This window comes from Hyphomicrobium nitrativorans NL23 (genome assembly GCF_000503895.1).
Taxonomy (GTDB): domain Bacteria; phylum Pseudomonadota; class Alphaproteobacteria; order Rhizobiales; family Hyphomicrobiaceae; genus Hyphomicrobium_C; species Hyphomicrobium_C nitrativorans.
Genome location: NC_022997.1, coordinates 2,124,651 through 2,182,321, shown reverse-complemented (window position 1 = coordinate 2,182,321; position 57,671 = coordinate 2,124,651). Strand labels below are relative to the sequence as shown.

General features: G+C 65.3%; 43 protein-coding genes and 1 pseudogene (2 of these 44 cut by a window edge). 26 read left to right on the top strand and 18 right to left on the bottom strand.

Translation table 11 applies throughout. The features are described from left to right. Both W911_RS10140 and W911_RS10135 read right to left on the bottom strand, forming a co-directional pair. Positions 1-898 carry the 5' portion of an ABC transporter ATP-binding protein gene (locus tag W911_RS10140; protein ID WP_023787447.1) on the bottom strand. Its footprint begins 305 nt before the window's first position, so 898 of the gene's 1,203 nt are visible here — the first part of the coding sequence; its start codon is at positions 896-898; its stop codon lies off the left edge, out of view. A 111-nt stretch (positions 899-1,009) separates the two neighbouring features. Beyond that, on the bottom strand, positions 1,010-2,119 hold the full coding sequence (locus W911_RS10135; RefSeq protein ID WP_023787446.1) for a polyamine ABC transporter substrate-binding protein: 1,110 nt from the start codon (positions 2,117-2,119) through the stop codon (positions 1,010-1,012). Positions 2,120-2,333: 214 nt separating this feature from the next. Here W911_RS10135 and W911_RS10130 point away from each other — a divergent pair, with 214 nt between their 5' ends. From W911_RS10130 to W911_RS10065, 14 genes are all read left to right on the top strand, one after another. Then, complete coding sequence (locus W911_RS10130; RefSeq protein WP_041318345.1) at positions 2,334-3,074, top strand: GntR family transcriptional regulator; 741 nt, start codon at positions 2,334-2,336, stop codon at positions 3,072-3,074. A gap of 184 nt (positions 3,075-3,258) precedes the next feature. Then, the gene (locus tag W911_RS10125) at positions 3,259-4,665 is read left to right on the top strand and encodes a glutamine synthetase family protein (protein WP_023787444.1); all 1,407 of its coding nucleotides are present in this window, start codon (positions 3,259-3,261) and stop codon (positions 4,663-4,665) included. 215 nt (positions 4,666-4,880) lie between these two features. Next, positions 4,881-6,257 carry an aspartate aminotransferase family protein gene (locus W911_RS10120; RefSeq protein WP_023787443.1) on the top strand — a complete coding sequence of 459 codons (1,377 nt, stop codon included), beginning with the start codon at positions 4,881-4,883 and terminating at the stop codon, positions 6,255-6,257. Beyond that, a complete protein-coding gene (locus W911_RS10115) occupies positions 6,254-7,009 on the top strand; it encodes a gamma-glutamyl-gamma-aminobutyrate hydrolase family protein (RefSeq protein ID WP_023787442.1) in 756 nt (251 codons plus the stop codon). The genes W911_RS10120 and W911_RS10115 overlap by 4 nt, the downstream gene beginning before the upstream one ends. Further along, the gene (locus W911_RS10110; protein WP_023787441.1) at positions 7,006-8,358 is read left to right on the top strand and encodes a glutamine synthetase family protein; all 1,353 of its coding nucleotides are present in this window, start codon (positions 7,006-7,008) and stop codon (positions 8,356-8,358) included. Before W911_RS10115 ends, W911_RS10110 begins: the two co-directional genes overlap by 4 nt. Before the next feature lie 79 nt (positions 8,359-8,437). After that, positions 8,438-9,886 carry an NAD-dependent succinate-semialdehyde dehydrogenase gene (locus tag W911_RS10105; RefSeq protein WP_041318342.1) on the top strand — a complete coding sequence of 483 codons (1,449 nt, stop codon included), beginning with the start codon at positions 8,438-8,440 and terminating at the stop codon, positions 9,884-9,886. A gap of 23 nt (positions 9,887-9,909) precedes the next feature. Then, the gene (gabT, locus tag W911_RS10100; protein WP_023787439.1) at positions 9,910-11,205 is read left to right on the top strand and encodes a 4-aminobutyrate--2-oxoglutarate transaminase; all 1,296 of its coding nucleotides are present in this window, start codon (positions 9,910-9,912) and stop codon (positions 11,203-11,205) included. 30 nt (positions 11,206-11,235) lie between these two features. Next, entirely contained in the window at positions 11,236-12,558 is a 1,323-nt protein-coding gene (aptA, locus tag W911_RS10095; RefSeq protein WP_023787438.1) for an omega-aminotransferase AptA, read from the top strand. A gap of 25 nt (positions 12,559-12,583) precedes the next feature. Further along, positions 12,584-14,080, top strand: coding sequence for a CoA-acylating methylmalonate-semialdehyde dehydrogenase (locus W911_RS10090; RefSeq protein ID WP_023787437.1), 1,497 nt, complete (start codon positions 12,584-12,586; stop codon positions 14,078-14,080). Positions 14,081-14,094: 14 nt separating this feature from the next. Then, on the top strand, positions 14,095-14,403 hold the full coding sequence (locus W911_RS10085; RefSeq protein ID WP_023787436.1) for a hypothetical protein: 309 nt from the start codon (positions 14,095-14,097) through the stop codon (positions 14,401-14,403). A gap of 84 nt (positions 14,404-14,487) precedes the next feature. After that, a complete protein-coding gene (locus tag W911_RS10080) occupies positions 14,488-14,943 on the top strand; it encodes a hypothetical protein (RefSeq protein ID WP_041316464.1) in 456 nt (151 codons plus the stop codon). Positions 14,944-14,993: 50 nt separating this feature from the next. After that, a complete protein-coding gene (locus W911_RS10075) occupies positions 14,994-15,416 on the top strand; it encodes a CBS domain-containing protein (protein WP_023787435.1) in 423 nt (140 codons plus the stop codon). 44 nt (positions 15,417-15,460) lie between these two features. After that, positions 15,461-15,820 (top strand): c-type cytochrome, encoded by a 360-nt coding sequence (locus tag W911_RS10070; RefSeq protein WP_023787434.1) that lies wholly within the window; start codon positions 15,461-15,463, stop codon positions 15,818-15,820. Positions 15,821-15,947: 127 nt separating this feature from the next. Next, positions 15,948-16,787, top strand: a complete 840-nt coding sequence (locus tag W911_RS10065; protein WP_041318336.1) for a lytic murein transglycosylase — start codon at positions 15,948-15,950, stop codon at positions 16,785-16,787. 18 nt (positions 16,788-16,805) lie between these two features. On the opposite strand, the gene ald is transcribed toward W911_RS10065, so the two are convergent. Continuing rightward, on the bottom strand, positions 16,806-17,930 hold the full coding sequence (gene ald, locus W911_RS10060) for an alanine dehydrogenase (RefSeq protein WP_023787432.1): 1,125 nt from the start codon (positions 17,928-17,930) through the stop codon (positions 16,806-16,808). Between the two features lie 306 nt (positions 17,931-18,236). On the opposite strand from ald, the gene W911_RS10055 reads away from it, so the two are divergent. Next, positions 18,237-19,751 carry an ATP-binding protein gene (locus W911_RS10055; RefSeq protein WP_023787431.1) on the top strand — a complete coding sequence of 505 codons (1,515 nt, stop codon included), beginning with the start codon at positions 18,237-18,239 and terminating at the stop codon, positions 19,749-19,751. Positions 19,752-19,778: 27 nt separating this feature from the next. On the opposite strand, the gene W911_RS10050 is transcribed toward W911_RS10055, so the two are convergent. After that, the gene (locus W911_RS10050; RefSeq protein ID WP_041318330.1) at positions 19,779-22,991 is read right to left on the bottom strand and encodes a transglutaminase family protein; all 3,213 of its coding nucleotides are present in this window, start codon (positions 22,989-22,991) and stop codon (positions 19,779-19,781) included. Between the two features lie 260 nt (positions 22,992-23,251). On the opposite strand from W911_RS10050, the gene W911_RS10045 reads away from it, so the two are divergent. The 3 genes from W911_RS10045 (at position 23,252) to hspQ (ending at position 26,274) form a co-directional block, all read left to right on the top strand. Next, a complete protein-coding gene (locus W911_RS10045; RefSeq protein ID WP_023787429.1) occupies positions 23,252-24,622 on the top strand; it encodes a polyhydroxyalkanoate depolymerase in 1,371 nt (456 codons plus the stop codon). A 107-nt stretch (positions 24,623-24,729) separates the two neighbouring features. Then, positions 24,730-25,785 carry an HpcH/HpaI aldolase/citrate lyase family protein gene (locus tag W911_RS10040; protein ID WP_023787428.1) on the top strand — a complete coding sequence of 352 codons (1,056 nt, stop codon included), beginning with the start codon at positions 24,730-24,732 and terminating at the stop codon, positions 25,783-25,785. Between the two features lie 165 nt (positions 25,786-25,950). After that, on the top strand, positions 25,951-26,274 hold the full coding sequence (gene hspQ / locus W911_RS10035; protein WP_041318328.1) for a heat shock protein HspQ: 324 nt from the start codon (positions 25,951-25,953) through the stop codon (positions 26,272-26,274). 316 nt (positions 26,275-26,590) lie between these two features. On the opposite strand, the gene W911_RS10030 is transcribed toward hspQ, so the two are convergent. Next, positions 26,591-27,406 (bottom strand): invasion associated locus B family protein, encoded by an 816-nt coding sequence (locus tag W911_RS10030; RefSeq protein WP_023787426.1) that lies wholly within the window; start codon positions 27,404-27,406, stop codon positions 26,591-26,593. 345 nt (positions 27,407-27,751) lie between these two features. Between W911_RS10030 and W911_RS18745 the strand changes: the two genes are divergently transcribed. The 3 genes from W911_RS18745 (at position 27,752) to W911_RS10020 (ending at position 31,181) form a co-directional block, all read left to right on the top strand. Next, the gene (locus W911_RS18745) at positions 27,752-27,988 is read left to right on the top strand and encodes a hypothetical protein (protein ID WP_244438487.1); all 237 of its coding nucleotides are present in this window, start codon (positions 27,752-27,754) and stop codon (positions 27,986-27,988) included. A 5-nt stretch (positions 27,989-27,993) separates the two neighbouring features. Next, on the top strand, positions 27,994-29,580 hold the full coding sequence (locus W911_RS10025; RefSeq protein ID WP_244438485.1) for an extracellular solute-binding protein: 1,587 nt from the start codon (positions 27,994-27,996) through the stop codon (positions 29,578-29,580). A 65-nt stretch (positions 29,581-29,645) separates the two neighbouring features. Next, positions 29,646-31,181 (top strand): class I adenylate-forming enzyme family protein, encoded by a 1,536-nt coding sequence (locus W911_RS10020; RefSeq protein ID WP_023787425.1) that lies wholly within the window; start codon positions 29,646-29,648, stop codon positions 31,179-31,181. A 123-nt stretch (positions 31,182-31,304) separates the two neighbouring features. On the opposite strand, the gene W911_RS10015 is transcribed toward W911_RS10020, so the two are convergent. The 3 genes from W911_RS10015 to W911_RS10005 all read right to left on the bottom strand — a co-directional run bounded on the left by W911_RS10015 (position 31,305) and on the right by W911_RS10005 (position 36,393). Beyond that, complete coding sequence (locus tag W911_RS10015; RefSeq protein ID WP_081717701.1) at positions 31,305-32,336, bottom strand: flagellar motor switch protein FliG; 1,032 nt, start codon at positions 32,334-32,336, stop codon at positions 31,305-31,307. Between the two features lie 271 nt (positions 32,337-32,607). After that, positions 32,608-36,084: a transcription-repair coupling factor gene (mfd, locus tag W911_RS10010; RefSeq protein WP_023787423.1), complete on the bottom strand. Its 3,477-nt coding sequence runs from the start codon at positions 36,082-36,084 to the stop codon at positions 32,608-32,610. A 42-nt stretch (positions 36,085-36,126) separates the two neighbouring features. After that, positions 36,127-36,393, bottom strand: coding sequence for a succinate dehydrogenase assembly factor 2 (locus tag W911_RS10005; protein WP_023787422.1), 267 nt, complete (start codon positions 36,391-36,393; stop codon positions 36,127-36,129). A 262-nt stretch (positions 36,394-36,655) separates the two neighbouring features. Here W911_RS10005 and recG point away from each other — a divergent pair, with 262 nt between their 5' ends. After that, entirely contained in the window at positions 36,656-38,767 is a 2,112-nt protein-coding gene (gene recG / locus W911_RS10000) for an ATP-dependent DNA helicase RecG (RefSeq protein ID WP_023787421.1), read from the top strand. 165 nt (positions 38,768-38,932) lie between these two features. Here the strand turns inward: recG and W911_RS09995 are convergent, their stop codons facing one another. The 4 genes and pseudogenes from W911_RS09995 to glmU all read right to left on the bottom strand — a co-directional run bounded on the left by W911_RS09995 (position 38,933) and on the right by glmU (position 44,773). Continuing rightward, complete coding sequence (locus tag W911_RS09995; protein ID WP_023787420.1) at positions 38,933-39,745, bottom strand: DUF502 domain-containing protein; 813 nt, start codon at positions 39,743-39,745, stop codon at positions 38,933-38,935. A gap of 87 nt (positions 39,746-39,832) precedes the next feature. Beyond that, positions 39,833-41,338, bottom strand: coding sequence for an SPOR domain-containing protein (locus W911_RS17400; RefSeq protein ID WP_144083576.1), 1,506 nt, complete (start codon positions 41,336-41,338; stop codon positions 39,833-39,835). A gap of 121 nt (positions 41,339-41,459) precedes the next feature. Next, on the bottom strand, positions 41,460-43,280 hold the full coding sequence (gene glmS / locus W911_RS09980) for a glutamine--fructose-6-phosphate transaminase (isomerizing) (RefSeq protein WP_023787418.1): 1,821 nt from the start codon (positions 43,278-43,280) through the stop codon (positions 41,460-41,462). Positions 43,281-43,409: 129 nt separating this feature from the next. Beyond that, positions 43,410-44,773, bottom strand: a pseudogene (glmU, locus tag W911_RS09975) (bifunctional UDP-N-acetylglucosamine diphosphorylase/glucosamine-1-phosphate N-acetyltransferase GlmU). Positions 44,774-45,065: 292 nt separating this feature from the next. Between glmU and W911_RS09970 the strand changes: the two are divergent. Next, positions 45,066-45,956: a hypothetical protein gene (locus W911_RS09970; RefSeq protein WP_023787417.1), complete on the top strand. Its 891-nt coding sequence runs from the start codon at positions 45,066-45,068 to the stop codon at positions 45,954-45,956. Between the two features lie 237 nt (positions 45,957-46,193). Here W911_RS09970 and ypfJ read toward each other — a convergent pair whose 3' ends face one another. Next, entirely contained in the window at positions 46,194-47,198 is a 1,005-nt protein-coding gene (ypfJ, locus tag W911_RS09965) for a KPN_02809 family neutral zinc metallopeptidase (protein ID WP_023787416.1), read from the bottom strand. Positions 47,199-47,700: 502 nt separating this feature from the next. Here ypfJ and W911_RS09960 point away from each other — a divergent pair. Continuing rightward, the gene (locus W911_RS09960; RefSeq protein WP_023787415.1) at positions 47,701-47,904 is read left to right on the top strand and encodes a hypothetical protein; all 204 of its coding nucleotides are present in this window, start codon (positions 47,701-47,703) and stop codon (positions 47,902-47,904) included. 18 nt (positions 47,905-47,922) lie between these two features. Here W911_RS09960 and W911_RS09955 read toward each other — a convergent pair whose 3' ends face one another. The 4 genes from W911_RS09955 to rpiA all read right to left on the bottom strand — a co-directional run bounded on the left by W911_RS09955 (position 47,923) and on the right by rpiA (position 51,983). Beyond that, positions 47,923-48,678, bottom strand: a complete 756-nt coding sequence (locus W911_RS09955) for an SDR family NAD(P)-dependent oxidoreductase (protein WP_023787414.1) — start codon at positions 48,676-48,678, stop codon at positions 47,923-47,925. Between the two features lie 101 nt (positions 48,679-48,779). Further along, entirely contained in the window at positions 48,780-50,150 is a 1,371-nt protein-coding gene (gene gor, locus W911_RS09950; RefSeq protein WP_041318321.1) for a glutathione-disulfide reductase, read from the bottom strand. Positions 50,151-50,256: 106 nt separating this feature from the next. Further along, positions 50,257-51,222 carry an arsenic resistance protein gene (locus W911_RS09945; RefSeq protein WP_023787412.1) on the bottom strand — a complete coding sequence of 322 codons (966 nt, stop codon included), beginning with the start codon at positions 51,220-51,222 and terminating at the stop codon, positions 50,257-50,259. A gap of 38 nt (positions 51,223-51,260) precedes the next feature. Further along, positions 51,261-51,983, bottom strand: a complete 723-nt coding sequence (gene rpiA, locus W911_RS09940; RefSeq protein ID WP_023787411.1) for a ribose-5-phosphate isomerase RpiA — start codon at positions 51,981-51,983, stop codon at positions 51,261-51,263. Positions 51,984-52,165: 182 nt separating this feature from the next. Here rpiA and W911_RS09935 point away from each other — a divergent pair, with 182 nt between their 5' ends. Further along, the gene (locus W911_RS09935) at positions 52,166-52,849 is read left to right on the top strand and encodes an HAD family hydrolase (RefSeq protein ID WP_041318318.1); all 684 of its coding nucleotides are present in this window, start codon (positions 52,166-52,168) and stop codon (positions 52,847-52,849) included. A 76-nt stretch (positions 52,850-52,925) separates the two neighbouring features. On the opposite strand, the gene W911_RS09930 is transcribed toward W911_RS09935, so the two are convergent. After that, on the bottom strand, positions 52,926-55,007 hold the full coding sequence (locus W911_RS09930; protein WP_023787409.1) for a methyl-accepting chemotaxis protein: 2,082 nt from the start codon (positions 55,005-55,007) through the stop codon (positions 52,926-52,928). Between the two features lie 500 nt (positions 55,008-55,507). On the opposite strand from W911_RS09930, the gene topA reads away from it, so the two are divergent. Next, positions 55,508-57,671 carry the 5' portion of a type I DNA topoisomerase gene (gene topA / locus W911_RS09925; protein WP_023787408.1) on the top strand. 572 nt of this gene lie beyond the right edge of the window, so the window shows 2,164 of its 2,736 coding nt (coding positions 1-2,164); the start codon lies at positions 55,508-55,510; its stop codon lies off the right edge, out of view.

The following is a 57,671-nucleotide window of genomic DNA, read 5'->3' as shown; positions in this document are numbered from 1 at the left end:
CGCGCCCGCCGGCCCAATCGAGGTCGACGAACCCGCCAGACACCGCGCCCACCTTGCCTTCGAACAGGTTCACGTCCCCGATGAAATTCGCCACGTAGCGCGAATTCGGCGCTTCATAGATGTCACCCGGCGTCGCCACCTGGACGAACTCGCCGTGATCCATGACGGCGATGCGGCTCGACACCGTCATCGCCTCTTCCTGATCGTGGGTCACGATGATGAACGTCGTCCCCGTCGTCTCCTGAATGTACATGAGCTCGAACTGGGCCTGTTGCCTCAGCCGCTTGTCGAGCGCTCCGAGAGGCTCGTCGAGCAGCACGATGCGTGGCTTTTTCGCGATGGCCCGCGCAAGCGCCACCCGCTGCTGCTGACCGCCGGAAAGCTGATGCGGCTTGCGCTTCCCGAAACGGTTGAGCTCCAGCATCGTCATCGCCTCCTCAACGCGCGTGGCGATCTGATCCTTGGGCATTCCTTCCTGCTTGAGGCCGAAGCCGATATTCTGCTCCACCGTCATGTGCGGGAAAAGCGCGTAGGACTGGAACATCATGTTGACCGGCCGCTCGTAGGGCTGAAGATCCGTAATGTCCTCCCCGGCCACGAGGATGCGCCCGCTGGTCGGCTTTTCGAAGCCAGCGAGCATCCGAAGAAGCGTCGTCTTCCCGCATCCCGAGGGCCCGAGCAGAGAGAAAAATTCGCGCTCGTAAATGTCGAGCGTGCAGTCCTTGACGGCGACGAAATCGCCGAACCGCTTGACCACGTTTTCGAAGCGTACGATCGGCGCCTTGGCCGGATCCTTCCACGGCGCAAAACCGGATTGCGGGGCCGGCGTACGCGCGCGGCGCGCCTGCGGCTCCGAAGAAGCGGCAATCGGCGCGGCCGCCGTGAGAGGATCACTCATGGTCCAACATCCTCGGTTCTGGCCGGCAACGACCGCCGGCACCGTCTCGCCCAGGGCATAAAAAGGGGAAGAAAAAACGCGCCCGAAAATCTGCGGGCGCGTTTGAGGCTTCTATCGTCCTGTCACGATCCGGGTCCACGCCCGGGTGACGGCCCGTTGCGTCGCCCCGGTATAGGAATCTTTCACATAGAGCTTCCCGAGCGTCTCCTCGTCCGGGTAGATCGCGCCATCGCCCTTGATCCCTTCATCGACGAATTCGAGCGATGCGAGGTTTCCACTCGCATAATTTGCATAGTTGGAGGCCTTCGCGATCACTTCAGGCTCCATCATGAAGTTGAGGAACGCGTGCGCTTCCTCGACATTCGAGGCATCGGCCGGAATGGCCATCTGATCGAACCACATCTGCGCGCCTTCCTTCGGCAGCGAGTAGATCACGGTCACGCCATTGTCCGCTTCGTCCGCACGATCCCGCGCCTGCAGGATGTCGCCGGAATAGCCGACCGCGATACAGATGTCGCCGTTCGCCAGCGCATTGATGAACTCCGAGGAATGAAACTTCCGGATGAAGGGCCGGATTTTTTCGAGGTGAGCGGCGGCCTTTTCGATGTCGGCTGCGTCATTGCTGTTGGGATCGAGACCGAGATAGTGAAGCGCGGCGGGAATGATGTCGTCGGCTGCATCGAGGAAGTAGATGCCGCAGCTCTCGAATTTCTTTGCGATCTCGGGGTCGAAAACGAGCTTCCAGGAATCGACCGGCGCATCCGCCATCCGCTCCTTCACCATCGCCTCGTTGTAGCCGATGCCCGTCGTGCCCCACATGTAGTTGATCGAAAACGCGTTGTCCGGATCGTAGCGCGCGGTGCGCTCTTGGATGAGAGGCCACATGTTTTTCAAGTTAGGCAGCTTGGACTTGTCGAGCGGCTGGAAGACGCCGGCCTTCACCTGCCGCGAAAGGAACGATCCCGTCGGCACGACGACGTCGTAGCCGCTGCCGCCCGCAAGGAGCTTGGTTTCCAACAGCTCGTTGCTGTCGAACACGTCGTAGGTGACCTTGATGCCGGTCTTCGTTTCGAAGTCTTTGATGATGTCGGGATCGATGTAGTCGGACCAGTTGTAAACTCTCACCTGCCCGCCCTGGGCCACCGCCGGAGCCGTGGCGCCGAACGCCATCAAGGCCAGCGAAAGCGCCGCAATCGTGCGGGTACGTCTCAAATCAATCATGCGACCAACTCCCGGAGATTCCCTGCGCCGGACGCTCGGCCAACGGGTCTCTCCCGTTTCCGGCCCGACGAGACCATTGTGATCACATTGAGCGCGCGCTACAAGCGTTTAGATACCGGAACACATATCGTGCCGGCACATCGATCCGCCTACGCTGTGCTGAAATTTGAGGCACACGTTGACGGTCGACACCGCGAAGCACGGGCACGACGCCATGTCAGAGAGAGCACGATCCGCTCCGCCCCCTTCGCCGCCGCGCAAACGGACGGCGCAATCCCGCACTGCACCAAACGCTTCGCAAGTGCCCAGCGTAACGACGCACGAGAGCGTTTACCGTGGCTTGCGCGAACGCATTCTGTTCGGAGGCGTCCCGCCCGGCAGCGCGATCACGCTGCGCGGTCTCGCCGAAAGCATGGGCGTCAGTCCGATGCCCATTCGCGAGGCAGTGCGCCGCCTCATCGCTGAGCGCGCGCTCAAAATGCAAGACAACCGGCGCGTCCTTGTGCCGCCAATGACGGAGGAACGCTTCCAGGAGATCGTCTTCGCCCGTCTCGCACTCGAACCGGAACTGGCCTCCCGCGCGATGGATCGCATCGGCAAGACCGAGCTTGCGCACATCGCGAGCCACGACCGCGCCGTCGATCGCGCCATGGCCGACGGCGATGTCCCCGGCTACATGCAGAGCAACTTCCGCTTTCATTTCGCGATTTACGCTGAGGCCGGCGCCGAAACGCTGCTGGCGCTGGTGGAGAGCATCTGGCTGCAGTTCGGCCCCTTCATGCGCATGGCGTACGGCCGGATCGGCACATCCACGCTGGAGGACCATCATCAGGCCGCCATCGCAGCCATCGAACGGCGAGACCGCGCCGCGCTCGAAGCCGCCATCGCCGCCGACATCTCCCAGGGCATGGGCTTTATCGGCGAGGCCGTTTTGAAGCAGCCCGGTCCGGCGTAAACCGAAGCCACGGATTTTTGAGCTTTTGCGCGCTTCATATAGTTTGTGGCCACGTGGCAGCGCTTGAGTTCGACGATAATTTGTGATCACATTTGTCGCCGGACGCCCCGGGAGCTGCCCCCGGCGGCGCCGTCGTTGTAGGTCGCACGCCGCCACCCGCGCACCGCAACAGCAAGGGACCCTCATGTCACCGGATACCGGAGCGATCGCCGACACCGCCCCCGAGACCTTTACGGTCGGCACCACGCCTGAAGACCTCGCCTCCTGGCTCCGCTATCACCGGATCGAGGAAGTGGATTGCGCGGTGCCCGACATCGCCGGCGTCGCCCGCGGCAAGACCATGCCGGCCGAAAAGTTCGCGCAGCTCGGCGCCGTGCATCTGCCGATCTCGATTTTCCACCAGACCATCACCGGCGACTACGTCGGCTTCGAGGACGGCGAGCAGCAGATCCTCTACGCCGAAAGCGATCTGCGCATGGTGCCGGACCTCGCAACCATTCGGCCCGCGCCCTGGGCGTCGAGCCCGACCGCGCAGGTGATCCACGACGCTGAGTGGCAGAACGGCGAGCCCGTCGAGATCGCCCCCCGCAACGTTCTGCGCCGCATCGTCGAGCTTTACGCCCGCGAAGGCTGGAAGCCGGTGGTCGCGCCCGAACTCGAATTCTATCTGACGAAGCCGAACCCGGACCCGGACTATCCGCTGGAACCGCCGACGGGCCGCTCGGGCCGGCCGGGCGCGGGGCGTCAGTCCTACAGCCTCGGCGCCGTCGACGAGTACGACAAGATCGTGGACGACATCTACGACTTCGCCGAGCGCCAGTATCTGAAGATCGACACCATCATCCAGGAAGGCGGCGCCGCCCAGCTCGAAATCAATCTCGTGCACGGCGACCCCGTCGACCTCGCCGACCAGATCTTCCTCTTCAAGCGCACGATCCGCGAAGCCGCCTTCACGCACAACTGCTACGCCACCTTCATGGCGAAGCCGCTCGCCAACGAGCCCGGCAGCGCCATGCACATCCATCAGAGCGTGGTGGACGTGAAAACCGGCCGCAACGTCTTCACCGACGAAAACGGGATGCCGAGCAAGCTCTTCTTCCACTTCCTAGCCGGCCAGCAGACGTACCTGCCGTCCGTGCTGTGCTTGCTCGCACCCTATGTGAATTCCTATCGACGCCTCGTGCCGAACGGCGCGGCCCCCATCAACGTCGAATGGGGCCACGACAACCGCTCGGCGGGCCTGCGCGTACCCGTTTCGCCGCCCGCCGCGCGCCGCGTCGAGAACCGCCTCGCCGGCGCGGATTCGAACCCTTACGTTGCATTGGCCGCCAGCCTCGCCTGCGGCTACGTCGGCATGAAAAACGCGCTCAAACCGCGCGAGCCGGTGATCGGCAACGCCTATCGCAACGATCATCAGCTTCCGCGCGGATTGCTCGAAAGCCTCACTGCCTTCGAGGATTCGGGCGACCTGCACGAGGTGCTCAACAAGCGCTTCTGCGACGTCTACCTTCAGCTCAAGCGCAGCGAGTTCGAAGAGTTCATGCGCGTCATCAGTCCCTGGGAGCGAGAGCATCTCCTGCTCAGCGTTTGAGGAAAGACCGTTGATCCATCCCGATCGCCAAACGCTGACACGCAAGGCGGAGCTGCTCCGCCTTTGCGCCCGTGTGGGCTTTACGCCCCCGCCCGCGGCCTGAATTTCGGCATCGACGGCCCGGTCGGGCCGGAGTGCGTGCGGAACGGCGAAACCCGCCTGTCTGTGAGACGCGCAAAAGAACAACAGCCAAGCCACGCGCTGGAGAGACCTTCATGAATACCCCGAATGCCGAGTGGCGCGACCTCGACGCACTCCACCATCTTCACCCCTTCACCAACCACGCGTCCCTGCGCGCGGCCGGCGCGCGCGTGATCGTGAAGGCCGACGGCCCTTACATCTACGACAGCGAAGGTCACCGCATCCTGGACGGCATGGCGGGCCTTTGGACCACCAACGTCGGCTACGGTCGCCGCGAGCTGGCGGACGCCGCACGCGACCAGATCCTCGAACTCCCGTTCTACAACACCTTCTTCAAGACGACGCACCCGCCCGTCGTCGCGCTCTCGCAGAAGCTCGCCGAAATCGCGCCGCCGCATATCAATCAGGTATTCTACGGATCGTCGGGATCGGAATCGAACGACACGGCGATCCGCCTCATTCGCCACTATTGGGCGCTGAAAGGCGAACCCAGCCGGCGCGTCATCATCTCGCGCAAGAACGCCTATCATGGTTCGACCATTGCGGCCGGCTCCATGGGCGGCATGGGGCACGTGCACCAGCACAGTTATCCCGTCTACGAAGGCTTCCGCCACGTCATGGACCCATGCTGGTTCGACGAAGGAAATGATGGCGAGAGCCTGGACGAGTTCGGCATCCGCGCCGCCCGCGCCATCGAGGACGAGATCCTCGCTGTGGGCCCCGAAAACGTTGCGGCCTTCGCGGGCGAGCTGGTGCAGGGTGCAGGCGGCGTCAAGATCGCGCCCAACACCTACTGGCCCGAAGTCCAGCGCATCGTCGACAAGTACGGCATCCTGCTGCTCGCCGACGAGGTCATCACCGGCTTCGGCCGCCTCGGCACGTGGTTCGCCTCCGACCACTACGGCATCAAGCCGAACCTCATCACCTTCGCAAAGGCCGTAACGTCCGGCTACCTGCCCCTCTCCGGGCTCCTGATCGACGACCGGATCGTCGAAGCCCTGTTGGCGCACGACGACGACTTCAACCACGGCTACACGTTCTCGGGGCACCCCGTGGCCTGTGCCGTCGCTCTGAAGAACCTGGAGATCATGGAGCGCGAGCGTCTGCTCCCGCGCGTCACCGACTATGCGGCGCCCGCCCTCGCGCGCATGCTCGGCAAGTTCAAGGACCATCCGCTGGTCGGCGAGGTGCGCTCGGTCGGTATGATGGGCGCCATGGAACTTGTGGCCGACAAGAAAACGCGCCGCCGCTTCGAAAATCCCGGCCGCGTCGGCCTCATTTGCCGCGATCACTTCTTCCGCGAAGGCTTCATCATGCGCGCCGTGTTCGACACCATGGTCTGCGCGCCGCCCTTGATCTGGGCCGACAGCGAGTTCGAGGAAGCCGAGCGCGTTATCGGCAAAGCGCTCGATCTCACGCTCGCCGACGTCGCCGGAGAGATCGCAGCATGAGCCGCCCCATCGTCATCATCCCGTGCGATACGAAGGTGATCGAGGGCATCGCCTTCGACGCCGTGGGCCGGAAGTACGCCGCAGCCGTTGCCGAAGTGGCCGAGTGCCAGCCGTTGCTCGCCCCGCTCGGCCCCAGCATGCTCGATATGGGCGCGCTGTTCGACATCGCGGACGGCATCCTCTTGTCCGGCGCGGTCTCGAACGTGCACCCGAACCTCTACGGCCTCGACGAGCCGCCCCTCAACGACAAGGCGCTCGATCCCGAGCGCGACAGCCTGACGTTGCCGCTCGCGCGGGAAGCGCTCACCCGCAAGTTGCCGCTGTTCGCCATCTGCCGCGGCTTTCAGGAAATCAACGTCGCTCTCGGCGGCACGCTGGACCAATCCGTCCACACCGTGGACGGCCGCAACGATCATCGCGAACCGTCGAACGTCCCTGTTCCGGAACGCTTCGGTCCGTCGCATCCCGTGAAGCTCTCGGGCACCCTCAAATCGTGGATCGGCGAGGACGAAATCGTCGTCAACTCGCTCCACTGGCAGGGCATCCAGCGCCTGGCGCGCCCTCTCACCGCCGAAGCGCACGCCGAGGACGGCCTCATCGAAGCGGTGCGCGGCCCCGCCGATCACCCGTTTTTCTTCGGCGTGCAATGGCACCCCGAATGGCAGGCCAGGACCAACAGGGCCTCCGTGGAAATCTTCCGTCGCTTCGGCGACGCGGTTCGCAATGTCAACTCGAATGGCCGCGCGATATGACCAACACGCCCCTCACCGCCGACGAAGCGAAAGCGTTTCTCGCCGCCAACCCGCTCGTCCGCTGGATCGACATCTTCACGTTCGACTTGAACGGCATCCCGCGCGGCAAGCGCTACCGCCGCGACGATCTCGTGAAGGTCGTGAAAAACGGCCTGATGATGCCGGCCTCCGCCTTCATCATCGATCCGCGCGGCAACTCCATTGGGGAAACCGGCCGCCTCTGGGAAACCGGCGATCCGGACGTACCCGCATACATCCTCTCCGGCACGCTCGCCCCCGTGCCGGTCAACGGATCGACGCACGCGCAAGCCGTCATGCACCTCGAAACCGAGGGCGACATGGACGCCCGCGTTGTGCTTTCGAACCAGCTCGCGCGCCTTAAGACGCAAGGTCTGACGCCCGTCGCCGCCGTCGAACTCGAATTTTACGTCACGCTGCCGGACAAGGACGGCGCGTTCACGCTCGACGCGCCACCCGGCATGACGACCGATCCCGACGCCGCGGGCACTTACGACTTCGCGGACATGGATACGCTCCAGCCCTTCATCGACGAGATCTATCGCATTGCAGCCGCCCAGGGCCTGCCCATCGACGCCGTCATCCAGGAGAGCGGCCCCGCGCAGTTCGAGATCAACCTGAAGCATCGCGACGATGTCGTGCAGGCAGCGCTCGACGGCCTGCTTTTGAAACGCGCCGTGAAAGCGGCCGCGCGCGAGCACAAGCTCAACGCCACCTTCATGGCCAAGCCCCATCACGAGTGGTGCGGCTCCGGCATGCACATTCACATGAGCCTGCTCGACAAGGCCGACGACAACGTATTCGCGGGCAGCCCCATCTCGCCCCTCTTCCGCCACGCCATCGGCGGCCTGTGCGAAACCATGGCCGACTTCATGCCCATCTGGGCGCAGTATGCCAATTCGTATCGGCGATACGTCCCGTTGTCCTACGTCTCGACCGCGCCTCAGTGGGGCTTCAACAACCGCACGGTGGCGCTCCGCATTCCGCCCGGGAACGGCCCCGCAACGCGCATCGAACACCGCGTTGCGGGCGCCGACGCCAATCCCTATCTCGTGTTGGCGGCCATTCTCGCAGGGATTTCGCACGGGATCGCCAACAAATCCGATCCCGGCAAAAACTGCGAAGGCAACGCCGAAGAGATCGAGGCGCCGAGCACGCTCCCCACCATCTGGGGCAACGCATTGCAGGCGTTCGAAACGTCGGAGATCGCGCGCACCGCTTTCGGTGCGGGATTCCACGATGTCTTCACGCGCCTAAAGCAGACGGAGCGCGCGAACTTCGAACGCATCGTGACGTCGCTCGACCATCTTTGGTACGCGCACGTTGCATGACATGACCGCCGCGCGACTTTCGCGGCACGCAACGGATCGGCCGCACATTCGGCCCACACACAGTTTCACGGTGACGCACATGAACGCATCCCCTCCCCGCTACCCGAACAACGCCAGCCTGATCGGCGGCGACTGGGTTACGAGCAAAGACACGTTCCCGGTGATCGACCCCGCGACAGGCACCGAAATCGCGCGCGTGCCGAACCTCGGCGCGGCGGAAACCAAAGCCGCCATCGATGCCGCCGAAGCCGCGTTCCCCGCCTGGGCAAAGAAGACGGCCAAGGAGCGCGCGGCCATTCTGCGCCGCTGGTTCGAGATCGTAACCGCGGAAACGGAACACCTCGCGCAACTCATGACCGCCGAGCAGGGCAAGCCGCTCACAGAGTCGCGCGCGGAGGTCGCCTACGGCGCGTCGTTCATCGAGTGGTTCGCCGAGGAAGGAAAACGCGCCTACGGCCGTACCATTCCAACCACCGCCGCAGGCAAGCGCTACATCACGATCAAGCAGCCCATCGGCGTCGTGGCCGCCATCGCACCGTGGAACTTTCCCATCGCGATGATCACGCGCAAGGTGACGCCCGCCCTCGCCGCCGGCTGCACAGTGGTGGTGAAACCTGCGGAAGACACGCCTCTCTGCGCACTCGCGCTTGCCAAGCTCGCGCTCGACGCCGGCATTCCCTCGGGCGTACTCAACGTCGTCACGACGAACGACGCCGCAGCCGTCGGCAAGGTCCTCTGCGAGGACGCCCGCGTGCGGAAGCTCTCCTTCACGGGCTCCACGGAAGTGGGGCGCATCCTCTACGCCCAGTGCGCCGAGACCGTAAAGAAGCTCACACTCGAGCTCGGCGGCAACGCGCCCCTTCTCGTCTTCGACGATGCGGACATCGATCTCGCCGTCGCAGGCGCCATGGCCTCGAAGTATCGCAACGCCGGGCAGACATGCGTGTGCGCGAACCGCATTCTCGTCCAGTCCGGCATTTACGACCGCTTCGCAAACGCGCTCGCCGCGGAGGTGAAGAAGCTCACCGTCGGCCCCGGCCGTGAACCGGGCGTCGTCGTCGGCCCCTTGATCAACGCCGACGCTGCGAAAAAAGTCGAGAAGCTCGTCCAGGACGCCACCGCAAAGGGCGCGAAAGCCATCGTCGGCGGTGCGCCGTCCGATGTGGGCCCGCTCTTCTATCAACCCTCGGTCCTCACCGACGTCACACCCGAGATGACGATGGTGCACGAAGAGATCTTCGGCCCCGTGGCAGCGCTCATCCGCTTCGAAACGGACGACGAGGCAATCCGCTTGGCGAACGACACGCCCTTCGGCCTCGCAGCCTATCTCTTCAGCCGGAACATCGCCCGCGCATGGCGCGTGGCGGAAGCGCTCGAAGCCGGCATGGTCGGCGTCAACGAGGGCCTCTTCTCCAACGAAGTGGCCCCCTTCGGCGGCGTCAAGCAGTCCGGCTTGGGCCGCGAGGGCTCGCAGGAAGGCCTCGAAGAATACCTCGAAACGAAATTCATCTGCCTCGGCGGGCTCTGAGCCGCGACACCGAAAGAGATGTCATGACAACCAACGCCGAGCTTCACGCACGCCGTCTCGCCGCTGTCCCGCGCGGCATCGGAAACGTCACGGAGATTTATCCGAAGCGCGCGTTGAACGCGGAGATCTGGGACGAGGACGGAAAGCGCTACATCGATTTCGGCGCGGGCATCGCCGTCGTCAACACCGGCCACCAGCATCCGCGTATTCAAGCCGCGATAACCGAGCAGATGGCAGCCTTCAGCCATGTCTGCTTCCAGGTCACGCCGCACGAAAACTATGTCACGCTCGCAGAGCGGCTCAACGCCATCGCGCCAGTATCGGGCCCGGCAAAAACCATGCTCGCGTCCACCGGCGCCGAAGCCGTCGAGAACGCGGTCAAGGTCGCGCGCTGCTTTACAGGGCGGCCCGGCATCGTCTCGTTTTCAGGCGGCTTCCACGGCCGCACGCACATGGGAATGGCACTGACCGGCAAGGCCGTGCCTTACAAGAAGGGCTTCGGCCCCTTCCCGGCCGACATCTACAACGTCGCGTTCCCGAACCTCTATCACGGCACGTCGACGGCGGAGAGCATCAAGGCGCTGAAGGCGCTCTTCAAGTATCAGGCGGATCCCTCAACCATCGCCGGCATCGTCATCGAGCCGGTGCAGGGCGAAGGCGGTTTCAACATCGCGCCGTTCGAATTCCTCGCCGAGCTGCGCGCGCTGTGCGACGAGCACGGCATCGTCCTCATCGCCGACGAGATCCAGACCGGCTTCGCGCGCACCGGCCAGATGTTCGCGCTCGATCATGCGGGCGTCAAGGCGGACGTCGTCACGCTCGCGAAAGGTCTCGCCGGCGGCATGCCGCTCTCGGCCATCGTCGGCCGCGCCGACATCATGGACGCCTCGCCTCCCGGCGGCCTCGGCGGAACCTACGCCGGCAATCCCGTCGCGGTCGCGGCCGCCCACGCCGTGCTCGACGTCATCGCGGACGAAGACCTCTGCGCCCGCGCCAACGCCATCGGAACCATCATCCAGAACCGAAGCCGCGACCTCGCCGCCCGCTCCAACCTCAACTGCATCGGAGACGTGCGCGGCCTCGGCGCCATGTGCGCGGTCGAGTTCGTGAAGGATCGCACGAGCAACTCGCCCTGGCCCGAACTCACCGCCGAAGTGCTGAAAGCCGGCACCGTCCGCGGGCTCATCCTTCTGTCGTGCGGAACCTACGGCAACGTCATCCGCTTCCTGCCGCCCTTGACCGCGAGCGACGCGCTCATCGAGGAAGGCATGGACATCTTCGAAGCGAGCCTCACCGAGGCCGTCGCCAAGCTTCAGTAGCTCAAAACTCCAAGACGAGACCGCACCGACATGACTGCGCAGCTCAAGACCAACGCCCTCGAAGCCTTCTTCATGCCGTTCACGGCGAACCGGCAGTTCAAGCAGGCTCCGCGCCTGCTCGCCTCCGCAAAGGACATGCACTACAGCACGGACGACGGCCGCAAGGTCCTGGACGGCACCTCCGGCCTGTGGTGCGTCAACGCGGGTCACTGCCGTCCCAAGATCGTCGAGGCCATTCAGAAGCAGGCGGCCGAGCTCGACTTTGCCGGCACCTTCCAGATGGGCCATCCGAAAGCGTTCGAAGCCGCATCCCGCCTCGTCAACATCGCGCCGCAAGGCTTCGACCACGTCTTCTTCACCAACTCGGGGTCCGAATCCGTCGAGAGCGCGCTCAAGATCGCGCTCGCCTATCATCGCGCACGCGGCAACGCATCGAAGACGCGCCTCATCGGCCGCGAGCGCGGCTATCACGGCGTCAACTTCGGCGGCACAGCCGTCGGCGGCATCGCGAACAATCGCAAGGTCTTTGGAAACCTCGTCGCGGGCGTCGATCATCTGCGCCACACGCACGACCTTGCCCGCAACGCCTTCTCCAAGGGCGAGCCCGAGCACGGCGCGGAGCTTGCGGACGATCTCGAACGCCTCGTCGCCCTTCACGATGCCTCAACCATCGCCGCCGTCATCGTCGAACCCGTCGCCTGCTCCACCGGCGTGCTGATCCCGCCCAAGGGCTATCTGAAGCGGCTCGCGGCCATCGCGGCGAAGCACGACATCCTGCTGATCTTCGACGAGGTCATCACCGCCTTCGGCCGCCTCGGCACGCCGTTCGCCGTCGACTACTTCGACGTCTCGCCCGACATCGTCACCACCGCCAAGGGCATCACCAACGGCACCATCCCGATGGGCGGTGTGTTCCTCAAGACCCATGTCCACGACGCCCTGACGCAGGGTCCGGAAAACGCCATCGACCTCTTCCACGGCTACACCTATTCCGGCCATCCCATGGCGGCCGCCGCCTGCGTCGGCACCCTCGATACCTATCAGGACGAGCAGTTGCTCACACGCGCGTCGACCCTCGCCGCGTACTGGGAAGAGCGCGTCCACACGCTGCGCGACTTGCCGCACGTCATCGACGTGCGCAACATCGGCCTCATCGGCGCCGTGGAGTTCGCATCCAAGCCCGGCGCACCGGGCGAACGCGCGTACACGCGCTTCGTCAAGGCGTTCGAGAAGGGCCTGCTCACGCGCCAGACCGGCGACATCATTGCGCTCTCGCCCCCGCTCATCATCACAGAGAGCCAGATCGACGAGCTCATCGACATCTTCACCGCCGTCCTCAAAGACAGCGACTGACACAGCCGAGCACGAAAGCGGAACCATGAAGACCATCGAAAACGCCTACGGCGGCAAGACCGTCGCCTCCCGCTCGGATCGCGCCTCCACCGTCTATAATCCCGCAACGGGCGAAGCGACGGCGCGTCTCCCGCTCTCGACGGCCGACGAGGTGAACGCCGCTGTCGCCGCAGCAAAAACCGTCGCCGAGAGCTGGGGCACCACGCCCCCGATGAAGCGCGTCGCGCCCATGTTCCGCTTCAAGGAGCTGCTGCAGAAGAACGCCGACGACATCGCCCGCGCCATCTCCGCCGAACACGGCAAGACGCATCCCGACGCGCTTGGAGAGTTGCAGCGCGGAATAGAGGTCGTGGATTTCGCCTGCGGGATCCCCCACCTGCTCAAAGGCGAATACAGCCGCAACATCGGCCCCGAGATCGACAGCTGGTCCGACCGCCAGCCGCTCGGCGTCGTCGCCGGCATCACGCCGTTCAACTTTCCGGCCATGGTGCCGATGTGGATGTTCCCGGTCGCCGTCGCATGCGGCAACACGTTCGTCCTCAAGCCCTCCGAGCGCGATCCCTCCGCGCCGATGCTGATCTGGAAGCTGTTCCAGGAAGCGGGCTTCCCAGACGGCGTCCTCAACGTCATGCACGGCGACAAGACCGCCGTCGACGCACTGCTCGATCACCCGGACGTGCGCGCCGTGAGCTTCGTCGGCTCGACACCCATCGCGGAATACGTCTACACGCGCGGTGCCGCTGCCGGAAAGCGCGTACAAGCGCTCGGTGGCGCCAAGAACCACATGATCGTCATGCCCGACGCCGACATGGACAAGGCCGTCGATGCCTTGATGGGCGCGGGCTACGGCTCGGCGGGCGAGCGCTGCATGGCGATCTCCGTCGCCGTCCCCGTGGGCCAGCGCACCGCCGACCAACTCATCGAAGCGCTCGCACCCCGCGTGCGCGCGCTGAAAGTCGCCCCCTCCACCGATCCAGACTCCGAGATGGGCCCCCTCGTCACCGCCGAAGCCAAGCGCCGCATCTCCGACCTCATCGCGCAAGGCGAGAAAGAAGGCGCGAAACTCGTGGTCGACGGCCGCGGCCTCGTCCTTCAAGGCTTCGAGAACGGCTATTTCCTCGGCGGCACGCTGTTCGACGACGTCACGCCCGACATGACGATCTACAGAGAGGAGATCTTCGGCCCCGTGCTCTCGGTCGTCCGCACTGAGAGCTACGACGAAGCCGCCAACCTCGTGAACAGCCACGAGTACGCCAACGGCACCGCCATCTTCACGCGCGACGGCGACACGGCCCGCACCTTCGCCGACCGCATTGAGGTCGGCATGGTCGGCATCAACGTGCCGATCCCGGTGCCCGTCGCCTATCATTCGTTCGGCGGCTGGAAGCGCTCGCTGTTCGGCGACCACGCCGTCTACGGCCCCGAGGGCGTACGCTTCTACACGCGGCTCAAAACGGTCACGGCCCGCTGGCCCACCGGCATCCGCTCCGGCGCCGAGTTCAACTTCACGGGCAGAAACTAACGGCGTGGCCAAACATGGACCTGCTTGAGTTCGCAGCTTTTGCTTTGGCCGTCGTTTTCTGGTCGGTGGGGATGTGGTCGATTCTCGGGGCGTATGTCGCCGGGCGACGAGCAACCGCACATCTGGATCGAGCTCACAGCAACAATTATCTCCGCAACCTCTATCTGAGGCCGCACGCGCCCAATACTGGGGCGCTGCTTGGTAAAAATGAAAAGCGACACACCGTCGTACGCAATTATGTGGTCAGAACGCGCTACGCGATGGCCGGCTTTGTCATCGCGTGCGCAATCGCGGTGATCCTCTCTCTGTTACGCTACGACTAAACCGGGCACCCCTCACCCTCTGATCTCGATCAATCGAGACGGCGTCGCGGTGTGGCACACATAGGCGGTAGAGAGGAGCCGCCTATGCTTCGAAAAGCGCTGTCCGCCGCAACACTTCTCGCCATCCTCTCAAGCGCCGCCGCGCTGCCCGCGCTTGCGCAACGCGCGCCCCAGGCCCACGGCGACCCGCGCGAGGCCGTGGCGCTGAGCCCGGTAGAAGCCGAGGACATGCTGGCCGGCATGCGCACCTACCTCGAAACCATCCAGGGCATCGTCGCGGCCATGGCGGAAAACGATATTGACCGCGTGCCCCCGATTGCGGCGAAATCGGGAGCCAAGATGCTGCGTGACGTCAACCCGGTGACAGGCCTCAAAGCGCCAATCGGATTCAGCATGATGAGCTTCGATACGCACGACAAGTTCGACAAACTCGCCGAGAAGGCGCGCGCCGGAACGTCCCGCACGGAAGTGCTGGCCGATCTGCGCGACATCCTCGGCAACTGCATCGCCTGCCACGCGTCCTATCGTCTGGCGCCCTGACCCTCTCGCACACATAGTCCTCAAAACCATAACCGAAGGGAGATCCGCCCATGGTCAATCGCAGAATGGCGTACATCCTGAGAGACCAGAACCCGCTGATCCTGCAGGCGGGAGAAACCGTCGGTAACGCGTGCAAGGCCATGCGCGAGCGCCACGTCGGCTCCGTCCTCGTCGTCGACGAACGCGAGCACCTGCTCGGCATCTTCACCGGCCGCGACGCCGTCAAGGTGCTGGCCAAAGGCGGAGACGCCGCAAAGGTACCGCTCGAAAAAGCGATGACAGCTCATCCCGTCACGCTGGCGCCGGATCAAAAGGCCATCGACGCGCTGCGCGCCATGAGCGACGGCGGCTTCCGCCACATCCCTGTCATAGACCGCGGACGCATCGTCGGCGTCGTCTCGCGCGCGGACTTCAAGGGCGTCGAAATCGACCGTCTCGACGAAGAAGAAGGCCTCGCCGAGCGGATCCTTTGAAGCGTAAAGACCGAGCAAAGCCCTTCGGCAATGAGGGAACACGCATGAAAGTCACGCTGCGCATCGCCGCCGCTTCTGTCATCGCGGGTCTGCTGATGGGGCCAACCCTCGCGGCGGGCCCCACCTCCACGCCGAAGCCCGACCCCGAACAGGGCCGCTCGGTCGCGGAGCGCCTGTGCTCGGGATGTCATCTCATCGAACGGAAATCCGCAGGTGCGCTCCCCGCCGACGTGCCGAGCTTCGCGGCAATCGCCAACAAGGACGGCCAAACCATGGAAGCGATTGCGGGGCGCATCGTCATCCCGCACCCGCCCATGCCGGCCATCGCTTTGTCGCGAGAGGAGATCCGCAACGTCGTCGCCTACATCATGACGCTCGGAACGGCGGACACGGAAACACCCTGAGCCGCCGACACCTCCGGTTAAGCAAAACCGCACAACCGCGCGGCCCCTCCGGACATCCCCGCCTTCCGTCTCGCCGCGAGCAAGGCTAAGGTCGTGCCGAACCTGACGCGATAACGGAATGATCATGATGCGCGGCACCACAATCGCCCGGACGGCCGGTTTCGGCCTCGTGCTCTTCACGCTTCTGGCAACCACCGTCCCCGCCGCAGCCCAGGCGCGCAATTGCGGCGAAGGCGCGGGCGGCTTCAACAGATGGATGGAAGGCTACAAGCAGCGCGCGGTGCAGGCGGGCGTCTCGCCTCGCACGACGAATGCGGTTCTCTCGGGCATCACCTACGATGCCCGCATCATCCGCCTCGACCGCAACCAGAAATCGTTCAAACTCTCGTTCGAGCAATTCTACGCCCGCCGCGTCGGCACGGCGCTCATGAACCGCGCCCGCCAGCGCCTCAAAACGCACCGCGCCGTGCTCGACCGCATCGAGCGCGACTTCGGCGTTCCCCGCGAGATTGTCGTGTCCATCTGGGGCCTGGAGACGAACTTCGGCGCCGACGTCTCGGATCGCTATTCGATCGTCCGCTCGCTCGCGACCCTCGCCTACGATTGCCGCCGCTCGCCGTTCTTCACAGCCCAACTCACGGACGCGCTCCGCATCGTCGACCGCGGTTACATGCCCGCGGCACAGATGCGCGGAGGATGGGCCGGCGAGATCGGCCAGACCCAGTTCCTGCCCTCGCCCTACATCCAGTTCGCCGTCGATTACGATGGCGACGGCCGCCGCGATCTCATCCGCTCCATCCCGGACGCCCTCGCCTCGACGGCCAACTTCCTCAAAGGCCACGGCTGGCAGCGCGGCCAACCGTGGGGCCAGGGCACGCACAATTACAACGTGCTGCGGGACTGGAACCGCGCGCAGGTTTACCAGCGCACCATCGCAACCATGGCCTCGCGCCTCAGTGGCCGTTGAGGAGCCGCTCGCCGCCCACTACGCCACCGCCACGGGCTCCGGCTTGCCCTTCCCGATCCGGTCGAAGCCGAGCGACATCTGAACCGCCTGGTGCATGATGCGCCCGTCTTTCACGTTGAGCCCGGCCGCGAGATGCGGATCGCGGTCGAACGCCGCCAGCCCCTTGTCGGCGAGCTTCGTCACGAACGGCAGCGTCGCGTTGTTGAGCGCCTGCGCGCTCGTGACCGGCACGGCCCCGGGCATGTTGGCGACGCAGTAGTGGATGATACCGTCCACCTCGTACGTCGGATCGGCGTGCGTCGTCGGCCGCGAGGTTTCGAAACATCCGCCCTGGTCGATGGACACGTCCACCAGCACCGCGCCACGTTTCATAGACGGAAGCATGCTCCGCGAGACGAGCTTCGGCGCGCTCGCCCCCGCCACCAGCACGGCGCCGACAACGACATCCGCTTCGAGCACCGCATCCTCGATGGCGTGCATCGTCGACGCGAGCGTCACCACACGCCCCTCGAACAATTCGTCGAGCTGGCGAAGACGCGGCAACGACTTGTCGATGATGCTCACATGCGCGCCGAGCCCCGCGGCCATGCGCGCTGCGTGCGTACCGACAACGCCGCCGCCGAGCACGACCACCTTCGCCGGCTGCACGCCCGGCACTCCGCCGAGCAGCACGCCACGTCCGCCCGTCGGTCGCCGCAACGCAAGCGCAGCCGCCTCCATGGAGAGGCGGCCCGCCACCTCGCTCATCGGCGCAAGCAGCGGCAGCCCGCCGGACGCGTCCGTCACGGTCTCGTAAGCGATGGCCGTCGCGCCGGAAGCGAGCAGTCCGCGCGCCTGCCCCGGATCGGGCGCCAAATGAAGGTAGGTGAAAAGAATGTGGTGCGGCCTGAGCAAGGCGATCTCGGACGCCAGCGGCTCCTTCACCTTGACGATAAGCTCAGCCGCCTCGAACACCGCCTCCGCCGTCGGCACGATCCTGGCGCCCGCACGTTCGTAAGTTGCATCATCCGCAAAAATGCCGCCGCCCGCGCCGGACTGCACCACCACCTCGTGTCCGCCGGCCGTCAATTCGCGCACCGAGCCGGGCACCAGCCCGACACGAAACTCGTTGCTTTTGATCTCGGTCGGAACGCCAATCCGCATCGTGGTCCTCGACTGTTCGCCACTGAATTCGGCGCGGCGAGCTTAGCAAGCCCGACATGCCGAAACACGGCAATTTTCGGGGGCTCAGACTTCGCGGCGCGGGGCCCTCGCCCCAGCCGCGCCCCCACGAAGAGCCGCAAGCGAGGGCGCCCGCACGAACAGATTGGAATTGCCCGATCAGGATGTAACTATATAACGCAGACGTGATCCGCTCGGCGGATGCCAAGGATTTCTCTTGCTTCGCCAAGCCGAACGACGCCGCATCACGGCCATCGCACCGACAGTTGTGCGCCACCGGAAAAGCCCATGACCTCGACGCCCGACGCCTCGACGCCCTCGCAAGCCACCTCGCCCGAGAAGCCCGCTCAGGGCCGCCTCGCCAACGCCGCCGAAAGCGTCCTTCGCCTCTGGTACGCCTGCCCGTTCCGCTGGCAGATCCTGATCGCAATCACCCTCCTCACGCTCCTCACCGGCATGATCGGCGGCGTGCTGGCCGTCTTCGACTCGCGCAACCGCGCCGCCGTCGAAACCCATTCCAACGTCGAGCTCTGGCGTTATCACATCTTGGCGAAAACCCGCGCCATCGACGGTCCGGCCGACGTCGGGCCCTTCGCCGAGCGCCTCGCCAACGAGATGGCCCAGGTGCGTCACGTCTCGATCCACGTCCTCAATGCCGACGGCACGCCCGTGGAAACGCCCTTGGCTGCCGAGAAGGCCAGCCATCCCGAGGGCGAGGAGGGCGCGCCGGAATGGTTCGTCAACCTCGTCCAGCCGACGAAAGACGTCACGTCGATTCCCATCGTCGTAGCAGGCGAGCAACTCGCTTCCGTCGTGATCGAAGGCGAGCCGGACGACGAGATCGCGGAAGCCTGGGAGCTGTTGCGCCTCATGGCCATTCTCTGGCTCGGCGGAACGGCGCTGATGATGGTCGGCCTCTACTTTGTGCTCGGCCATGTGCTCGATCCGCTCGTCGTTCTTGCGGACGGCATGAGAGAACTCGAAGACGGCCACTACGGGTTGAGGATCGACCAGCCGAAAGTCCGAGAACTCGCAGCCCTCGCCGGAAGCTTCAACATGCTCGCGGCCGCCCTCGACGAAGCGAATGCGGAAAACAGCCGCCTCTATCGCCAGCTTGTCGCCGTGCAGGAGGACGAACGCCGCCAGCTCTCGCGCGATCTCCACGACGAGGTGGGGCCATGCCTGTTCGGCATCACGGCAGGCGCGGGCTCCATCGAGCGTCAGGCGCGCAACCTGCCCGAGGAGAAGGCCGCGCCGATCCTCTCGTGCGTCGAGGAAATCGTGCTGATGTCGGAGCGGCTGAAGAGCCTCAACCGTGCGCTCCTGAACCGGCTGCGGCCCGTCGCGCTCGGGCGGGTCACGCTGTCGGAGTTGATTGGCGAATTGATCCTCAACGTGGAGCGCCGCCATCTCGAAACCAGGATCGAACGCAACATCGGCCTTCTGCCGGCGAGCTTCGGCGAGGACATCGATCTCACGATCTATCGCTCCGTCCAGGAAGGGTTGACCAACGCGATGCGGCACGGCAGCCCCACCCATGTGTCCATCCACCTCGCGACCGAGGACACGCCAGCGGGCCCGTGCGTGCGGCTGCGCATCACCGATAACGGCAGCGGCATCTCGGAAACGGCTGCCGTGGGGTTCGGCCTCTCGGGGATGCGCGAGCGTGTTCGCGCGCTTCACGGAACCCTTGTGATCGAGCCCGCGGAGCCGGGCACCGCCCTTCTCGTCACTCTGCCGGTCCCGAACCGTGGCGACGAGACCTCTCAACCGCCGGTCTTCTCCGCACGCGCCAGCAGTTGAGCGAAACAAGCGCGAGCATGGCGACGCTCACTTCGGCGGTGCGCGGCGGAGGTCGAGCGTTGCGGGATATTCGTCGTTCGGTTCCGCCTGCGGGATCGCGACAATCCCCGGCGTATGTCCCTGTCCATCGAAACGCGCAAGGCGGCGCGCCTCGGCTTCATAGGCGTTGACGGGAAACGTCTCGTAATGGCGTCCGCCTGGATGCGTGACGTGATAGACGCATCCGCCGAGCGAGCGGCTACTCCACGTATCCAGCACGTCGAACCTGAGCGGCGCGTGCGGCGCGATGGCGGGATGCAGCCCCGAGGGAAGCTGCCACGCCTTGAAGCGCACACCGGCGACGAACTCGCCCGAGCGCCCGGTCGAGGCCAAAGGCACGCGCCGCCCGTTGCACGCCAGCACATGGCGGCGCGGATTGAACCCCGCCGCTTTCACTTGCAGCCGCTCCACCGACGAATCGACCGCGCGCGCCGTCGCGCCCGCCGAGACCTCCTCGCCCATCACGTGCCACGGCTCCAGCGCTTGCCGCACTTCGAGCGTCACGCCGCCATGCTCGACCGAGCCATAGAACGGAAAACGGAACGCCCGCTGCGCCTCGAACCACCCCTCTTCGAACGCATATCCCGCACGCCGCAGCGCCCCGAGCACGTCGAGAAAATCCGCCCACACGTAATGCTCCAGCATAAAGCGGTCGTGCAGCGCCGTACCCCAACGCACGAGAGGACCTCCTTCGGGCGTTCTCCAGAACTTCGCGATCAACGCGCGGATCAGAAGCTGCTGCGCGAGGCTCATACGGTGATCGGGCGGCATCTCGAATGCGCGAAACTCCAGGAGCCCGAGCCGTCCGGCCGGCGCCTGCGGCGCGTAAAGCTTGTCGATGCAGATCTCCGCACGATGGGTATTCCCCGTGAGATCGACCATGAGGTTGCGCAGCAGCCGGTCCACGAGCCAGGGCGCAGGCGGCGTGCCCTCGCCGGCCGGTGGAATGAGACCGAGCGCGATTTCGAGCTCGTACAGGCTCTCGTGGCGGGATTCGTCCACGCGCGGCGCCTGGCTTGTCGGTCCGATGAACAGCCCCGAGAAGAGATACGATAGCGACGGATGGCGCTGCCAGAACACGATGAGGCTTTTCAAGAGGTCCGGGCGCCGCAGAAACGGACTGTCGCCGGGCGTCGCGCCACCGACCACCACGTGATTGCCGCCCCCCGTGCCGGTATGCCGCCCGTCCATCATGAACTTCTCGGCCCCGAGGCGCGTCTGCCGCGCGTCCGCATAGACGGCTTCCGTGATGGCGACGCACTCCCGCCACGTGCCAGCCGGATGCACGTTGATCTCGATCACGCCGGGATCGGGCGTAACCTTGATGTTTGTAAGACGGCGATCGTCGGGCGGCGGATAGCCCTCGATCGTGACCGTAAGGCCGAGCGCTTGAGCGGCATCCTCCACGGCCCCCAAAAGCGCGACATAGTCTTCCAGCACGTCGATGGGCGGCATGAACACGCAGAGCTTGCCGTCGCGCAACTCCACGGCAAACGCCGTCCGCACCGGCGGCGTGACGAGGGAGGCCGCATCGCCCTCGTCACGCGGATTGTCGTTGGCCACCACGCGGACGTCGCGCTCGTCCTGTGCCGCAAGCGACGACAGCGGCAACCTCAAGCCCAGCGGGCTGTCGCCGGGAACGAGAAAGAGATGATCGCGCCTGAGCCGCCACCGCGCACTCGCCCAGCGCTCGCCCACGCGCGCGAGCGGCAAGACGAAGCCTGCCGGCGCACCGAAGCCACCGTCGAGTTGCCTCACGAGCCGCAAACGCGCGACGCGATCTCCAAGCACGGCGTCATGCGGGTCGACATCGGTCGGCAGCTTGGCTTCCTCGGCAAGCGCGTGGAATGGATCTTCATACGCCGGCACGACATAGCGCACGTCGAGCCCGAGGCGGTCGGCGACACCGTCGGCAAGCGCCTTCGCATCCTCCGCGGTACGCCGCGTCTCGTCATCCTCGCGCGCCACGAGAGACGCATCGCGCCAGAGCGGCGTGCCGTCGGGCCGCCAATAGAGCGCGAACGCCCAGCGCGGCAAAGGCTCGCCCGGATACCACTTCCCCTGCCCGAAATGCAGCAAGCCGCCCGGACCGAAGCGATCGCGCAAGCGGCGCACCAGTTCGTCCGCCTTCGCGCGCTTCTGAGGCCCGATGGCCGCCACCGTCCATTCCGGCGATTGATAATCGTCGAGCGAAACGAACGTGGGCTCGCCGCCCATCGTGAGCCCCACGCCGTGCGCGGCAAGATCCGCGTCCACCGCTTCGCCGAGCGCATCGAGCGCCTGCCAGCTCTCGTCGGAAAACGGAAGCGTCACACGCGGGGTCTCGGCCACCCGTCGCACGGCCATCTCGTAACCGAACGTGACCTCGGCCTCTTCCACCGTGCCGCTGATGGGAGAGGCGTTGCGATAGTGCGGCGCGGCCGCGAGCGGGATGTGTCCCTCGCCACAGACGAGACCGGATGTCGGATCGAAGCCGACCCATCCCGCGCCCGGCAGATACACTTCCGCCCAGGCATGCAAATCCGTGAAGTCGCTTTCGGCCCCCGCCGGCCCTTCGGTCGCGACGACATCCGGCTTGAGCTGGATCAGATAGCCGGAAACGAAACGCGCCGCGAGCCCGAGGCGGCGCAGCACGTTCACGAGCAGCCACGTCGAATCCCGGCACGACCCCGTGCAGAGCAAGAGCGTCTCCTCGGGCGATTGCACACCCTCGGCATGACGCGCCTGATAGCGGATCTCGCGCGCAACACGCCCGTTGAGAGCCACCAGAAATTCGACCGTGCTCTCCCCCTCGCGCACAACACTTCCGAGGAACGCGTCGAGCTTGGGCGTCGGCGCGTCCGTTGCGAGATACGGCGCAAGGTCGAGCGCAAGATCGGCCGGATATGCGAACGGGACACGCTCCGCAAAACTCTCGACGAAGAAGTCGAACGGATTGATCACCGCCATCTCGGCGAGCAGATCGACGCTGACGCGAAACTCGCTCGTCTTCTCGGGGAACACGCAGCGCGCAAGCCAGTTGCCGTAGAGATCCTGCTGCCAGTTGATGAAGTGTTTGGCCGGTGTGATCGTCAGCGAATAGCTCGGGATCCGCACGCGTGCATGCGCCGCCGGCCGCAGACGGATGATCTGAGGCCCGAGCGCTATCGCGCGATCGTACGCATAGCGGGTCACATGATGAAGGCTCGTGAGAATGGCCATGCCCGGCTGGACCTCGAACCCGAAATCGCAGGCCTCGGCGCGACTCGCAGACGGCGCCGAAAACCTCTTGTGCATCGCAACGATGCTGCCGCGTTAAGCATTCCTCGGTCAACCCGCCTAATGCGAGGCAATAGCCTAAAGAATAAGCACTATTCTGCACCGCAGCTCAGCAAATGCGTCCTTAATATGACGGAATGCTTGACGTTTTTCTGGCACCCTGCTGCATTGCACTGTGAACGGCTGTCGGGAGAGCCACGCTGATGCACTATCATACCTACGAGTTTGCACACGCGCTGATGCATCCCGTCCGTCTCATGACGCGCGCCTTCAAGGCCCAGCTTGAGACACCGCTTAACCCGTTCTCCGGCACCGAACTCGCCAAATCGATGGCGGCCGCGTGCGAAGTGTTCGAAGGCATCACGCGCCGTTACGGCAAGCCCGAATTCGGCATCAAGGAAACCAAGATCCACGGCCTCACCGTTCCTGTGCGCGAGGACGTGGTTCTCCAGAAGCCGTTCTGCAATCTCATGCGCTTCGAGCGCGACGAGGCGGTCGCAGGCAAGCGCCACGACCCCAAGCTGCTGCTCATCGCGCCGATGTCGGGCCACTACGCCACGCTGCTTCGCGGCACCGTGGACGAAATGATCAAGGAGCACGACGTCTACATCACCGATTGGACGGACGCGCGCGACATCCCGGTTTTCGAGGGCGGCTTCGACTTACACGATTTCGTCGACTACCTGATCGAGTTCATTCAGTTCCTCGGTCCCAACACGCATGTGATGGCCGTCTGCCAGCCCGCCGTGCCCGCGCTCGTCGCAGCCGCCGTGATGGCAGAGAATGATGATCCCTGCCAACCTGCCTCGATGACGCTCATGGGCGGCCCCATCGACACGCGCCGCAATCCGACCCAGGTCAACAAGCTCGCCGAGGAGAAGCCGCTCTCCTGGTTCGAGCAGAACGTCATCAACTACGTGCCGTTCCCTAATGCAGGTGTCGGCCGGCGCGTTTACCCGGGCTTCATCCAGCTCACGGGCTTCATGACCATGAACCTGGAGCGCCATACCGAAGCGCACATGAAGCTATTCGAGAACCTCGTGAAGGGCGATTGCGACAGCGTCGCCCAGCACAAGGCATTCTACGAGGAATATCTCGCGGTGATGGACCTGCCGGCGGAGTTTTACCTGCAGACCGTCCAGACGGTTTTCCAGGATCATCTGCTGCCGAAGGGCCAACTGACCCACCGCGGCAAGCCCGTGGATTGCGCCGCGATCCGCAAGACCGCTCTCATGACGGTGGAAGGCGAGCGCGACGACATCTGCGGCCTCGGCCAGACGCAGGCGGCCCACGACCTTTGCCCCAACATTCCGGTCGACGAGCACTACGCTTACGTCCAGCCCGGCGTCGGCCATTACGGCACCTTCTCCGGCACCCGTTTCCGCACCGAGATCGCGCCCCGCATCCGCGAGATGATCCGCACCATCCAGTTCAAGCGCCGCCTCGGCGAAACCTCGGACGTGCGCATCCCGCTTCCCTACCGCTCGCTCCACGCCGTCCGCGAGGACATCGTCGACTGGCGCGAACCGGGCAAGAAGGCGAACGGCGCCGTTCCGAACGGGCGGGCGAGCTGAACCGCCCCGGACGGCGGCATCCCCCCGCGTTGACTCTCAGGACCCGGCCACTAGAGTGCGCCGCCTGAGACACACCTATTCCCCATATCACTCCCGAGGTTTGCCTAATGAGCGCCGTCCGTACGCCGCAGAAACACTTCGCGCCGCTGGCCATCGGAGCCCCCGAGCCCTACCGTGCCCTTCCCGTGCGGCTTGAGCGCATGATCCACTTCGTGCCGCCCCACAACGAGAAAATTCGCTCCAAGATCAAGGACATCGCAGCCGACGTCGATGTTGTGCTCGGCAACCTCGAAGATGCGATCCCCGTCGGCGACAAGGAAGCGGCCCGCCGCGGCTTCATCCAGATGGCGCTCGAAAACGATTTCGGGCAGACGGGCCTCTGGACGCGCATCAACTGCCTCAACTCGCCCTGGATGCTCGACGACGTCACCGAAATCGTCCGCGAGGCCGGCAACAAGGTCGACGTGATCATGCTGCCCAAGGTCGAGGGCCCGTGGGACATCCACTACCTCGATCAGCTCCTGGCGCAGCTCGAAGCCCGCCATAAGGTGACGCGGCCGATCCTGATCCACGCCATCCTCGAAACGGCCGAGGGCGTGAAGAATGTGGAAGCCATTGCGGCCGCCTCGCCGCGGATGCACGGCATGAGCCTCGGCCCGGCCGACCTTGCGGCTTCCCGCGGCATGAAGACGACACGCGTCGGCGGCGGCCATCCCGATTACACCGTTCTTGCCGACGCGGACGGCGACGTCGCCGCAGCCCGCGCGCGCTACCAGCAGGACCTGTGGCACTACACCGTGGGCCGTATGGTCGACGCATGTCTCTCTTACGGCCTGAAGCCCTTCTACGGCCCCTTCGGCGACTTCTCAGACGGCCCCGCGTGCGAAGCGCAGTTCCGCAACTCCTTCATCCAGGGCTGCCTCGGCGCATGGACGCTGCATCCCTCGCAGATCGCGATCGCCAAGCGCGTGTTCTCGCCGGACGAGAAGGAAGTGGCCTTTGCCAGGCGCATTCTGGAGGCCATGCCCGACGGCACCGGCGCGGTCATGATCGACGGCAAAATGCAGGACGACGCAACCTGGAAGCAGGCCAAGGTCATCGTGGATCTCGCACGCCTCGTCGCCACGAAGGATCCCGAGCGCGCCGCTGTCTACGGCTTCTGACGCAGCCCGGCCGACGAGCCGCATCAACTCTATTCGCGAGTTTTATTGACATCCAGGGAGTGCTCGCCTCGAATGAGCCCTCGTAGGGAACCACCGATGCCACCGCGCAAATCAGCCGCCCCCGCGACGCGCCGCCGCCGTCGCAAGCGTACCGCCGAACCGGCCGTGCGCCGCGCGAAGTATGCGCTCGGCCAGGTCGTGCGCCATCGCGTCTATGCCTTCCGCGGCGTGGTGTTCGATATCGATCCCGTGTTCAACAACACCGAGGACTGGTGGGAGTCGATTCCGGCCGAGATCCGGCCCGTCAAGGATCAGCCCTTCTACCACCTGCTGGCCGAGAACGACGAAACGGAATACATCGCCTACGTCTCCGAGCAGAACCTGCTCCCCGACACCAGCGGCGAGCCCCTGCGCCATCCCCAGCTCAGCGACTACTTCGTCGAAGACGAGGACGGCCGCTACCGCGCCGTCTTCATCCAGCCGCACTGAGTTATGAGCTGACACAAGCTGAGAGAAGCTTCGGATAAGAACCGTTCTGCTTTGTGGATGTCCGGCGCACTTGCGCCGGGTCGCCTTGCTCCCGGGCTGCTTCGCAGCCGTTTCTCTTCAGTATTGCGGTTTGATGCGTAAATAGCGCCGAAGGCGCTCGGGGCGCGACGGCGCCCCCGCGCCAAGTGGCGCGGCCATCCACATAGCACCACGCTTGCTATGCGATGCTTCTCTCAGCTTGTGTACGAAAACAAACAGACAAACAAAAAACCGCCCGTTTCCGGGCGGTTTTTCGTTTGTCCAACAAGCGGACCTTTTATTCTTTTTTCTCGGCGGCGGCGCCAGCAACGCCCTCGGCGCCGGGCTGCGGAGGCAACAGCTTGATCTGCTCTTCCTTCCACTTCTCGTAGGCTTCCTGCTGACGCTGGCGGATCTGCGCCATCAACTGCCCGCGCGCCTTCTTGTATTCTTCATTGTCGACCGGCTGGCCGCTGAACGCATCACCGAAACCGTCGAGCGGAACGGGGAAGCCCACCGGCTGCGCCTGCGCGTTCATGGCGAGCACCATCATGCCGCCGCCCGTCTTCATCTGCTCGATGATCTCCTTCGTCGCCTCGACCTCGGCCGTGCAGCCTGAAGCGTGGCAGAGCGAGAACTTGAGATCGACAGGCTTCAGCTCGGCATCGTCCACCTGCTCGTTCTTGGCCGCCTTCTCCCACTGCTCCTTGCTGTAGACGGCAGCCTTGAGACCCGGCGGGATTGCCATGCCGAGCGGCACCATGATCATGAGGTGCTCGTGCTCGGAGCCCTCGACCTGCCGGATCGCGGCCGAGACGAGAACCATGCCCGAGTTGCCGTCGAGGCGTTCGTGGTGGGTGAGGCAGATGTCTTTCTCTTCCTTCACCTCTTTAACCTCGTCGCCTTCTTTCTCGCGGCGAACGAGCGGAGACTTTTCGCACAGCTTGACCCATGCGCTCTGGCGGCCCTCGGGCGCCGCAGCCTCTGCCTTCTTGGCATCGTCCGCGATCGCGAGACCACCGTGCGCGGTCATGCCAAGGATGAGCGCGAGAGCAACGCCGCCCGCCGCCGCACCGCGCCTCAAGCCCGTTGCAATGCCATCTCTATGAGACATAGGAAAATCGACCTTTCGTTATGAGCCAGTCCAGGAGCCGCCAGCAAACCCCGCCTCGCGGCTCGACCCCACTCCGCGGCACTCGGTCGGCAATTCCAGGGCGCGCGCGTCCTGACGCGTCAAAGCGTCATCCGGCCCGGCACTAAAGCCTGGAATGCGGCAATCCCGTGGCCACGGAAACACGGCCGCAATCGTACACAGAGCAAAAGTCGGCGCCAGTGGCAAAGCCGCCACGCAGGCGAAATTCCCGCATCCGCCATGTCCCCGCCGCGGAGGTGTGCTACGGACTGCACCGGCTGCCAGCAATTCCAAGGTGTTGCGGCGCCCCCGCAGGAGAGAACTTCCGTGAAGAGACTGATCTTCGCCGGGCTCATGGGCCTCGTGACGCTCCTGGCGCCAGGCACCGCGCGTCCCGAGCCCGCCCCCGCACCGGCCCCCGCCGCGGCCTCGCGCACGCACGCCATCTCGATGCACGGCGAGCCCGATCTTCCGCCGGGCTTTGCAGCCTTCCCCTACGTCACCCCGGACGCCCCAAGGGCGGACGCATCACGCTCGGCTCGTCCGGCTCCTTCGATAATCTGAACCCGATGATCGTCCGTGGCGAAACCGTCCAGGGCATCCGCGAATTCGTCATCGAACCCCTGATGGCGCGAAGCCTCGACGAGCCGTTCACGCTCTACGGCCTCATCGCCCGCGAGATCACCGTCCCCGAGAACCGCAGCGAAGTGACGTTCCACCTCGACGAGCGCGCGCGCTTCTCGGACGGCACGCCGATCACGGCCAAGGACGTGCTGTTCTCTCACCAGATCCTGCGCGACAAAGGCCGCCCGAACTTCCGCACCTACTATCGCAAGGTCGCCAAAGCCGAAGCTCTCGACGACCACACCGTCCGCTTCGTCTTTGCCGATGCCGAAGACCGCGAGCTTCCGCTCATCCTCGGCCTGATGCCGATCCTGCCAAGCCACCTGATCGACCCCGAACGCTTCGAGGAAACGACGCTCACGCCCATCGTCGGCTCGGGCCCCTATCGCATCGCGAACGTGAGCCCCGGCCGCTCGATTACCTACGTACGCAATCCCGACTATTGGGGCCGCGACCTGCCGGTGAACCGCGGACGCTTCAACTTCGACGAGATCCGCTTCGACTACTACCGCGACGGCTCGGCCCAGTTCGAAGCCTTCCGCACCGGCAACATCGACCTCAGGAACGAGGACGATCCCGCGTTATGGGCCAAGGGTTACGACTTCCCCGCCGCTCGTGACGGACGCATCCAGCGCGAGGAAATTTCGATCGCGTTACCGGCGGGCATGGCGGGCCTCGTCTTCAACACGCGGCGCACCGTGTTCTCCGATCCGCGCGTGCGCGAAGCCTTGATTCACCTCTTCAACTTCGAATGGGTCAACAAGAGCTTCTTTCACGGCCTCTACAAACGCACCGAGAGCTATTTCGAGCGCTCCATGCTCTCGTCCGCCCGCAAGCCCGCCGACGCGCGCGAACGCGCACTCCTCGCGCCGTTCTCCGATGCCGTGCTCCCCGAGATCCTCGACGGCACCTACCGCGTTCCCGAAAGCGACGGCACACCCCACAATCGCACGAACGCGCGCAGCGCCTACGAGATGCTCGAAGCCGCGGGCTACGAATTGAAGAACCGCCGCCTCGTCCACACAGAAACCGGACGCCCGCTCAGTTTCGAAATCCTCGCCGCCAACATCAGCCAGGAGCGCCTGCTCGGCGCCTTCGTGAACGATCTCGCGAAGATCGGCATCTCAGCGCGCGTGCGCGTCGTGGACAGCGCCCAGTATCAGCAGCGGCTGCGCAACTACGATTTCGATATGATCCAGTTCACATGGCCCTCATCCCTCTCGCCAGGCAACGAACAGCTCTTCCGTTGGTCCTCCGGCGTTGCGGACAATCCGGGATCGTTCAATTATGCGGGCGTCAAGAACCCTGCCGCCGACGCGATGATCGCCGCCATGCTCGCCGCCAAGGACGACGAGGATTTCGTCTCGGCCGTCCGCGCCCTCGACCGCGTCCTGCTTTCGGGCCACTACGTTATCCCGCTCTTCCATCCGCCCGCCCAGTGGGTGGCCTCGTGGAAGCGCCTCGGACATCCCGAAACGACGCCGCTTTCGGGCTTCAACGTCGACAGTTGGTGGGTCGGCCCGCGGAATTAAGCCTGATCGACAGAGCGGCAGTGTGCGCGAGGACGCACACGGTGTTTTGCGCTAAAAGCCCGGCCATGATCACGCCGTTCTATACCCCCGCTGAAAATCCGCCGTTCAACATGGCCCGCTACTGCCTCGAAGCAGGCACCCTGGCCACGCCCACCAAGCCCGCGCTGCTCGTCATCGCGGCGCCCGGCGCGCCGCCTGCCGAGATCTGGACCTACGCCGACCTCGAAGACGCCGTCCTGCGCACGGCGGGCGCGCTCCGCCAAGCCGGTCTCAAGCCCGGCGACCGCGTGCTGATCCGCCTCGACAACACGAGCGCGTACGCAGTCCTCTTCTTTGCGGTCATCGCGGCCGGTCTCGTGGCTCTCCCTGCATCGAACCAGCTCACCGAGCCCGAAGCGCTCTTCCTGCTTGAAGACAGCGGCGCGGCGGCGGTTGCCTGCCTCTCGCCGCTCGACACCTCGGCGCTTGCCTCCGCACCCCTCCTCCTCTCGCCCGACGACATCGCCCGCATGATGCGCGAAGGCCCGCGCATCGATTATGCACCGACCCGCGCCGAAGACCCGGCTTTCCTGATCTACACCTCCGGCACGACGGCCCGCCCGAAAGGCGTGCTGCACGCCCACCGTTCGGCAATCGGCCGCCGCCCCATGTACCAGGGTTGGTACGGCCTCCGCCCAGACGACCGCGTCCTGCATGCGGGCGCCTTCAACTGGACGTTCACCCTCGGCGTCGGCCTCACCGACCCATGGGCCAACGGCGCAACCGCCATCATCTATACCGGCGAAAAAGATCCGGCATTCTGGCCGCGCCTGATCCGCGACACCGACGCCACCCTCTTCGCGGGCGTCCCCGGCGTCTTCCGCCAGATGCTCAAATACGCCGACGTCACACCCGCAGCGATCCCTTCGCTGCGTCACGGCCTGATGGCAGGCGAAGCGCCCCCGCACGGCCTGTTCGACGAATGGGCCGCGCGATCCGGGCGCGAGATCCACGAAGGGCTCGGCATGAGCGAGCTCTCGACCTACATCTCGACCAGCCCCACCGTGCCGCGCAGACCCGGCACCGTCGGAAAAGCCCAACCAGGCCGCAACGTCGTCATCCTTCCCGTCGACGGTCCGGACGAGCCGCTGCCCCCGGAGACCGAAGGCCTCATCGCCGTCCACCGCTCCGACCGTGGCCTCATGCTCGGCTACTGGAACCGCGCAGCCGAGCAGGCCGAAGTCACGCGCGGAGAGTGGTTCGTCGGCGGCGACCTCGGCACCATGGATGCCGATGGCTACATCACCCACACGGGCCGCAACAACGAGGTGATGAAGGCGCTCGGCTATCGCGTCTCGCCGCTTGAAGTGGAAGCCGTCCTCGCAGCCCATCCCGGCATCGCCGAAGTCGCCTGCGCCGAGCTTGCCGTGCGCGCGGACGTGCACATCGTCGGTGCTTTCGTTGTCATGAAGGACGATGCGCCCCGCGATGCAAACGCGATCATGGCCTTCGCGACCGAACGGCTCGCCGCCTACAAATGCCCGCGCGAAATCCGCTTCGTCGACGCGCTGCCCCGCACCGCAAACGGCAAGATCAGGCGCGCGGGCCTCGTCCGCATGTGATCCGGAACCTGTTTTTCGCGCATCCGGCGATCGCAAGCAAACCAGGCTGACGGCCTCTCGCTCCGTCTCTGCCGAACAGGTGTTGCGATGGGATCGGAAAATGTACCCCACCGAGCCGCACGGCTACGTTGTGGGTTCGTCATCCTCGGCGTCCTCGCCTCCGACCTCGATGACCCCGCGCTCGATCAATTCCAGTGCGATATCTGCAATGACACGCTGAGCTTTCACGGCATTGCGCGTGCTTGGAGTGGGGCCGCCTTCGATCTCCGCTTCGATTGCCCGTCGGGAACGGCTCGGAACGGCTTGCAGGATCTGCTCCCGGAACGCCTTCGCAATACCGTAGAGCGCCTTGACAACGACATCCGGGGAGACCGTATCCAACACCGTGACAAGGGCGGCCGGCGCCAGTTTGCCCAGATCGTCGAAGGTGAAGAGTTGCTGCCGTATCAGCTCGGCATCCTTCTCGTTCGACGATGCGATGGCCTGCAGGCACTCGTCCATCACCTTCCGGTCCATCTTGTTGATGACCTGCGCCACCCGGGTGTGGGGCGATAAATCCGAGTCCCGCCGCCCGTTGAGAACGAGATCTTGAAGAAAGGAGATTTCGAGCAGGGCAAGCGGGCGTTCGGCGACGGGCCTCAAGCTCAGCATTCGCCCCACGATGTCGTGCGACAAAGCCCGCGGCAGCATCTTGAGCAGGCTGGCCGATGTTGCGGCGTCCGCACGCGACAGGACCAGGGCAATGACCTGCGGATGTTCCTTCATGAGGTACTGAGTGAGCGCCGCCTCCTGGATTTCATGCAGCTTTTTCCAGACAGCGCCCGCCGACTTGCTTCCTGTCTGCGCAATGATCGCCGCGATTTGATCGGGACTGAAAACGCCCTCCAGAAGCCCTTGGATCTTCTCCGTTGTCGCCGTCAGCGTTGAGCCATACTTTATTTCGTGAGCGAATTCCTCGATGATCCCGTCAACCGTATCCTTTGGAACGGAGCCAAGATCATTCACGGCCTGCGCGACGATCTTGACCTCATCTTCGTCGAAATGCTGAAGAACCCGGGTCGCAATCTGCCTGTTCATCGCAAGGAGAAGCGCGGCAACCTTCGCCGTCCCCGAAAGCGGGGCTTCAGCATCCTGCCTGTGCGCCTGCGTTTTCAGCGGGCAGCTCCCCCCAAATTTGGGGTATCCCCTTGCTAAGGCACCGAATCACTTTTTGTATCCGCACTGACATATAGCGAGCCTTCGAAGGGTCCACATCAACTAAGTGAGAGCGCCCGGCGGCGAACGGCTTGACGGGCGGCAACGCCATGGTCCGAAACGGGCGATGTGACGCTGATCGAGAAGCTTGGCCGAAACGGCCTCTGCCCCTGCGGCGCACGGCGGTTGTTTCGAGACATGCCGCATGAGGGGCGGACGCCACAATGGGTCCCTAAGCCGCCTCGGCGCCCTTCGCCGCAATGTTCGCGAGGGCCGAGACGAGCTGGCGCACGCCCTTGAAGCGCACGTCCGCCTGATCCCACGCACCCTTGAACACGAGCTTGTGGTCCGGCTGCAACCGCGCCTGCCCGCGCGAGAGCTGCAGGAACGTCGCCAGCCCCTGCGCGTTGGCGAACGTATTGCGATGGAAGGTGACGACGGCGCCCTTCGGCCCCGCATCGACGCGCGCAATGCCCGCAGCCCGGCACAGCCCCTTGATCTCCATGACATCGAGCAGGTGATCGACCTCCGCCGGCAGCTCGCCGAAGCGGTCCACCAGCTCCGCCGCGAACGCGTCGATCTCCGCGCGCGTTTCGAGAGACGAGAGACGCCGGTAAAGCCCGAGCCGGAGTTGCAGATCCGTGACGTAGCTTTCCGGGATCAGCACCGAAACGCCGATTGCGATCTCCGGGCTCCATTTGTCGGCAGCGTCGTCCAGGTCGCCGCCCTTCATCGAGGCAACCGCCTCTTCCAGCATCGACTGGTAAAGCTCGAAGCCCACCTCGCGGATATGCCCCGACTGCTCCTCGCCGAGCAGGTTGCCAGCGCCGCGGATGTCGAGATCGTGCGAGGCGAGCGAGAAGCCCGCGCCCAGCGTATCGAGCGACTGCAGCACCTTGAGCCGCTTCTCCGCGCCTTCGGTGAGCGCCTTCCCCGGCGGCGTCGTGAAGTAGGCGTACGCGCGCCGCTTCGACCGGCCCACGCGCCCGCGCAACTGATAGAGCGCCGCAAGCCCGAACATATCGGCCCGATGCACGATCAGCGTGTTCGCGTTCGGAACGTCGAGGCCGCTTTCCACGATGGCCGTCGAGAGGAGAACGTCGTACTTGCCCTCGTAGAACGCCGTCATCACGTCTTCGAGTTCGCCCGGCGAAAGCTGTCCGTGCGCGCGCGCCACTTTGAGATGCGGCACGGCTTCGGCCAGGAACTCGGCCACGCTGTCGAGGTCGGAGATATGCGGCGCGACGTAATACGTCTGCCCGCCTCGGTCGCGCTCGCGCTTCAACGCATCCGTGAGCACCACGGGATCGAACGGCGAGATGTAGGTGCGGACCGCGAGCCGGTCCACCGGCGGCGTGGTGATCAGCGACAGCTCCCGCACGCCCGTCAACGCAAGTTGCAGCGTGCGCGGGATCGGCGTCGCGGACAGCGTCAGCACGTGCACGTCCTCGCGGAGCTGCTTCAGCCGCTCCTTGTGCGTCACACCGAAGTGCTGTTCCTCGTCGATCACGATAAGCCCGAGCCGCTGAAACTCGATCTGCTTGCCGAGCAGCGCGTGCGTGCCGACCACGATGTCGACGGTCCCGGTCTTGATGCCGTCCTTGACCTCGCCAAGCTCTTTCGGAGACACGAAGCGTGACGCCTGCGCAATCTTCAGCGGCAGCCCCTTGAAGCGCTCGCGCACGGTCTGCGTGTGCTGGCGCGCAAGCAGCGTCGTCGGCACCACGATAGCGACTTGCAGCCCGTTCATCGCGGTCACGAACGCGGCCCTGAGCGCGACCTCCGTCTTGCCGAAGCCCACGTCGCCGCACACGAGCCGGTCCATCGGACGGCCCGCCTGCAAATCTCCCAGCACCGCCTCGATGCTGGCGGCCTGGTCTTCGGTTTCCTCGTAGGGGAAGCTCGCCACGAACTCGTCGTAAGCGCTCGCAGGCGGCGCGAGCACCGGCGCCTCGCGAAGCTGGCGCAGCGCCGCGATCTTGATCAGTTCGCCCGCCATCTCGCGCAGGCGCTTCTTGAGCTTCGCCTTGCGCGATTGCCACGCCACGCCGCCGAGACGATCGAGCTGCGTCGAGCCGTCGTCGGAGCCGAAGCGCGACAGCAGCTCGATGTTCTCGACCGGCAGATAGAGCGTGTCGCCGCCGTGATACTTGAGTTCGAGGCAATCGTGCGGCGCGCCCAACGCCGTGATCGTCTTGAGGCCCGCGAACCGCCCGATGCCATGATCCGCGTGCACGACGAGATCGCCGACCGAAAGGCTCGTCGCTTCCGTCAGCACGTCGGCAGCACGCTTCGCCTTGCGCCGCGGCCTGACGAGCCGGTCGCCCAGAATGTCCTGTTCGGCGATGACCGCGAGTTCCGGCGTCTCGAAACCCTGCTCGATGCCCAGCACCGCCAGACCCGTCACGCCGGGCTCCAGCGCCAGCGCATCCGCATAGCCCTCGACTTTCGCCACCGCCTTGAGCCCGTGGTCCGCAAGCAGCGACGACAGCCGCTCCCGCGCGCCCGGCGTCCACGCCGCAATCAACGCGCGGCGATGGTTCGCCTGGATCTGTTTCACATGACCGACAACCGCATCGAACACGTTCGCGTCGGGGTTCTGCCGCTCGGGCGCGAACGAGCGCCCGCCCTTACCGCGCCACGGGCGCACGCCCTCGCCCTCTGTCATCTCGAACGGCGTCAGCCGCACGATCTTGCGCCCTTGAAGCGCCTTCCCCCACGCGGCCTTGTCGAGGAACATCTGCTGGGGCGGCACGGGCTTATAGGGCGGCGCGCCGAACCGCTCGGCTTCGAGACCTTCGGTGCGGGCCAGATAATGCTCGTTGATCTGATCGAACCGATGCGCCACCGCTTCATCCGCCAGATGATCGAAGCTCACCGGCGCGTCGCCTACATAGTCGAACAGCGTCTCCAGCGTCTCGTGGAACAGCGGCAGCCAGTGCTCCTCGCCCGAATAGCGATGCCCCGCGCTGATGGCCTCATAGAGCGGATCGTCGCCCGTCGCCCCGCCGAACAGCTCCACATAGCGCGAGCGGAACAGCGCAACGGCCGCATCCCCGAACGCGACCTCCGACACCGGCATCAGCACGAGCTTCTTGACGGATTTCGATGTCCGCTGCGTCTCGGCGTCGAACGTCTTGATGCTTTCGAGCGTGTCGCCGAAGAAGTCGAGCCGGATCGGATTGAGTCGCCCCGGCGGGAAGAGATCGACGATGCCGCCCCGCACCGCCATCTCGCCCTGCTCCATCACGGTGCCGGTGCGCGTATAGCCGGCAAGCGACAGGCTTTGCACCAGGCGGTCGAGATCCACCCGCTGGCCGGGCACAAAACTCTTCATCGCGTTGCGAACGTAGGATTTCGGCGGCACGCGCTGCAGCACGGCATTGACGGTCGTGAGAACCACGACGGGCTCTTTCACGCCCAGCGCAAACCGCGACAGCGTCGTGATGCGCTTGCCCACGATCTCCGCATTCGGCCCCACGCGGTCGTAAGGCACGGTATCCCACGCGGGGAACGCGGAAACCCGGAGCTTCGGCGCGAAAAAGCGGAGCTGCCCTTCGAGCGCTTCGAGCCGCCGGTCGTCGCGCGCGACATGGACCAGAACGCCCGGCGCATCCGCCCGCGTCGCTTCCTCGACAAGGCGCGCGAGCACGAGCGCGTCCAGCCCCTCCGGCACGCCCGTAAAAATCAAGTCCGCTCGCTCGCTCATTGTCCGTGCCTTAAACTTTTCCGTCGTACGCGCAGCGCCCCCTCACGCGAGCCCATGGAACCTGCGGATTTCGTCCACCACGTCGGCAAACTCGGTTCCCGCCGCGCCGCCCTCGGGCCCCAGCAGCCAGTGCTGGATCTCAGGCTCCGTCGCCTTCAAAAAGCGCTCGAAGCCCTCAAGATCGTCGAGAGACATGCCCGCAAGACGCGCGTCCGCAAAGCGGCCAACGAGAATGTCCAGCTCCTTGGTCCCGCGGTGCCCCGCACGCCATAGCGCGCGGCGGCGCCGAACCTCCAATTCGTCGCTCATGCTCAGAAAACCGGGCTAGACCATGATCGCTTCGGACCCTACCAATCCGAAGCGTGAATCATCGGTCTCATTAAAGATCTATAGCGTCAGATCTGATCCAAGTGGGATCGGATCGAACGCTATAATAGCGGGCCGCACTTTGCGCGCGCCCGTCCAGGGTGTCATATAACGCCCTCTCCGGGACCTGTCAGCCCATGGCGGGGCAAGAGCCGCCGCGGCCGCGTGACGCCCGGAACAGAAACAGGGTGTCTTCAAGATCGCCATGCGGCCCGACGAGCTTTCCCCTCTGTTTGCCGAAGCCAACGTCCTCAAGGGCGTAGGCCCGCACGTCCTGACGCTTCTGAAAAAGGCGCTGCGCCTGCCGCCCGGCGTCACGCGCCCTCGCGTGGTCGACCTGCTCTGGCACCTGCCCACCGGCGTCATCGACCGGCGCGCCGAACCGACGGTGGTCGCCGCCGTGCCCGGCACCATCGCAACCCTCAAGGTCCGCGTCCTCAAGCACAAGCCGCCCCCGCGCGGCAACACCAAGGCCCCCTACAAGATCGCGACCGAGGACGAGACCGGCCGCCTCGACCTCGTCTTCTTCCGCACCGAACGCTCTTTCATCGAACGCCAGTTGCCCGTCGGCGCCGAGCGATACGTCTCGGGCCGCGTCGAGCGGTACGGCGAGACCTTGCAGATGGCGCACCCCGACTACATCGTCGCTCCCGAAGCGCGCGACGATCTCCCCCTGCTGGAGCCCGTCTATCCGCTCACGGCCGGTCTTTCCGGCAAGGCGCTGTTCAAGGCAAGCCGGCAGGCGCTCACCCGCGCCCCCGACCTCGCCGAATGGCAGAACCCGAGCTGGCTCAAGCAGCAGGGCTGGCCCACGTTTGCGGACGCGCTCCGCCGCCTGCACACGCCGGACGACGCTGCCGACGTCTCGCCCATGAGCGCGCCCCTCCAGCGCCTCGCCTACGACGAATTGCTCGCCAACCAGCTCGCGCTCGCCATCGTGCGCGAAAGCTTCAAGGGCCAAAGCGGACGCTCCGTTCGGGGCAACGGCCGTTTGCGCCAGAAGATTGTAGAAGCACTCCCCTTCGCACTCACCGGCTCACAGTCGTCTGCGCTCGCGGAGATCGAAGCCGACATGGCCGCCCCCCGCCGAATGCTCCGCCTTCTGCAAGGCGATGTCGGCTCCGGCAAAACCGTCGTCGCGCTTCTCGCCATGGCGGTCGCGGTGGAAGCCGGCGCACAGGCGGCCCTCATGGCGCCGACAGAAGTGCTCGCCCGCCAGCACGCCGAGACCATCGCACCGCTCGCAAACGCGACCGGCCTCACCATCGGCCTCCTGACCGGCCGCGAGAAAGGCCGCGCCCGCACGGAGCTTCTAAGCCGCCTCGCATCCGGCGAGATCAATATCCTCATCGGCACTCACGCTCTGTTCCAGGACGACGTCGCCTTTCGCGATCTCGCCTTCGCCGTCATCGACGAGCAGCACCGCTTCGGCGTCCACCAGCGCCTCGCGCTGCAAAGCAAGGGCAACGGCGGCGCCAACATGCTGGTGATGACGGCCACCCCGATCCCCCGCACGCTTCTGATGACGCACTATGGCGACCTCGAAGTCTCGCGCCTCACCGAGAAGCCCGCGGGCCGCAAGCCGATCACCACGCGCAAGATCCCAAACGCCAGCCTGGAAAAGCTTATCGCCCGCGTCCGCGCGCAACTCGCCGAGGGCGCGCAGGTCTATTGGGTCTGCCCGTTGATCGAAAGCTCGGACGTCTCCGACCTCGCCGCCGCCGAGGAACGCCACGCGCATCTCACGCAAGCCCTCGGAGAGGGCATCGGCCTCCTGCACGGCGGCATGAACGCCACCGCCAAGGACGCAACAATGGCCGCCTTCGCGGACGGCAACCTGAAGGTGCTCGTCGCCACGACGGTCATCGAAGTCGGCGTCAACGTGCCGAATGCCAACATCATGGTCATCGAGCACGCCGAGCGCTTCGGCCTCGCCCAGCTCCATCAGCTCCGCGGCCGCGTGGGGCGCGGCAGCCGCGAGAGCTTCTGCATGCTGCTGTACCAGGAGCCGCTGAGCAAAACCGCCGACCAGCGCCTCGCGATGATGGAAGAGACGGAGGACGGCTTCCTCATCGCCGAGAAAGACCTCGAACTGCGCGGCGGCGGCGAGGTGCTGGGCGCGCGCCAGAGCGGAGACGCCGAGTTCCGCATCGCGGGCGTGCCGACGTTCGGCGAGCTTCTCTCGGCCGCCCATGACGACGCTCGCATGATCCTGGCGTCCGACCCGGCCCTCACGAGCCCGCGCGGCGAAGCCTTGCGCCGCCTGCTTTATCTCTTCGAATGCGACGAAGCCATCCGCCTCTTCCGCGCGGCGTGACCTGCGCGAGCTGTCATCCCCGCAACTTGTGTCGCTCAAACAAAAAAACGGGCGCGGCAGCGCCCTGGGAGCAAAGCGACCCGCGGCAAGTGCCGCGGCCATCCACAAACCACAACGCCCCTTATCCGAAGCTTTTCGCAGCTTGTCTCACTCAAAACAAAAAACTCATTCCTTAGGCGTAACCGCGATCGGATCCGGCACCGCAACGCCTGCCTTCCGTGCCTGCTCCGCAAGCTGCTTCAGCCGCGCCTCGTAATCCGGCACCACCATGCCCGCCGAGATCACGATCTTCGCCGCATCCTCCACCGACATCTTGAGCAGCGTCACACTGCGGCGCGGCACGAAGCAGATGAAGCCCGTGGGCGGTACGATGCCCGTCGGCATGAATACGGTCAGCATGTCCTCTTCACCGCCGGGTTCCGTGATCTTGATCTCGCCCTTCGTCTCGCCCGTCACGAACACGATCGACCACAGCCCCTTCGAGGGAAACTCGATAATGCCGACCTTCTGGAACGCCTGCTGCTGCATCCCCGTCGCCGAGACGACGGACTCGAAGATCTGCTTCAGCGCGCGATAGACGTTGCGCACGATCGGCATCCGGTCGAGCGCCATCTCGCCGAATGAGATCAGCGAGCGGCCGAGCAGGTTTGCGGTCAGCGCGCCGGTGAGCGTGAGGAACACGATGCCGAACAGAAGCCCGATCCCCGGCACCGAGAACGGCAGGTAGGTATCGGGCGAATACACCGCCGGCACGAACGGCTTCAGCCATGCGTCCGTGACGTTGATCACCCACCAGATGAAATAGACGGTGAGCGTCACCGGGCCGACGATGATGAGCCCGGTCAGAAAATAGTTGCGCAGCCGCGCACCGATGCGCAGCGGCGCACCGTCGTCGGTCGCGAGATGGCGAAGCCCGGTGGCGAGGCCGTCGTCGTCGCCGCGCTCCGGCCCGCCCTTACCTTGAGGAGATTGCGTCATCGCGAACCATGGTGGGGTCTTGGAGTGCGGCTCGTCAACTCCCGCCAAGAAGGGGCTGCACCCAAGCCGCAGCCGGCGCGTTGGGCTCTACTGCGTCACGACGAGGCAATCGAAGCCCTGCGGCTTCAAGGTCTGGCACAGGTCGCCCGGCTCCTTGGCGTTCGCATAGGGGCCAAGCCGCACGCGGTAGAACGTGCCCATGCTGCCGATGACGGCTTCGTCCACCTCGGTCCGCACCGCGCCCGAACGCACCGCCGGATAGCCCTGGAGCGTCTGCGCAAGCTTATCCGCCTCCTCGCGCGAGCGTACGGAGGCCACCTGCAGCTTGAAGTTTCCGCCGCCGGTTTTCGCCGCGACCTTCTTCGCCGGAGCCTTTTGGGCGGCCGCCCCTTGGGCAGCACCACCGGCGCTCGGACCGCCCGAGGCCGACCACGGCAGCGCGGACGGGCTGTCCGGCCCCCGCTGCACCATGGAGGAGGTCTGCGCGTTCACGACCGTCGTGTCCGAACCCCATTCGCTGGCCGCAGCAGCCGTCGATCCCGTCGTGACCGCCGCATCGGACGCAGCCTCTGACGACGAGCCGAACATATTGCTGAAGAAGCCGCCGACGGCCGCACCCGTGCCGGCAAGCGGGTTGCTCCATGTGGAGCCGCCGCCGAGCGAGCCTTCGCCCGCAGGCGAGGCGCCCGGCATGGCGTTGAGCCCCGTCGAAACGGGTGTGGCTTCGGGCGCAAAGCCGGTCGAAATCTGCTGCGGGGGTGCGGGAGCGGCGGCAGGTGCCGTCTCCGTCGCCCATGCGGACGTCTGTGCGCCAGCGGTTGCGGCCGGAGCGGCAACCGGAGCGGCTGCGGGAGCCTGCGCCTCTGCGGCGGGCGGAGCCGGAGCCGCCACAGCAACCTCAGCCACCGGAGCGGCGGCCGGTTGCGCCGCGGACTGCTGCGCCGGCGTCGCGGAGGACGACATGCCCGGGATCGCAATCGTCGGCAGCGACGGCATGGACATATTGTTCCAGAACGAGCTGGGCCCCACAACGGCCACCTGCGTGCCGGGCTTGGCCTGCGGCGCGGCACCGGGCTTCGGCGTCGTCGGGCTCTGGTCGAGAGGCGCGGCCCCGATTGGCGGCGGCGTATCCCCTAAGCCAGCCTCGCGATAGGCAAGCTGCCGCTCTTCGGTCGCCTTGGCGCGCTCGGCGTCCGAAAGACCGCCCTTCAGCCACACGGCGGTCGTGAGATCCGAAATAGCCTGCGCGGGCTTGCCGAGCCGGCGGGAAGCCGATCCGCGGAAATAAAGTGCACGCGCCATCTGCGCGCTTGGCAAACCGCCACCCGAGAGCGCCGTCGTCAACTGCTTCTCGGCAGTCGCCATGTCGCCGGATTCGAACGCGCGAACGCCTGCGGAATAGGCCCGCTGGTTGGCAGCGCCACCTTTGGCTTCCGCCTCTTCGCCTTTGCCTTTGGCCTGGCCCAGGGCGCCCGTAACGGCAGGCAGCCCCGTAAGGCCCACGGCCAGGAGGATGGCCGCGCCGAGCCGCGCCAGATCCCTGATTTCAAGCCTCGGCAATGGTTTTACCTGCCCCTGTGTGGCATTCGACATGCGCAATTCCCTGCCGCTGTGGCAAACGCAGCACCCCGCCACGGTTTATGTCAAGCAAAGGGAAGAGGCAAATCGAGGGCAGCGAAACGCGGCCCTTTTCCCCGTCATCCACCCCTTCGATCTACTCCACCGTCACCGACTTCGCCAAATTCCGCGGCTGGTCCACGTCCGTGCCCATCAGAACGGCGGTATGGTAGGCCAGAAGTTGCACCGGCACGGCAGATATCAGCGGATACGTCAGCGGGTGGGCGTCCGGAATTTTGATGTGGGCGGCCAGCTCGCAGCCGATCTTTTCCGGATCCGCGTTGGAGATCAGCACGATCTGCCCGCCGCGCGCCGCGACTTCCTGAACGTTGGATATCGTCTTTTCCAGAAGATCGTCCTCGGGCGCCACCACGATCACCGGCACGGCTTCGTCGATCAGCGCGATCGGCCCATGCTTCAACTCGCCCGCGGCATACCCCTCGGCGTGGATGTAGGAGATCTCCTTGAGCTTCAGCGCCCCTTCGAGGGCCAGCGGATAGCTCAACCCCCGCCCGAGGTAGAGCACGTCGCGCGCCTTCGAGAGCAGATGCGCAAGCTCGACATAGGGCGTCTCGTCGACGAGCATCGTCGAGATCAATCGCGGCACCTCGATCAGCGCCGAAACGAGCTCCTGCTCCTGCTCTTCGGAGATCGCCCCGCGGGCGCGGCCGAGCGCAATCGCAAGACACGCAAGCGCCGAAAGCTGGCACGTGAACGCCTTCGTGGACGCCACGCCGATCTCCGGCCCTGCAAGCGTCGGCAGCACCGCATCCGACTCGCGCGCAATCGTGGAGGTGCGCACGTTGACGATGGAGGCGATGCGCTGCCCGTTGGCGCGCGCATAGCGCAGCGTCGCAAGCGTGTCCGCCGTCTCACCGGATTGCGAGACGAAAAGCGCTAAGCCACCCTCAGGCAGCGGCGCCTCGCGATAGCGCAGTTCCGATGCGATATCGATCTCCACCGGCACCCGCGCGTAGCGCTCGATCCAGTACTTGCCGACGAGCCCCGCGTAATAAGCCGTCCCGCATGCGGAGATGGTGACGCGCGGCACCGTCGCGAGATCGATCCCGAGATCCGGGATCGAAACGCGCCCGTTCGCCATGTCGAGATAGTTCGACAGCGTATGGCTGATGACCTCGGGCTGCTCGTGGATTTCCTTCGCCATGAAGTGGCGATGGTTGCCCTTGTCGACGAGCAGCGAGCTTGCAACCGATTTCACGAGCGGGCGCGTCACCGGCGCGCCGTCGCGGTCGAACACCTCAGCGCCCGCACGCCGCATCACCGCCCAATCGCCCTCTTCGAGATACGTGATCGCATCCGTGAACGGCGCGAGCGCGATGGCGTCGCTCCCGAGATACATTTCGCCCCGGCCGTGCCCGATGGCGAGCGGACTGCCCTGCCGCGCCGCGATCATCAGATCGTCCTCGCCGGCAAAGATGATCCCGAGCGCAAACGCGCCCCTGAGTTGATCGAGCGCCTCGCGCACCGCCGAAATGGAATCGAGACCGTTCTGCATCCCGTCCGTGATGAGATGCACCACCGCTTCCGTATCGGTATCCGTCTCGAAGACGTGCCCCTTCGCGGTCAACCGCTCCTTAAGCTCGCGGAAATTCTCGATGATGCCGTTGTGCACGACCGAGACCTTGGCGCTCATGTGCGGATGCGCGTTGCGCTCGATGGGCCGCCCGTGCGTCGCCCAGCGCGTATGCCCGATGCCTGTGCGGCCCGAGAGCGGCTCCGCGATCAAGCGCGTTTCCAGGTTCCTGAGCTTGCCTTCAGCCCGGCGCCGGTCGAGGTGCCCGTTTTCGACAGTCGCAATTCCCGCGCTGTCGTACCCGCGATATTCCAGTCGCCGCAGCGCATCGACCAGATCGGTCGCGACGGACTTCCCGCCGAGAATGCCAACGATGCCGCACATGAAAGAGCCCTCGCTGAATTGTCTTCCCGCGTCAGCCGCAAATCGTTGAAATGCAAACAGATGCGAGAAATATGCCGTACGGGAGCCCGCACGCCCGTTCAAATCAAAGAATATGTCTAATCTTAACGATCATGAACGGCCCGAGGCAGCGGCTTTCCGGCGCGCCATGAGCATGCGGAATTTCGCAGCCCACCCCGGCCGCTCCTCCTGCTCGCTGCGTTCGAGCGCAAGCGCCCCCTCACTCACGTCCTTGGTGATCACGCTTCCCGAGCCGACATAGGCGCCCGCTCCGATCTTCACCGGCGCCACCAGCGCCGAGTTGGAGCCGACGAACGCACCGTCCCCGATCTCGGTCTTGTGTTTGAAGAAACCGTCGTAGTTGCAGAAGATCGTGCCCGCGCCGATGTTGGCCCCAGCCCGATCGCACCGTCTCCGAGATACGCGAGGTGGTTCGCCTTCGCGCCGTCGCCCATCGTCGTGTTCTTCACCTCGACGAAATTTCCGACGTGCACCTTTTGCCCCAGCACCGCGCCGGGTCTCAGTCTCGCGTAGGGCCCAATCCGGGCCCCCTCGCCCACCTCGGCGCCTTCGAGATACGAATTGGCCTTGATCTCGGCCCCCGCACCCACCGTCACCTTGGGCCCGAAAAACACGTTCGGCTCGATCATGACGTCGCGCCCGAGAGCGGTGTCGAACGACAGCCACACCGTCTCCGGCGCGATCATCGTCACCCCCTCCGCCATCGCCGCCGCCCGCGCCCGGCGCTGCCAGATCGCTTCCGCCTGCGCGAGTTCCGTGCGCGCGTTGACGCCGAGCACCTCGTCCTCCTCGCACGCGACGGCCGCCGCACGCCCGCCCCGCGAGCGCACGATCTCCACCGCATCCGTCAGATAATATTCGCCCTTCGCATTCCCATTGCCGATGGCATCCAGGACATCCAGCGGCGCGTCGAGCCGAAACGCCATCACGCCGGAATTGCAGAGCCGGATCCTGAGTTCGTCGTCCGTCGCGTCTTTCGCTTCGCGGATCGCGACGAGATCCCCGTCCACCGTGGTGACAAGCCGCCCGTAGCTCCCCGGCTCCCGCGCCTCGAAGCCGAGCACAGCGACGGACGCGCCGCCGTCGAGCGCTCCAAGCAGCGCACGCACCGTCTCGGGCGTCACGAGCGGCGTATCCGCGAACAGCACCAGAAGATCGCCCCGATGCGCCGCAATCGCATCGCGCGCAGCCAGCACCGCGTCCGCCGTTCCCTGCTGGCGCTCCTGCACGAACACCTGCGCCGAGGGCGCAGCCTTCACCGCTTCGTCGCGCACGCGCTCCATCCCGGGCCCCACCACGACCGCGAGCGCCTCCCCGCCGACCGCTTTCGCGAGCCCCAGCACATGCCCCAGCATGGAGCGCCCCGCGATGCGGTGCAGCACCTTCGGCAGATCGGAACGCATGCGCGTCCCCTTGCCGGCAGCAAGCACGACGGTCAGCAGCGGTCGGCTCATGGAGCACTCCGAATTGTATCGACGCCAGAATCGGGCCAGACGCTATCGCCAGCAACGCTCCTTCGCAATTGCCACCGAGGTCAGGGCGGCAAATGCGGGGCCCATCCACAACAGAGGGCGGCTATCCCCAAACCGTCCACAGTTGCATCGCCCCACCGCGTTGACCCTTAAGGCCCGACTCAGACACCAACTTTCGAGATCAGAAGTGCGCCTCGCCGAATGCCGGCGGGGGCCCGGGCTCCCTCATCGGAGCCAAGGGAGGCGAGGCGCGAGAGGTTCGGAAAGCAAGGTCATGACAGAAAAACACCTGCCACAACCAAGTTCGCCCGAGACAGGGCGCCGGACGTTCACACCCTACGTTACGGTCTGGACCGTCCTCGCGGCCCTGTCTTTGGTCTACCTCGGCCTTATCGTCACGCAGCCCGCAACGGTCGCGGGGGTTCTCGGCGCGTCCGACCACGCAGCCTACGGCGACGGTCCGGAAACCCTCGCCGAAACTGCCGCCGAGGTCCGCACGCTGCGCGATACCATCGATCTCTTCCGCAATGAGCTGATCGAAATGCGCGCGCAGGTGTCGAACCAGACCGACGTCACGAGCGAGCTGTTGAGCCGCATCGCCACGCTTGAGACATCGCCCGACGGCGCCGCGCGCGTTGCCGAAGCCAACGGAGCCCGCGGCCAGGACACCGCCGCAACCGGCCAGCAGCCTCCGACGGAAACGGCGGCGCTCCCCGCTCCCATCCGCAAGAACGCGGGCGAAACGTCCAAAGCAGCCAAGCAGGCTGAGGCCAAAGCGAAGTCCCGCGTCGAGACCGGCAGCGTTTCCGCACCGGCCACTGGCGCCGGCTCGGAAATCACCTTCGGCGCCCCGGTCGTAAAGCAGGCCGCGACCCCGCCATCCGATCCGCCGCCGGGCACCCGCAACATGATCGGCGTCCAGATCGCCACAGGCCCCTCGGTCGATAGCCTGCGCCTCTCCTGGACGCTTCTGTCGGAACGCCACGCCGACAGTTTCCGCGCCCTCGCGCCCCGCTACGTCGCGTCCGGCTCGGGACCCAACGAGAGCTACGATCTGATCGTCGGCCCCATGCCGACCGTCGACGAGGCCCGCCGTCTTTGCGAGGACCTTTCGCTCAAGGCCACGCCCTGCCGCGTGAGCCAGTTCACCGGCGACGCGCTCTAAGCGTGTCCCCCTCGGCTGTCATCCCGGGCGGTGCGCAAGCACCGACCCGGGACCCAGCGCCACACTCTCGAAGCCTCGTGAATCCTTGGTCGCGAACTCATCAACCCAGCGCGTCAGCGCTCGGGGCGCGACCGCGCCCCCGGCGGTCATGGCGAAGCCGCGCTCCGCATACTGCGCCGGACATCCACTCGGCAACCGTCCCCTTATCCGAAGCTTCCCGCCACTTGCGTACGCACTCTAAAGACTATCCGCGTTGAAGGTATCGCAGCTTTTCATCTCACCCGACTTGAACCCGCGCGTGAACCACTCCTTCCGTTGCGCGGACGAGCCGTGCGTGAAGGAATCCGGCACCACATATCCTTGCTGCCGCTTTTGGATCATGTCGTCGCCGATCTGCTTTGCCGCGTTCAGCCCTTCCTCGATATCGCCGTCTTCGAGCCGGTTGTTGAGCTGATGATTGAGGTTGGCCCACACGCCCGCAAGGCAGTCCGCCTGCAGCTCCATCATCACCTGAATACGATTGCCTTCGGTCCGGCTCACGCGCTGCTTCGTGCGCTGCACCTGCTCCGAAATGCCGAGCAGCGTCTGCACGTGATGGCCCACCTCGTGTGCGATGACATAAGCCTGCGCGAAGTCGCCCGGCGCGTTGAAACGCCGTTCGAGTTCGTTGAAGAAGCCGAGGTCGATATAGACCTTCTGATCGAGCGGACAGTAGAACGGCCCCATGGCCGACTGGCCGGTGCCGCACGCGGTGCGCGTCGCGCCCGTGAACATCACGAGTTGCGGTTCTTGGTATTGCCGCCCCGCACTTTTGAACACGTCGTTCCAGACGTCTTCGGTATCGGCCAGGACGCGGGCGATGAAGGTCCGCATCTCGTCCTGGGCCTTCGGCGCGCCCGGCGTCTCCTGCTTGGTCTCTCGCGAGCCCGGCAGACCCGGAATCTCGAACGGGTTGCGCTCCGCCGTACGCCGCGGCGCCTGCTGCGTCTGGTCGGGCATGCGCGTGATGTCCGGGAAGTTCCCCTGCCCGCCGCCGCCCAGCAGAACCTCAAGCGGGTTGATGCCGAACAGCAGCATGATCGCGCCGATAATGAGCAGCGTCGTGAGGCTCATGCCCCCTTTGCCGCCGACCGGAATTCGAACGCCCGGTCCCCCGCTTCCCGGAAATCGGAAGCCGCCGTCACGCTGGCCGCGCCGGTCGTCGATATTTTTGCTTTCCCTGTCGTTTTCGTCGTAGCGCATTGCGGAATCCTGCCCAGAGTGCTTCCGGAAAAGTGGGAACCGGTCATGGCGAAGCCATGCACGCACGATGTCCGATAAGAAGCACGATCAAATAAAAACTTAGAGCCGTTCCGCAATTCGAGCAAAATCGGAACGGCTCTAAGATCGTTTCCTGCGCCCGACCATAGCGCGCGAGACCGGGCGAGGGCCAGATTTCTGCGCTCTCCAACGGCAGGCAACCTCTGTGATGAGCAATTGGGCGATCCGCATAACGCGGTGGCAGCCGCCGAGGCGAAAGGTCATGATCGTCGGCGGCAGACATCATGCAGATCTTTGATTTTCAGCACTTTTCCCTGTCACACACGCGCTGGCACATCGATTGCTGACAGGGGAGCTAGGCGTCGCGATGGGGAGGCACGCAAAGCCTGTGGGCAGTGCGCCCGTGCCGATTGCCGCCGTTCGATTGCCGGTGATAGACCGGCCGCCTTGCGGGAGCGCGTGACGCACCCGCAGCGATGACGCCATGGAGGCCACCTTGCTGCTGCAGCCGCTCCCGCCGTTTCGCGCAAAACCCGCGCGCCGTCCGCTGAGGCCGAAACGTCTTGGCGCCGACGTCCATGAGAAAGCGGCCATCTCGGTGAAGGCCACCCGGCATCCGATCAAGGTCGCCCGCCTTCAGGCTGCGCCCGCTCTCAAGGTCTTGCGGACCGACGAAGCCCTCGCCTGAGAACCGGCGCAACACGCATTACAAGCTCGCCGTCATCCCGCCATCCACGACAAGCTCGGTGCCCGACACATAAGCCGCATCGTCGCTCGCAAGGAACAGCGCCGCGCGGGCGATGTCGTCCGCCGTACCGAACCGGCGCATCGGCGTCTTGTCGAGCAGCGCCTTGCTGACGAACGGGTTCTTGAGAAAGCGCTCCGTCAGCGCGGTATCGATGTAGCCGGGCGCCAGCGTATTCACGCGGATGTTGTAAGGCGCATACTCCACGGCGAGCGCCTTCGTCAGCGCGGTGACCGCACCTTTGGTGGCAGAATAGCCCGCGAGCTGGCGCAGCCCGCGCTGCCCCATGATCGACGACACGTTGATCAGCGAGCCCGCGCCCGACGCCTTGAGCAGCCCGAACGTATCGCGTGCGACCCGCACCACGCCGTCGAGATTGACCTCGCGGATCTTCACCCAGTCCGCATCCGACAAATGGCGGAAGTCGCTGCGCACGTTGAGCCCGGCGTTGTTGACGACGATGTCCGCGCGTCCCGAGCCCTTCTCCACGTCGCGAACGAGCGCATTCACGTCCTGCCCGCGCGACACGTCCACGGTAAGCGCCGTAGCCGAAAGCCCGCGCCCGCGAAGCGCATCCGCTGCCGCCGTCGCACTCTCCCCGTTCACGTCCGTGATGTAAACGGTCGCGCCCTCTTCCGCGAACAGCCGCGAGATCGCGAGCCCGATGCCCGCCCCCGCGCCCGTCACGACGGCAACCTTGTCCTTCAAACGGTTCATCACGTCACTCTCGTCTTTAAGTCCGAAACGCCCCTTAGTGCCGGAGCGGAATTCAGCTCATCGCAGCATCGAGCGAAAGCGCGATCGCTCGGCTTGCTGAATCACACGGCCGGCGGCACCCATTTGTCGCGCATCGTCACGAGTTCCTCCGCCGCCGAGGGATGCAGCGCAATCGTCGCGTCGAAATCCGCCTTGCTCGCCCCCATGGTCAGTGCCACGCCTGCCATCTGCACGATCTCCGCCGCATCCGGACCCATCATGTGGCACCCGAGGACGCGATCCGTCTTGGCATCGACGACGAGCTTCATCAGCGTCCGCTCGTCGCGCCCGGATACGATGTTGCGGAGCGGCCGGAAGCGCGCCTTATAGAGATCGATCTCGTATCCCGTCGCGCGCGCCACCTCTTCCGTCAACCCAACCGTCCCGATCTCCGGCGTCGTGAAAACGCCCGTCGGCACGACCGAATGATCCACCTTGACCGGCCGATTGCCGAACACCGTATCCGCGAACGCATGCCCCTCCCGGATCGCAACCGGCGTGAGGTTCACACGGTCCGTAACGTCGCCCACCGCATAGATGCCGGGCACCGACGTCTCGGAATAGTCGTCTACCGGAATCTCGCCCTTCGCGCCCGTCTCGATCCCCACCGTTTCGAGCCCCAGATCCCCCGTGCACGGCGCGCGCCCGATGGCCGAGAACACGAGGTCCGTCTCCATCGTCTCCCCGTTGGCAAGCGCAACGTTGAAACTCCCGGGGCACGCCGCAACACCGATGATCTCGGTCTTCATCATCAAACGAATGCCGCGCGCCGCCATCGCCTCCATCAGCCCGTCGCGCAACTCCTCGTCGAACCCGCGTAACACCTTCTCGCCCCGGTGCATCAGCGTCGTCTCGACGCCGAGCCCGGCGAAAATCGACGCAAACTCCACCGCGATATAGCCGCCCCCGCACACCACGATGCGCCGCGGCAGCTCCTTCAGCTCGAAGATGTCGTCAGATACACACACGTTATCGACGCCGGGAATATCCGCATACCGCACCGGCTGCCCGCCCGTCGCGATCAGGATCGTCTTGGCGGTGATGCGTGTGCCGTCGTCGAGTTTCACGTGCCCCGGCCCGTCGAGCTTGGCGCGCGCCTTGATCGTCGTCACGCCCTTGAGCTTGAGGTTGCCCTCATAGACGCCTTCGATCCTCGCGATCTCGCGATCCTTGTTGGCCACCAGCGTCGCCCAGTCGAACGACCGCTCGCCCACCGTCCAGCCGAAACCGCGCGCGTCCTCGAAATCGTCCGCAAAGCGTGAGGCGTAAACGAACAGCTTTTTCGGCACGCATCCCCGAATGACGCACGTCCCGCCGAAACGGTCGCGCTCGGCAATCGCGACCTTCGCCCCATAGCCAGCCGCAATCCGCGCAGCCCTGACGCCGCCCGAGCCGCCGCCGATGACGAAAAGATCGAAATCCGTCCCACTCATGAGGAAAAGCATCCTGCCTGGTTGTCGAAGCGGGCGCCAACCTGACGGAACTGCGCACCTCGCGCAACCCGCCCGGTCAACGCACCGCTCAGGCGGCGCACCCCGGTCAGCTTTCGTGACGGGACGAGAGTATCCGCGGCGCGAGCCACAGCAGCACCAGAACGCCGAACAGCTCCACCACCGATTGCAGCACGATCACAACCGCCGCCGCAGCCCATTCCGCCGGAAGTGCAAGAGCGAGCGGCAGCACCACAAACGAATTGCGCGTCGCGAAACTGAACACCAGCGTACGCGCCTCGGCCAGCGGCAAGCGGAAAAGACGTCCCGCCCCGATCCCGACGAGAACTGCCCCGGCGAAAAACAGCACGAACACCGCCGCGACATCCCCCGCAAGCGGAAGGGAGGCTTCCACCGTCTCCACCTGCGAAGCGCCGATAAGGAACAGCACCAACGCAAGCAGCGGCACCGGAAGCCATCCGAGCCGGCCGATCAGCGCCGCCCGGCCCGTGCCCCGGCCCGCCCAGCGCTCGGTCGCATAGGCGCCCGCCAGCGGCATGGTGATGACGAGCAGAAACACCGCCAACATCCTCGACCCGGAAACCGCGTCGCTGAGCCCGTCCCCCATGAACGCCCACAGATAGACCGGCAGCAGCACAATCTGCACGATCAGCACCACGGGCGTCACGGCGATGGCGCGCTGCGTATCGCCGCCCGCCTGGTGCGTGAACGTGATGAACCAGTCCGTGCAGGGCACGAGCAGCACCAGCAGCACCCCGAGCCGCACGGCCGGATCGTCGGGAAGCAGCGGCAACAATGCAGCCACCAGCAGCGGCAACACGGCGAAGTTGCCGATCAGCACAGCCGTCATGAAGCGCGTGTCGCGCAGCGCGGCAGGAAGCGCGGCAAGCGGCACTTGCGTGAACGTGGCAAACAGGAGAAACGCGAGGCACGGCCACAGCAGCGCTTCGAAAATCGGCCCCGCGTGCGGCGCCCCCAGGCCTACGCAAAGTCCGGCCGCGATGGCCGCGACATAGACCCAGACCTGCCGGCGCTCCAGAGTTTCGCGCGTCATGGCCAACCGGCGTCCGCGTGCATGGCGACCCAAATCGCCTAAACGGCCTCTTGGCTTTCGCCATATTGCGCTTCGATGACGGCGACGCCCTCAGGCCCGCCGATGATGGCCGCATCCGCAATGCCGAGGAAAAGCCCGTTCTCGACCACACCGGGGATGAACTTCAGCGCTTCGTCGAGCGCTTCCGGATCTTCCATCGGGCCGAACGCGCAATCGAAGATGTAATTGCCCCCATCGGTCACGAACGGCGCGCCGTCGGACAGGAGCCGCTGCGTGATCTCGCCGTGGCAACCCGCATCCGCAGCCAGCATCTCGATCATGTTGCGCGTCGCCGTCATGCCGAAGCGCGCCACCTCGACGGGCAGCGGAAAAGCTCCGAGCTTCGCCACCTGCTTGGCGCTGTCCGCGATCACGATCATCCGGTCGGAGGCCGTCGCCACGATCTTCTCGCGCAGCAGCGCGCCGCCCCCGCCCTTGATCAGGCGCAACTCGCCGTCGATCTCGTCCGCCCCGTCGATGGTGAGATCCAGAAGCGGCGTCTCGCACAGCGTCGTCAGCGGAATGCCGTGCTGCTCGGCGAGACGCTGCGTCTCTTCGGAAGTCGGCACGCACAGCACCTGAAGCCCGGCGCGCACCTCGCCCGCCAGAAGCTCGACGAACTTGGAAGCCGTCGACCCTGTTCCGAGCCCCAGCCGCATTCCCGGCTCCACGAACTGGAGGGCACGCCGCGCCGCGGCCAGCTTGTAGCTCTCAACCGACATGTCGTGTCCTTCTGCCGTTTGTCTTTGTCTGCCAGCCGATGCGGTCGAGAGCAAGCCTCAACCTCCGTAGGCAGCGGCCAAATCCGTCGGCGCGAAACCCTTAAGGATAAGGAGGAGTGGCCCGTCCCCCATCTTGCCCGCATCGCCTTGCGGCCCGCACGTGAAGCGCGTAGACGATGCCCATGCACAACGCGACCCTCGTTTTCGACCTCGACGGCACCCTGGTCGATACCGCACCCGATCTCGTGGCGGCAACCAACCATGCCCTCGCAGACCTCGCCCTCCCGCCCGTACCGGCCGAAACGCTCCGTCACGCGATCGGGTTCGGCGCGCGGCGCATGATCGTGGTCGGGCTCAAGGAAACGGGCGTCACGCTGGACGAGCCGGAAATCGACCGCCTGCTCGCCCGCTTCCTCGCCTACTACGAGCCCAACCTGGCGCGTGAGAGCCGCCCGTTCGAGGGCGCCATCGCGGCCCTCGAACAATTCCGCTCCGAAGGCGCACGCCTCGCCGTCTGCACCAACAAGCGCCTGGCGCTCGCAGAGCAGCTTCTCGCCGAGCTTGGCGTGAGAGATCTTTTTGCAGCCGTCGCCGGACGCGACACCTTCCCCGTCCATAAGCCGCACCCCGGCCACCTCACGGGCACCATCGCACTCGCCGGTGGAGACAAGGCGGCGGCGGTCATGGTGGGAGACACAGGCATAGATATCGAAACGGCGCGCACAGCCGGCATTCCTTCGATCGCGTGCACCTTCGGATATTCGGACGTGCCGGTGGCAACCTACGAGCCCGACACCGTCATCGATAGCTACGCCGATCTGGACGCCGCCGTCCGCAAACTGCTTGCGCGGGCCCCGGCCTCCTGAAGCGGCAGGCGCATGCAAAAAGCCCCCGGCCACAGGCCGGAGGCTATCTTGCATATCGATCTAAGGATTGCGAACGTCAGGCCGCGCGGACCGTCGCCAGGAACTTCTCGACCTCGACGTTGAGGTTCTGGCTCTCGCCGGAGAGTTGCCGCGCAGACACGAGCAGTTGCGACGAAGCAGCCCCCGTGTGCGAGGCGCCCGCACTCACGTCCGTGATGCTGCTCGCCACCTCCTGCGTGCCCTTGGCCGCCTCGACGACGTTGCGGCTGATCTCCTTGGTCGTCGCGTCCTGCTCCTCGACGGCTGCGGCAATGGTGCCGGAGATGTCCGAGATCTGGTTGATCGTCGCCGTGATCTCGCGGATGGCATCGACCGCCTCGGTGGTCGCCGCCTGCATTCCCGCGATCTGCGACGAGATCTCGTGCGTGGCCTTGGCGGTCTGGGACGCCAGCGCCTTCACTTCCTGGGCAACGACCGCAAACCCCTTGCCCGCATCGCCCGCGCGCGCCGCCTCGATGGTGGCGTTAAGGGCCAGCAGGTTGGTCTGCCCGGCGATGGTGCTGATCAGGCTGATCACGTCGCCGATCCGGTCGGCGGACTGCGAGAGCACCGCCACCTGCTCGTTGGTCCGCGCCGCCTGCTGAACGGCCTGGCCCGCGATCACGCTGCTCTCGTGCACCTGCCGGCTGATCTCGGAGACCGTCGTCGCAAGCTGCTCGGATGCCGCAGCGACCCCTTCCACGTTGGCTGAGGTCTGCTCCGAAGCCGAGGCCGCGCTGCCCGAAAGCTCCTGCGTCCTGTCGGCCGTCTTGGTCAGCGAATCTGCCGCTGTTTCGAGCTGGCTCGCCGCCGAGGAGACCGTGCCCACGATCCCGCCGATGGCCTGCTGGAAGGCGTCCGCCATGCGGCGCATCTCGGTCTTCCGCTCCGCGGCCAAAGCCGCATCGCGCCCTGCCTTCTCTTCCGCCTCCCGGCGCGCCTTCTCCTGAAGGCTATCACGAAGGCGAAGCACCGCCTTGCCGATGTCGCCGACTTCATCCGAACGCTCGGCGCCTGGAACCTGCGCATCGAGATCGCCGCCCGCCATACGGTCGAACGAAACGCCGAGCGCCGCGAGCGGCCTCCCCACGAGCATCGTCAGCGCGAGGAACAAAAGCCCCGCAACGATCACGATGCTGGCCGCCGAGAGCGCATACATCGACGCCTTCGTCTGCGAGATCGTGGCTTCGAGCGTCGCGATCGGCACGGCCACCACAAGCGCCCAGGAGTCGGCCGTATTGCCGGCCGCGATCGGCGTCGCATGGAAGCGCCACATCGCCCCGTCGCTGCCCGCCGCATCGACCGAGACCACGCCCTTGCCCTCGATGGCCTGGCGGGCCGCCGCCGACGACGGCGCATCGAAATCCGAAAGCGACTTGCCGATTGCGTCGCCGTTCGGATGCGTCACCGCCACGCCATCGCGTGAAACCAGCGACACGAATCCGGTCCCGAACGGCTTGATCTGCTGCATCGCCTCGTTGAGGCTCTGGAGATTGATGTCGACACCGCCGATGCCGACCGTCTTGCCGCCGACCACGATGGGCACGCTGAACGAGGTGATCACCACCTCGCGGCCCGCGATCGGATAGAGGTAGGGCTCGATGGCGACGGCACGGTTGGCCTTCAGCGGCACCTGATAGTATGTGCCCGTCTCCGCCTTGTCGTAATCGACCAGCGGCTCGCGCACGATCTTGTCGCCCGGGCGGTTCCAATAGGGCACGAACCGGCCCGTCGCGTCATGGCCTGGCGTGTTGACGAACTCAAGGTCCCGCCCGTCGAGCGCCTGCGGCTCCCAGCCGGTCCAGACGCCGAGAAGATCGGTGTTCTTTTCGAGGATGCCCTTCAGGATCTCGTCCAGCACGGCCCGGTCGACCATGCCTTTGGACTTGAGCGCGGCGCTCGTCGTGGCGATGTTTTCCGCCACCCGCGCGGCAAGATCGAGCTTTTTGCTCACGTCCAGCGCCTGGCTGAAGGCGATGGTGTCCTGAATCTCGGCATTCTGGCTATCGATCACGGAGCCTGCACTCTGCGCCAGGAAGTAGGTTCCGATTCCGAACACGGCTGCGATGGCAACCGCGGCAACGAGCGCAATTTTTACGGGAAGAGACTGGAGGTGCATGTTGCAGGTTCCACATAGATAACAAATGGATAAATCGTCCTGCACACAATCGGCTTTAATATTTAAATATCGGTCACTATAACACCGTCCTCAGCATAATTTCGTTCGTTTCTAAAAAGCCTTGCCGCCGCCGGCTGATAAACCGATGTAGAAGCGGCCGGAAGGAGCATGAAAAAGGGAAAGCGCGGCGCGCCGGCGCGGCCGTCGATGCCGGATCGGCGTCCCCAGGAACGAAGCGCGCGGGCTCTCGAACGGCTCGCCAGGCTCGAAATTCGAACCTCTCAATTTGAATTTACTGAAAATTTCCCGCCCACGCAGCCCTGAGACGGCACGTCGTTTGACACACGCCCGTTCCTCTCCCATGTTCCCGGGCCCCAGTATTGGGCCAAGTTTCAAGCAAAGCACCGTCCCGCGCAGCGCACCGCGTTGGGCAACCTCAGGTAGAACTGAGCGACAGACCTTCCCGTGCGCCCAAACGGTCAGGGGCGAGAAAGCACAAGATGAACGTCGTCATCGTAGAATCGGCCGCCAAGGCCAAGACGATCAACAAGTACCTCGGCAGCAACTATAAGGTGCTGGCCTCCTTCGGGCACGTGCGCGACCTGCCGTCCAAGGACGGCTCCGTCGACCCGGAGCAGGATTTCTCCATGACGTGGGAGATCGACCAGGGCTCGAAGAAGATCATCAGCGAGATCACGGAGGCCGTGAAGAAGGCCGACAAGCTCATCCTCGCCACCGACCCTGATCGCGAAGGCGAAGCCATCTCCTGGCATTTGCTCGACATCCTGGAAAAGAAAAAGGCCCTCAAAAAGGGCCTTTCTGTCGAGCGTGTCGCGTTCAACGCCGTCACCAAGGACGCAATTCTCGCGGCCCTCGCCGCCCCACGCCAGATCGACGAGCCGCTCGTCGACGCCTATCTCGCCCGCCGCGCGCTCGATTATCTCGTGGGCTTCACGCTCTCGCCGGTGCTGTGGCGGAAGCTGCCCGGCGCGCGCTCGGCAGGCCGCGTACAATCTGTCGCCCTCCGCCTCGTCTGCGACCGGGAAGCCGAGATCGAGGCTTTCCGGACCGACGAATACTGGACCATCGAAGCAACCCTCGTGACGGGCAAGAGCGAGGAGTTCCCTGCCCGCCTCCACGCCATCGAGGGCACCACGCTCAAAAAGCTCGACATCAAGGACGAGACGACGGCAACCGAGATCAAGCGCGCGCTCGAAAAGGGCGCCTTCCGCGTGGTGTCCGTCGAAAGCCGCGACGTGAAGCGCAATCCTTATGCGCCCTTCGCCACCTCCACGTTGCAGATGGACGCCTCCCGCAAGCTCGGCTTCTCCGCCAAGCAGACCATGCAGGTCGCCCAGCGTCTCTACGAAGGCATCGACGTCGGCGGCGAAACCGTCGGCCTCATCACCTACATGCGAACCGACGGCGTCACGATCATCCCCGAGGCCATCAACGCCATCCGCGGGCTCATCGCGCGCGACTATTCGCAGAAGTACGTTGCCCCCTTCGTGCGCGAATATAAAACGAAAGCCAAGAACGCTCAGGAAGCGCACGAAGCCATCCGCCCGACCGACGTCAAGCGCACGCCCGCATCCGTCGCCCGCTACCTCGACAAGGATCAGGCCCGCCTCTACGAGCTGATCTGGAAGCGCGCCGTCGCGAGCCAGATGGCGTCCGCCGAGTTCAAGCAGACGACCGCAGACATCGAAGTGAAGGGCCGCGACGGCAAGACGTACACGCTGCGCGCCACCGGCTCCGTCGAGAAGTTCGACGGCTTCCTCAAGGTCTACGACGAAGGCCGTGACGACAAGATCCGCGTGGTCGAGAAGGGGAAGGAAGATACCGCCGACGACGAGGACTCAAACCGCCGCCTCCCCGCGCTCGCCGAAGGCGACGCGCTCACCGACCGCGGCATCGAAGCCGAGCAGCACTTCACGCAGCCGCCGCCGCGCTATTCCGAAGCGACCCTCGTCAAGAAGATGGAAGAACTCGGCATCGGCCGCCCGTCGACCTACGCCTCGACCCTCGCCGTGTTGCAGGAGCGCGATTACGTCCGCATCGACAAGAAACGCCTGATCCCCGAGGACAAGGGCCGCCTCGTCATCGCGTTCCTCGAAAGCTTCTTCAAGAAGTACGTCGAGTTCGACTTCACCGCCGACCTTGAGGAAAAGCTCGACCTCATCTCGGCGGGCGACCTGGAATACAAAATCGTGCTGCGCGATTTCTGGCGCGACTTCACCGCCGCCGTGAACGAGATCAAGGATCTGCGTGTCGGCGACGTGCTCGAAGCTTTGAACGAGTTGCTCGGGCCGCACGTCTTCCCCGCAAAGGAGGACGGCTCCGACCCGCGCCTCTGCCCCAAGTGCGGCACCGGCCGCCTCTCGCTCAAGATCTCCGGCAAGTCGGGCGCCTTCATCGGCTGCGGCAATTACCCCGACTGCAAATATACGCGTCAGCTTTCCGGCGACGCCTCCGGCGTGGACGGCGACCGCGAGTTGGGCTTCGACCCCGACACAGGCCTCCCCATCCTCGTGAAGTCCGGCCGCTTCGGCCCCTACCTTCAGCTCGGCGAGGGCGAAGGCGACGAGAAGCCGAAACGCTCGTCCATCCCGAAGGGCATCGACGCAGCCAACATCGACTTCGAAAAGGCCGTGCAGCTCCTCT

Bases quoted from the DNA above. Each gene is read 5' to 3' on its own strand.
- W911_RS10030 (WP_023787426.1), bottom strand. From the start codon at position 27,406: ATGTCTCATAGAGATGGCATTGCAACGGGCTTGAGGCGCGGTGCGGCG.
- W911_RS09935 (WP_041318318.1), top strand. From the start codon at position 52,166: ATGCACAACGCGACCCTCGTTTTCGACCTCGACGGCACCCTGGTCGAT.
- mfd (WP_023787423.1), bottom strand. From the start codon at position 36,084: ATGAGCGAGCGAGCGGACTTGATTTTTACGGGCGTGCCGGAGGGGCTG.
- W911_RS10085 (WP_023787436.1), top strand. From the start codon at position 14,095: ATGGACCTGCTTGAGTTCGCAGCTTTTGCTTTGGCCGTCGTTTTCTGG.
- aptA (WP_023787438.1), top strand. From the start codon at position 11,236: ATGACTGCGCAGCTCAAGACCAACGCCCTCGAAGCCTTCTTCATGCCG.
- W911_RS10120 (WP_023787443.1), top strand. From the start codon at position 4,881: ATGAATACCCCGAATGCCGAGTGGCGCGACCTCGACGCACTCCACCAT.
- W911_RS10110 (WP_023787441.1), top strand. From the start codon at position 7,006: ATGACCAACACGCCCCTCACCGCCGACGAAGCGAAAGCGTTTCTCGCC.
- ypfJ (WP_023787416.1), bottom strand. From the start codon at position 47,198: ATGCGCTACGACGAAAACGACAGGGAAAGCAAAAATATCGACGACCGG.
- W911_RS10040 (WP_023787428.1), top strand. From the start codon at position 24,730: ATGAGCGCCGTCCGTACGCCGCAGAAACACTTCGCGCCGCTGGCCATC.
- W911_RS10090 (WP_023787437.1), top strand. From the start codon at position 12,584: ATGAAGACCATCGAAAACGCCTACGGCGGCAAGACCGTCGCCTCCCGC.
- gor (WP_041318321.1), bottom strand. From the start codon at position 50,150: ATGAGTGGGACGGATTTCGATCTTTTCGTCATCGGCGGCGGCTCGGGC.
- W911_RS10135 (WP_023787446.1), bottom strand. From the start codon at position 2,119: ATGATTGATTTGAGACGTACCCGCACGATTGCGGCGCTTTCGCTGGCC.
- ald (WP_023787432.1), bottom strand. From the start codon at position 17,930: ATGCGGATTGGCGTTCCGACCGAGATCAAAAGCAACGAGTTTCGTGTC.
- W911_RS09945 (WP_023787412.1), bottom strand. From the start codon at position 51,222: ATGACGCGCGAAACTCTGGAGCGCCGGCAGGTCTGGGTCTATGTCGCG.
- gabT (WP_023787439.1), top strand. From the start codon at position 9,910: ATGACAACCAACGCCGAGCTTCACGCACGCCGTCTCGCCGCTGTCCCG.
- W911_RS10080 (WP_041316464.1), top strand. From the start codon at position 14,488: ATGCTTCGAAAAGCGCTGTCCGCCGCAACACTTCTCGCCATCCTCTCA.
- W911_RS10050 (WP_041318330.1), bottom strand. From the start codon at position 22,991: ATGGCCATTCTCACGAGCCTTCATCATGTGACCCGCTATGCGTACGAT.
- W911_RS10065 (WP_041318336.1), top strand. From the start codon at position 15,948: ATGCGCGGCACCACAATCGCCCGGACGGCCGGTTTCGGCCTCGTGCTC.
- W911_RS10115 (WP_023787442.1), top strand. From the start codon at position 6,254: ATGAGCCGCCCCATCGTCATCATCCCGTGCGATACGAAGGTGATCGAG.
- W911_RS10105 (WP_041318342.1), top strand. From the start codon at position 8,438: ATGAACGCATCCCCTCCCCGCTACCCGAACAACGCCAGCCTGATCGGC.
- rpiA (WP_023787411.1), bottom strand. From the start codon at position 51,983: ATGTCGGTTGAGAGCTACAAGCTGGCCGCGGCGCGGCGTGCCCTCCAG.
- W911_RS10070 (WP_023787434.1), top strand. From the start codon at position 15,461: ATGAAAGTCACGCTGCGCATCGCCGCCGCTTCTGTCATCGCGGGTCTG.
- glmS (WP_023787418.1), bottom strand. From the start codon at position 43,280: ATGTGCGGCATCGTTGGCATTCTCGGCGGGAAGTCCGTCGCGACCGAT.
- W911_RS09955 (WP_023787414.1), bottom strand. From the start codon at position 48,678: ATGAACCGTTTGAAGGACAAGGTTGCCGTCGTGACGGGCGCGGGGGCG.
- W911_RS09960 (WP_023787415.1), top strand. From the start codon at position 47,701: ATGGAGGCCACCTTGCTGCTGCAGCCGCTCCCGCCGTTTCGCGCAAAA.
- W911_RS10025 (WP_244438485.1), top strand. From the start codon at position 27,994: ATGATCGTCCGTGGCGAAACCGTCCAGGGCATCCGCGAATTCGTCATC.
- W911_RS09970 (WP_023787417.1), top strand. From the start codon at position 45,066: ATGACAGAAAAACACCTGCCACAACCAAGTTCGCCCGAGACAGGGCGC.
- W911_RS09930 (WP_023787409.1), bottom strand. From the start codon at position 55,007: ATGCACCTCCAGTCTCTTCCCGTAAAAATTGCGCTCGTTGCCGCGGTT.
- W911_RS10075 (WP_023787435.1), top strand. From the start codon at position 14,994: ATGGTCAATCGCAGAATGGCGTACATCCTGAGAGACCAGAACCCGCTG.
- W911_RS10125 (WP_023787444.1), top strand. From the start codon at position 3,259: ATGTCACCGGATACCGGAGCGATCGCCGACACCGCCCCCGAGACCTTT.
- W911_RS10020 (WP_023787425.1), top strand. From the start codon at position 29,646: ATGATCACGCCGTTCTATACCCCCGCTGAAAATCCGCCGTTCAACATG.
- W911_RS10005 (WP_023787422.1), bottom strand. From the start codon at position 36,393: ATGAGCGACGAATTGGAGGTTCGGCGCCGCCGCGCGCTATGGCGTGCG.
- W911_RS10045 (WP_023787429.1), top strand. From the start codon at position 23,252: ATGCACTATCATACCTACGAGTTTGCACACGCGCTGATGCATCCCGTC.
- recG (WP_023787421.1), top strand. From the start codon at position 36,656: ATGCGGCCCGACGAGCTTTCCCCTCTGTTTGCCGAAGCCAACGTCCTC.
- W911_RS17400 (WP_144083576.1), bottom strand. From the start codon at position 41,338: ATGTCGAATGCCACACAGGGGCAGGTAAAACCATTGCCGAGGCTTGAA.
- W911_RS10055 (WP_023787431.1), top strand. From the start codon at position 18,237: ATGACCTCGACGCCCGACGCCTCGACGCCCTCGCAAGCCACCTCGCCC.
- W911_RS09995 (WP_023787420.1), bottom strand. From the start codon at position 39,745: ATGACGCAATCTCCTCAAGGTAAGGGCGGGCCGGAGCGCGGCGACGAC.
- W911_RS10130 (WP_041318345.1), top strand. From the start codon at position 2,334: ATGTCAGAGAGAGCACGATCCGCTCCGCCCCCTTCGCCGCCGCGCAAA.